General features: G+C 72.6%; 39 protein-coding genes (2 of these 39 running past the window's edge). 16 read left to right on the forward strand and 23 right to left on the reverse strand.

The window, feature by feature from the left end; translation table 11 throughout:
- The 4 genes in view from J5X86_RS32910 to J5X86_RS32925 are tightly spaced (at most 46 nt apart) and all read left to right on the forward strand, a layout consistent with a single transcriptional unit that may run on beyond the window.
- Positions 1–446, forward strand: the 3' portion of a protein-coding gene (locus J5X86_RS32910; RefSeq protein ID WP_137968514.1) for a carbohydrate ABC transporter permease. The gene continues 505 nt to the left of window position 1, outside the view; only the last 446 of its 951 coding nucleotides appear in the window; its start codon lies off the left edge, out of view; its stop codon occupies positions 444–446.
- Positions 443–1,354, forward strand: coding sequence for a carbohydrate ABC transporter permease (locus tag J5X86_RS32915; protein ID WP_208520359.1), 912 nt, complete (start codon positions 443–445; stop codon positions 1,352–1,354). Before J5X86_RS32910 ends, J5X86_RS32915 begins: the two co-directional genes overlap by 4 nt.
- A 46-nt stretch (positions 1,355–1,400) precedes the next feature.
- Positions 1,401–2,357 carry a carbohydrate kinase family protein gene (locus J5X86_RS32920; protein WP_208520360.1) on the forward strand — a complete coding sequence of 319 codons (957 nt, stop codon included), beginning with the start codon at positions 1,401–1,403 and terminating at the stop codon, positions 2,355–2,357.
- Positions 2,354–3,664, forward strand: coding sequence for an alpha-glucosidase/alpha-galactosidase (locus J5X86_RS32925; protein WP_208520361.1), 1,311 nt, complete (start codon positions 2,354–2,356; stop codon positions 3,662–3,664). The genes J5X86_RS32920 and J5X86_RS32925 overlap by 4 nt, the downstream gene beginning before the upstream one ends.
- An 80-nt stretch (positions 3,665–3,744) precedes the next feature.
- Here J5X86_RS32925 and ssuE read toward each other — a convergent pair whose 3' ends face one another.
- The 11 genes from ssuE to J5X86_RS32980 form a co-directional block, all read right to left on the reverse strand.
- Entirely contained in the window at positions 3,745–4,302 is a 558-nt protein-coding gene (gene ssuE, locus J5X86_RS32930; RefSeq protein ID WP_078639613.1) for an NADPH-dependent FMN reductase, read from the reverse strand.
- A 98-nt stretch (positions 4,303–4,400) separates the two neighbouring features.
- On the reverse strand, positions 4,401–5,882 hold the full coding sequence (locus J5X86_RS32935) for an FAD-binding oxidoreductase (protein ID WP_208520362.1): 1,482 nt from the start codon (positions 5,880–5,882) through the stop codon (positions 4,401–4,403).
- A complete protein-coding gene (locus J5X86_RS32940) occupies positions 5,879–7,054 on the reverse strand; it encodes an acyl-CoA dehydrogenase family protein (RefSeq protein ID WP_243982030.1) in 1,176 nt (391 codons plus the stop codon). Before J5X86_RS32940 ends, J5X86_RS32935 begins: the two co-directional genes overlap by 4 nt.
- Positions 7,051–8,088 (reverse strand): ABC transporter substrate-binding protein, encoded by a 1,038-nt coding sequence (locus tag J5X86_RS32945; RefSeq protein WP_243982032.1) that lies wholly within the window; start codon positions 8,086–8,088, stop codon positions 7,051–7,053. The genes J5X86_RS32940 and J5X86_RS32945 overlap by 4 nt, the downstream gene beginning before the upstream one ends.
- Positions 8,089–8,138: 50 nt before the next feature.
- The gene (locus J5X86_RS32950; RefSeq protein WP_208520364.1) at positions 8,139–9,239 is read right to left on the reverse strand and encodes an LLM class flavin-dependent oxidoreductase; all 1,101 of its coding nucleotides are present in this window, start codon (positions 9,237–9,239) and stop codon (positions 8,139–8,141) included.
- Between the two features lie 8 nt (positions 9,240–9,247).
- Positions 9,248–10,285, reverse strand: coding sequence for an ABC transporter substrate-binding protein (locus J5X86_RS32955; protein WP_243982033.1), 1,038 nt, complete (start codon positions 10,283–10,285; stop codon positions 9,248–9,250).
- Positions 10,282–11,058 (reverse strand): ABC transporter ATP-binding protein, encoded by a 777-nt coding sequence (locus tag J5X86_RS32960; protein WP_208520365.1) that lies wholly within the window; start codon positions 11,056–11,058, stop codon positions 10,282–10,284. The genes J5X86_RS32955 and J5X86_RS32960 overlap by 4 nt, the downstream gene beginning before the upstream one ends.
- Positions 11,055–11,981: an ABC transporter permease gene (locus J5X86_RS32965; protein WP_107438989.1), complete on the reverse strand. Its 927-nt coding sequence runs from the start codon at positions 11,979–11,981 to the stop codon at positions 11,055–11,057. The genes J5X86_RS32960 and J5X86_RS32965 overlap by 4 nt, the downstream gene beginning before the upstream one ends.
- Before the next feature lie 52 nt (positions 11,982–12,033).
- A complete protein-coding gene (locus tag J5X86_RS32970) occupies positions 12,034–12,885 on the reverse strand; it encodes a sulfurtransferase (RefSeq protein ID WP_208520366.1) in 852 nt (283 codons plus the stop codon).
- A complete protein-coding gene (locus J5X86_RS32975) occupies positions 12,882–13,616 on the reverse strand; it encodes an alpha/beta hydrolase (RefSeq protein WP_208520367.1) in 735 nt (244 codons plus the stop codon). The genes J5X86_RS32970 and J5X86_RS32975 overlap by 4 nt, the downstream gene beginning before the upstream one ends.
- Before the next feature lie 168 nt (positions 13,617–13,784).
- Positions 13,785–13,946: a hypothetical protein gene (locus J5X86_RS32980; RefSeq protein ID WP_208520368.1), complete on the reverse strand. Its 162-nt coding sequence runs from the start codon at positions 13,944–13,946 to the stop codon at positions 13,785–13,787.
- A gap of 96 nt (positions 13,947–14,042) precedes the next feature.
- Here J5X86_RS32980 and J5X86_RS32985 point away from each other — a divergent pair, with 96 nt between their 5' ends.
- Positions 14,043–14,924: a LysR family transcriptional regulator gene (locus J5X86_RS32985; RefSeq protein WP_208520369.1), complete on the forward strand. Its 882-nt coding sequence runs from the start codon at positions 14,043–14,045 to the stop codon at positions 14,922–14,924.
- A 25-nt stretch (positions 14,925–14,949) separates the two neighbouring features.
- On the opposite strand, the gene J5X86_RS32990 is transcribed toward J5X86_RS32985, so the two are convergent.
- Entirely contained in the window at positions 14,950–15,897 is a 948-nt protein-coding gene (locus J5X86_RS32990; RefSeq protein ID WP_208520370.1) for a LysR family transcriptional regulator, read from the reverse strand.
- 104 nt (positions 15,898–16,001) lie between these two features.
- Positions 16,002–16,616, reverse strand: a complete 615-nt coding sequence (locus tag J5X86_RS32995; RefSeq protein WP_208520371.1) for an NIPSNAP family protein — start codon at positions 16,614–16,616, stop codon at positions 16,002–16,004.
- Between the two features lie 140 nt (positions 16,617–16,756).
- Here J5X86_RS32995 and J5X86_RS33000 point away from each other — a divergent pair, with 140 nt between their 5' ends.
- Positions 16,757–17,395, forward strand: a complete 639-nt coding sequence (locus tag J5X86_RS33000; protein ID WP_208520372.1) for a TetR/AcrR family transcriptional regulator — start codon at positions 16,757–16,759, stop codon at positions 17,393–17,395.
- Here J5X86_RS33000 and J5X86_RS33005 read toward each other — a convergent pair.
- The 5 genes from J5X86_RS33005 to J5X86_RS33025 all read right to left on the reverse strand — a co-directional run bounded on the left by J5X86_RS33005 (position 17,392) and on the right by J5X86_RS33025 (position 24,400).
- Positions 17,392–18,879 carry a glycoside hydrolase family 43 protein gene (locus J5X86_RS33005; RefSeq protein WP_208520373.1) on the reverse strand — a complete coding sequence of 496 codons (1,488 nt, stop codon included), beginning with the start codon at positions 18,877–18,879 and terminating at the stop codon, positions 17,392–17,394. The two genes, J5X86_RS33000 and J5X86_RS33005, sit on opposite strands and share 4 nt — an antisense overlap.
- 77 nt (positions 18,880–18,956) lie before the next feature.
- A complete protein-coding gene (locus J5X86_RS33010; RefSeq protein WP_208520374.1) occupies positions 18,957–20,807 on the reverse strand; it encodes a glycoside hydrolase family 76 protein in 1,851 nt (616 codons plus the stop codon).
- A gap of 127 nt (positions 20,808–20,934) precedes the next feature.
- Positions 20,935–23,226, reverse strand: coding sequence for an AbfB domain-containing protein (locus J5X86_RS33015; RefSeq protein WP_208520409.1), 2,292 nt, complete (start codon positions 23,224–23,226; stop codon positions 20,935–20,937).
- A gap of 262 nt (positions 23,227–23,488) precedes the next feature.
- Complete coding sequence (locus J5X86_RS33020; protein ID WP_243982034.1) at positions 23,489–23,809, reverse strand: hypothetical protein; 321 nt, start codon at positions 23,807–23,809, stop codon at positions 23,489–23,491.
- A 129-nt stretch (positions 23,810–23,938) separates the two neighbouring features.
- Complete coding sequence (locus J5X86_RS33025; protein WP_308124792.1) at positions 23,939–24,400, reverse strand: ATP-binding protein; 462 nt, start codon at positions 24,398–24,400, stop codon at positions 23,939–23,941.
- Between the two features lie 245 nt (positions 24,401–24,645).
- Here J5X86_RS33025 and J5X86_RS33030 point away from each other — a divergent pair, with 245 nt between their 5' ends.
- The 6 genes from J5X86_RS33030 to J5X86_RS33055 all read left to right on the forward strand — a co-directional run bounded on the left by J5X86_RS33030 (position 24,646) and on the right by J5X86_RS33055 (position 42,124).
- A complete protein-coding gene (locus J5X86_RS33030; protein WP_208520376.1) occupies positions 24,646–25,521 on the forward strand; it encodes a helix-turn-helix transcriptional regulator in 876 nt (291 codons plus the stop codon).
- A 25-nt stretch (positions 25,522–25,546) separates the two neighbouring features.
- Complete coding sequence (locus J5X86_RS33035; RefSeq protein WP_059143363.1) at positions 25,547–25,759, forward strand: DUF397 domain-containing protein; 213 nt, start codon at positions 25,547–25,549, stop codon at positions 25,757–25,759.
- Between the two features lie 103 nt (positions 25,760–25,862).
- The gene (locus tag J5X86_RS33040) at positions 25,863–26,678 is read left to right on the forward strand and encodes an SAM-dependent methyltransferase (RefSeq protein WP_078639599.1); all 816 of its coding nucleotides are present in this window, start codon (positions 25,863–25,865) and stop codon (positions 26,676–26,678) included.
- A gap of 329 nt (positions 26,679–27,007) precedes the next feature.
- Complete coding sequence (locus J5X86_RS33045) at positions 27,008–39,544, forward strand: non-ribosomal peptide synthetase (RefSeq protein WP_208520377.1); 12,537 nt, start codon at positions 27,008–27,010, stop codon at positions 39,542–39,544.
- Complete coding sequence (locus tag J5X86_RS33050) at positions 39,541–41,556, forward strand: class I adenylate-forming enzyme family protein (RefSeq protein ID WP_208520378.1); 2,016 nt, start codon at positions 39,541–39,543, stop codon at positions 41,554–41,556. The genes J5X86_RS33045 and J5X86_RS33050 overlap by 4 nt, the downstream gene beginning before the upstream one ends.
- 1 nt (position 41,557) lies before the next feature.
- Positions 41,558–42,124 carry a cupin domain-containing protein gene (locus tag J5X86_RS33055; protein WP_208520379.1) on the forward strand — a complete coding sequence of 189 codons (567 nt, stop codon included), beginning with the start codon at positions 41,558–41,560 and terminating at the stop codon, positions 42,122–42,124.
- 22 nt (positions 42,125–42,146) lie between these two features.
- On the opposite strand, the gene J5X86_RS33060 is transcribed toward J5X86_RS33055, so the two are convergent.
- The 5 genes from J5X86_RS33060 to J5X86_RS33080 all read right to left on the reverse strand — a co-directional run bounded on the left by J5X86_RS33060 (position 42,147) and on the right by J5X86_RS33080 (position 47,797).
- A complete protein-coding gene (locus J5X86_RS33060) occupies positions 42,147–43,490 on the reverse strand; it encodes an MFS transporter (protein ID WP_208520380.1) in 1,344 nt (447 codons plus the stop codon).
- A 35-nt stretch (positions 43,491–43,525) separates the two neighbouring features.
- The gene (locus tag J5X86_RS33065) at positions 43,526–43,996 is read right to left on the reverse strand and encodes an RpiB/LacA/LacB family sugar-phosphate isomerase (RefSeq protein ID WP_014056492.1); all 471 of its coding nucleotides are present in this window, start codon (positions 43,994–43,996) and stop codon (positions 43,526–43,528) included.
- A 145-nt stretch (positions 43,997–44,141) separates the two neighbouring features.
- The gene (locus J5X86_RS33070; protein WP_208520381.1) at positions 44,142–45,176 is read right to left on the reverse strand and encodes a LacI family DNA-binding transcriptional regulator; all 1,035 of its coding nucleotides are present in this window, start codon (positions 45,174–45,176) and stop codon (positions 44,142–44,144) included.
- A 252-nt stretch (positions 45,177–45,428) separates the two neighbouring features.
- Entirely contained in the window at positions 45,429–46,121 is a 693-nt protein-coding gene (locus J5X86_RS33075) for a response regulator (protein ID WP_208520382.1), read from the reverse strand.
- Positions 46,118–47,797 carry an ATP-binding protein gene (locus tag J5X86_RS33080; protein WP_208520383.1) on the reverse strand — a complete coding sequence of 560 codons (1,680 nt, stop codon included), beginning with the start codon at positions 47,795–47,797 and terminating at the stop codon, positions 46,118–46,120. The genes J5X86_RS33075 and J5X86_RS33080 overlap by 4 nt, the downstream gene beginning before the upstream one ends.
- A 98-nt stretch (positions 47,798–47,895) precedes the next feature.
- On the opposite strand from J5X86_RS33080, the gene J5X86_RS33085 reads away from it, so the two are divergent.
- The 4 genes from J5X86_RS33085 to J5X86_RS51115 form a co-directional block, all read left to right on the forward strand.
- Positions 47,896–48,885 carry a tripartite tricarboxylate transporter substrate binding protein gene (locus tag J5X86_RS33085; RefSeq protein ID WP_208520384.1) on the forward strand — a complete coding sequence of 330 codons (990 nt, stop codon included), beginning with the start codon at positions 47,896–47,898 and terminating at the stop codon, positions 48,883–48,885.
- Between the two features lie 208 nt (positions 48,886–49,093).
- Positions 49,094–50,521: a GntP family permease gene (locus J5X86_RS33090; RefSeq protein WP_208520385.1), complete on the forward strand. Its 1,428-nt coding sequence runs from the start codon at positions 49,094–49,096 to the stop codon at positions 50,519–50,521.
- A 122-nt stretch (positions 50,522–50,643) separates the two neighbouring features.
- Positions 50,644–52,155 carry an ankyrin repeat domain-containing protein gene (locus J5X86_RS33095; protein ID WP_208520386.1) on the forward strand — a complete coding sequence of 504 codons (1,512 nt, stop codon included), beginning with the start codon at positions 50,644–50,646 and terminating at the stop codon, positions 52,153–52,155.
- Between the two features lie 106 nt (positions 52,156–52,261).
- A protein-coding gene (locus J5X86_RS51115) for a non-ribosomal peptide synthetase/type I polyketide synthase (RefSeq protein WP_243982036.1) crosses the window boundary here: on the forward strand, positions 52,262–57,671 show its 5' end (the start). Its footprint extends 8,609 nt past the window's final position; the window shows 5,410 of its 14,019 coding nt (coding positions 1–5,410); it begins with the start codon at positions 52,262–52,264; its stop codon lies beyond the right edge, outside the window.

Raw genomic sequence — 57,671 nt, forward strand, 5'->3', positions numbered from 1 at the left:
CCGATCCGGCCCAGGCCCTGCTGGTCCTGGTGGCCATCTCCCTGTGGAGCGGCACCGGCTTCTGCGTAGTGATCTACCTCGCCGCCCTCCAGGACGTACCCCGGGAACTCATCGAGGCCGCCACCCTCGACGGCGCGGAACGCCGCCATGTGCTGCGCCATGTCACCCTGCCCACCATCGCACCGGTCAGCGTGTTCCTGCTGCTCTGGCAGACGATCAGCGCCCTTCAGGTCTTCGACCTGGTGTATGTGACGACGAAGGGCGGTCCGCTCGGATCCACCACCGTGATCGTCTACTTCGTCTGGGAGCAGGCGTTCCGGAACTTCACCGCCGGATACGGGGCCGCGGCGGCCTACGTCCTCGGCGTCGCCCTGCTCGTGGTCGCCGCCGGGCTGCGGCTGGTCCGGCGCCGCGACGACCGCCGCCTCAAGGGAGCCACGTCATGACGGACCTGTCCCACCTCCCCGGGAGAGCCACCGACCGGCTCCGGCCGGTCGGTCGGAGCACCGGGGAGCCCGTGGCCCGCCCACGGCGCCGGTTCCGGCTGCCGTTCAGCCCGTGTCATCTGCTGCTCGCGCCGCTGGCGCTGCTCTTCGCCGTACCGCTGATCTGGCTGGGGCTCAGCTCCGTGATGAGCGACGCGGAGATCAACCGGTTCCCACCGGCGCTCTGGCCCTCCGGGATCCACCTGGGCGGCTACCGATTCGTCCTGGGCAACGCGATGTTCCCGCGCTGGTTCGCCAACTCCCTGATCGTCTCGGCCGTCGCGGTCTTCTCGAACCTGCTGCTCGGGACGCTGGGCGGATACGCCTTCGCCCGGATGCGGTTCGGCGGGTCCCGGGTGCTGCTGGTCCTGATGCTGGCGACCATGGCCATCCCGTTCCAGCTGACGATGATCCCGACCTTCCTGGTCATGCGGAAGCTGGGGCTTGTCGACACCCTCGGGGCGCTGATCGTGCCGTCGCTGGTGACGCCGTTCGCGGTGTTCCTGCTGCGGCAGTTCTTCCTCTCCCTGCCAAGGGAGCTGGAGGAGGCCGCCTGGATCGACGGGTGTTCGCGGCTGCGGGTGCTGTTCCAGATCGTGGTCCCGCTGTCCCGCCCCGCGCTGAGCACGGTGGCCGTCCTCACCTTCCTCACCACCTGGAACGACCTGTCGTGGCCGCTCATCGCCCTGAACCACGACGCCAACTACACCCTCCAACTGGGCCTGACCACCTTCCGGGGACAGCACCACACCCAGTGGTCGGCTGTGATGGCGGGAAACGTCATCACCGTCCTGCCGGTGCTGCTCGCCTTCCTCGCGGCCCAGAAGACCTTCGTCCGGTCCATCACCTCCACCGGCCTCAAGGGCTGACCACGGCCCCGTACCACCCCTCCCTCACCACTCGTCAGGAAGCCGTATGCCGCTAACCTTCGACCTGCTCGTCATCGGGGACGCCAACCCGGACGTCATCGTCGGACCGCTCACCACCCCACTCGCCTTCGGCCAGCGCGAACAGCTCATCGACAGCGGCGCGCTCACCCTCGGCGGATCCGCCGCGATCACCGCGTGCGGCGCCGCCCGGCTGGGGCTGCGCGTGGCCTTCGCCGGACGCGTCGGGGACGACGGCGCCGGACACTACATGCGCGACCAACTCGCGGAGCGGGGCGTCGACGTCAGCGGGCTGCACCTGGACCCGAGCCTGCCGACACCGCTCACGGTCATCGTGACCCGCGGCGACGACCGGGCCATCCTCACCGCGCCGGGCACCCTCGCCGCGACCTCGGGGCGCGATGTGCCCGAGCACCTGCTGACCTCGGCCCGGCACGTCCACGCCGCGTCCTACTTCCTCCTGCCGGGGCTCGCCGCCGATCTGCCGGGCCTCTTCGACACCGCCCGCGCGGCGGGCGCCACCACCTCGCTCGACACCAACGACGACCCCGCGGGCCGATGGGACCGCGCGGCGCTGGCGCCCGTCCTCGCCCGGACCGACATCCTGCTGCCCAACGCCGCCGAGGCGCACCGGCTGGCCGCCACCGACGGCACATCCGTCGCGGCCGCCGCCGAACTCCTCGCACACCAGGTGCCGCTGGTGGCCGTCAAGAACGGGGCGGACGGCGCCCTGTGCCACGACGGCCGGACCCTGCTCACCGCCGCCGGTATCCGCGTGACACCTAAGGACGCCGTCGGCGCGGGCGACAGTTTCAACGCGGGCTTCCTCGCCGGACGGCTCGCGGGCCGGCCCATCGCAGAGGCGCTCGACCTCGCCGCCGCCTGCGGTGCGCTGTCGACCCGCGCCGCAGGCGGCACCACCGCCCAGCCCACCTGGGAAGAAGCCCTCACCCACCTCACCGTCAACGGAGACAGCCCGTCATGACCAACCCCAAAATCGTGCTGATCGGCGCCGGAAGCGTCGTCTTCACCCAGGGCCTGCTGGCGGACCTCTTCGCCTTCCCGGAGCTGAAGACCGCGCGGATCGCCCTGCACGACATCGATACGGAACGCCTGGCCACCGCCGAGGCCGCCGCCCGGTACATCGCCGAGCGGCGCGGCGCCGACGCGCACATCACCGCACACGCCGACCGGCGCGAAGCACTCGACGGCGCCGACTTCGTCATCAACCTCGTCCAGATCGGCATGGGGGAGGCCACCCGCACCGACTTCGAGATCCCCGCCCGCCACGGAGTGCGGCAGACCATCGGCGACACCCTCGGCGTCGGCGGCATCTTCCGCGCCCTGCGCACCTTCCCGTTCCTCAAGGCGCTCGGCGAGGACATCGCCGCCGTATGCCCCGGGGCATGGCTGCTCAACTACACCAACCCGATGGCCATGAACGTGCAGTACCTCACCGCGGCCACCGGCCTGACCCGGGTGGTCGGCCTGTGCCACTCGGTGTACTGGACCATGCACGACCTGTGCGCCCTGCTCAAGGTCCCCTTCGACGAGATCACCTACCGCGCCGCCGGGGTCAACCACCAGGCGTGGGTGCTCCGTTTCGAGCACGACGGCACCGACCTGTACCCCCGGCTGGACGCGCTGATCGCCGAGGACGAGCAGCTGCGGCGCCGGGTCCGCGTCGACATGTACCGGCGGCTCGGCCACTACCCGACCGAGACCAGCGAGCACTCCTCCGAGTATGTGCCCTGGTATCTGCACCACGACAGCGAGATCGAGCGGCTGCGGCTGCCCATCGGCGCCTATCTCGGCATCGTGGACGAGAACGTCGCAGCCTACGAGCGGACCCGCGACAACCTCGCGACCGGTGCCTGCATCGACGTCGAGGGGACCATGGAGTACGCCCCGCAGATCATCCACTCGATGGTGACCGGCACCCCCAGGACCGTCTACGGCAATGTGCCCAACCACGGCCTCATCGAGAACCTTCCGGCCCACGGCGTGGTCGAAGTGCCGTGTCTGGTCGACCGGTCCGGTGTCCAGCCGACCCGTGCCGGTGCGCTGCCCCCGCAGCTCGCCGCGCTCAACCGCACCTACCTCAGCATGAACGACCTCGTGGTGCGGGCCGCCCTGGAGGACGAGCCGCGCCACATCCGGCACGCGGCCATGACCGACCCGGCGACCGCCGCGGCCCTGCGCGTCGAGCAGATCTGGGAGCTGTGCGACGACATGGTGCGCGCACACGCCGATCGGCTGCAGCCCGGGCTGCGCGCCACTCTCGGCAACTGACGGCCCCTGCCCGCCACCGGCGGAAAGGATGGTGCGTACGCACCGGGTGCCCGGACCGACCGGCGGCTGACGGCCCGCGATCAGGCGGCGACCGCGCCGGCGGATTCCGGGCCGCTCAGGGCCGCTGAGAACTGGTCGACGAGCCGTTCGAGCGCTTCCCGCGTGGCGGGGTCCACCACGACCCGCCCGTCCTCCCGTACCTCGATGTGCTTGTCCAGCACGAACCACCCCGGGGTGATGTGCGAGGGGCCCATGGAGGCGAGCACGGGCCGCAGCCCGTAGTCGATGGCCAGCACATGCGCGGTGCTGCCGCCGGTCGCCAGCGGCAGTACGGTCTTGCCCTCCAGCGCGTACTGCGGCAGCAGATCGAGCAACGACTTCAGCAGCCCCGAGTACGCGGCCTTGTACACCGGGGTGCCGATGACGATGCCGTCGGCGCGGGCGACGAGTTCCGTGGCGCGGACGATCTCCGGATGCCCGAAGTCCGCGTGCAGCAGGGCCTCGGCCGGAAGCGTGCGGACGTCCAGCGGGACCACCTGGTGCCCCTGCGCGGTGAGCCGGGAGTCCAGGCCGCGCAGGAGCCGAGCGGTGCGGGAGGTGGGGGAGGGGCTGCCCGAAATGGAGAGGATGGTGGACATGGCGGGGGTTCACCTCGTGATCGTCGTGCGGAAGGAGTGGACACACGGGTTCGTACGGCCGGCCGCCACGGCGGCCCCGGTTCCGGTCCCGGCGGACTTCACAGCGCCTTGCCCGGGTTGAGGATGCCGTGTGGATCGAAGGCCGTCTTGAGCCGGCGCTGGAGTGCGTGCTGGTCCGGGCCGAGCTCGTCGCCGAGCCAGCGCCGCTTGAGGGTGCCCACGCCGTGCTCGCCGGTGAGCGTGCCGCCGAGGCGGAGCGCGGCGGTGAAGATGTCGCCCGCGGCCTGCCAGGCGGCGTCCGGGACGGTGGGGAGGGAGGGGTCGAGGACCAGAATGGGGTGGAGGTTGCCGTCCGCGGCATGGGCGAAGGTGAAGATCCGCACCCCGTGGCGGTCGGCAGCGGCGTCGATCGCCCTTACGGCGGCGGCCAATTGACTCCTGGGCACGGCGATGTCCTCGATCAGCGGGCGGCCCAGCCGCTCCAGCGAGGGCAGGGCCAGCCGGCGCGCCGCGAGCAGCCGGTCCGCCTCGGCCGGATCTCCGGTGACCTCGACCGATGCGGCCCGTCCGCCCAGCTGCCGTACGGCCGCGTCGGCCTCGGCGGCCGCGCCCCGCCCATCGCACTGCAGGAGCAGCAGCGCGCCGCCGCGTGAGCGCAGATCCGTACCCTGGGCGTCGTCCACCGCGCCCAGCACGGGGCCGTCGAGCAGCTCGGCCATGGCCGGCTCCACCCGGGCGGCGGTGAGTGCGGAGACGGCCTCGGCGCCCTCGGCGAACGTGGCGAAGTACGCGGCGACCGTGACCGTCTCCTCCGGCACCGGGCGCAGCCGCACGGTCGCGGCGGTGATGACACCCAGGGTGCCCTCGGAGCCGGTGAGCAGGCCCGTGAGGTCGTAGCCGGTGACGCCCTTGACCGTGCGCCGACCGGTCCGGATGAGTGTCCCGTCCGCCAGCACCGCATCGAGGCCCAGCACCGCGTCCCTGGTCACCCCGTACTTGGCGCAGCGCAGCCCGCCCGCGTTGGTCGCGATGTTCCCGCCGACGGTCGAGATCGCGGAGCTCGCCGGGTCGGGCGCGTACCGCAGTCCGAACTCTCCCGCCGCCCGGTCCAGTTCGGCGGTGATGACACCCGGCTCGACAACGGCGATCTGCTCCTCGGGGCGCAGCTCCAGGATCCGGTTCATTCGCGACAGATCGAGGACGACACTGCCGGTGCCCGCGCTCGCCCCGCCGGACAGTCCGGTCCCCGCCCCGCGTGGCACGACCGGCACCCGCAGGGCGTGTGCGTGCCGCAGAGCCGTCCGGACGTGCTCGGTGCGCGTGGCGTGTACGACCGCGAGCGGGACGCCGTCAGGATGGCTGCCGGAACGGTCGGTGGCATACGGGCCGGTGGCGTCGGGGCCGGTGCTGAGCGCACCGTCGGGCAGTGCGCGGCGCAGCGCCGCCAACAGCGCGGCGGCACCCGTATCACCCGCGCTCGTATCACCGGCGCCCGTGCCATCGGTGCCCGTGTGTTCGGTGCCCGTGCCATCGGTGCCCGTGTGTTCGGCCGTACCGGGGCGGGACAGCGGGATGGTCATGTCTTCCTCTCGCTTGGCGTGCCGAGCGCCGCCGCGCCGACGGCGAGCAGCGCCGTGTCCTCCTGCGGGGCGTGGACCGGGGCGCACTGGACGTCCCTGAAGTGGCGCTCCAGGGGGTTGTCGTGGGACAGCCCGGGATTGCCCAGCAGCCGTACGGCCAGGGTGACCGCCTCGGTGGCGTGCCGGTCCGCCAGGACGCGGGCGCCCAGGGCGTGTTCGGGGGTGTACGAGGCGTCGGCCGCGTCCACCCGCTCCGCGCCCCCGAACACCAGCTGCTCGGCCGCGTCCAGCCGCAGCGCGATCTCACCGGCCGCGCGCCGGAAGCGCTCGGTACGGGCCACCGGGTGGCCGAGGTTGGCGGGGACCCGCTCATGGGCGAAGCGGTGGAAGTACCGCTGGGCGGCGCGGGCCACTCCCAAGTAGAGCGCGGCGAGCGGCAGATGAAGGGCGGCGCCCGCGCGGTTGTCCTGCTCCGCCGCGGCGCCGTGCTCGGCCACGTCGATGACGTTCCCCGCGGGGATCTCGACGTCGCGCAGCGCGATGTCGTGGCTTCCGCTGGCGCGCAGCCCCAGATGGTCCCAGCGGTGGGTGATCTCGATCCCGGGCGCGGTGCCGGGTACCACGAACGTGCCGACCCGTGGCGTGGGCTCGTCCGTGCTGGCCCACACCAGCAGCCAGTCCAGCCCCTCCACACCGGTCGCGAAGCGCTTGTGGCCGCTGAGCGACCAGCCGTCCGCCGTGCGCCGGGCGACCGTCGCGGGCAGCCCGCCCCGCGCGGGCGAGCCGAGTGCGGGCTCGACCCGGATGTGGTTGAGCAGCACCGGCCGCGCAGCGGCCTCGGCCAGCACCTGCCCGTACAGCTCCTGCGGCCAGTGCGCTCGCACAGCCTGACGACGGTGGATCGAAAGGCTCATCGCGGTGATCAGTGCCACCGACGGATCGCCTTCCCCGAGCGCGTGCAGGATGCGCGCGGTGGCTGCCACCGCGAGTGCGGGGCCCCCGTACCGCTCGCCGACGGTGGCGGTGAGCAGCCCGGCCTCGTGCGCGGCGCGGATCCCCTCGGCCGGAAACGTGCCGTCGCGGTCGTAGGCGGCGGCGGTCGTGGCGAGCTGCCGCGTCACGGAGGCCAGCGAGGAGAGATCCGGGACTGGCAGCGACAGATCAGTGGTCATGAGGCGAGTGCCTTCCGAAGCCGCGCGCTCAGCCGGTCGGTCCAGAAACCGCTCACCGTCAGCTCCCGCTTCACCGCCCCGAGCGCACCGAAGGCGTCGGCGACCTTCTGCTCGGAGGCGGTGGCCTGGGCGCTCACCGGCCGTATCCCGGTCCTGCGCTGGGCCTCGCCCGCCGTGAACTCCTCCAGCGCCTGATCCACCGGCTGGTGGGTGGCGGCGGCGATGACCTTCGCGTACTCCTTCTGGCGTCCGTCGCGCACATAGGCGTATGCCTTGTCGATACGGGCCAGCAGATCCGCCAGCGCCCCGCGCTCGGCCGCGCTGCCGAGGGTGTCGTCGGAGGCGGTCCACAGGAAGTTGCCGGAGAGGATGTCCTTGCCGGAACCGATGGTGCGGGCGCCCCGCTGATGGGCGGTGATGACCGCGTTGCCGTATCCGGCGAACGCGTCGATGGAACCGCCGTTCAGCGCGGCGATCCCCTTGTCGGGATCCAGCGGGGCGGCCTTGATGTCGTCCCAGCCGAGCCCGGCACGCTTCAGCAGTTCGTAGAGGAAGTAGTGGGCGGTGGTGTTCTTGACGTAGCCGACCTTCTTGCCCTTGAGCTGCGCGATCGAGGTGATCTTCGATCCCTTGGGCGCGACGACCTCCTGGTTGAGGGTGTTGCCGCGCCGCACGGCGACGACCTTGAAGTTCGGCTTCCCGTCGGCCGCGGCGAACACCGGCGGGATCTCGCTGGAGCTCGCCACGTCCAGCGCACCGGCGCGCACCGCCTCCAGCTGCCTGTCGCCGCCCTGGAACAGGCTCCACTTCACCTGGTACGGAGTGTCGTCCAGATGCGCGAACTCCAGCAGCGCCTCCTCCTCCTTCCAGCCGGTCGCACCGACCCGGAGGGTGACGGATCCCTTCCCGCCCCCGTCCGCTCCCGCGGCGCCGCCACAGGCGCTCAGCGCACCGGCGGCCAGCGCCACGACGGCGGTGAGAGCGGTACGGGCGCGGGCGCGCCGGAAACGGGAGCGGGCCGGTGGCCTGGACATTCGGATGATGCCTTTCATGAGGAGAACGGGGGGAGAGACGGGGGCGGGCGTCAGGCGGCCGAGGTGGCGGCGCGGTGTGCCAGCTCCTGACGGACCAGCGGCAGTACATGACGCCCGTAGTCGATGGCGTCGTTGAGCGGGTCGTAGCCGCGGATGGACAGCAGCTCGCAGCCGATGTCGACGTAGTCGAGCAGTGCCTTGGCGACCGTCTCCGGGGAGCCGACCAGCGCCGTGGAGGCACCGGCGGCGTTGGTCGCCGCGGCGGGCGCGGTCCACAGGCAGCGGTCGTGCACCTCGCCGCGCTCGGCGACGGCCAGCAGCCGCTGCGATCCGACATTGGACGGGGTGCCCTGGCCGACCGCCGGGTAGTGCCGGCGCTTGGCCCGCTCGGCGTGGTTGGCCTTGACCGCGCCCAGGGTGCGGTGGGCCTTCTCCCAGGCCAGCTCGTCGGTGGGGGCGATGATCGGCCGGAAGGACACCCAGATGCGCGGCCGGGGCCGGCCCGCGGCGTCCGCGTACGCGTTCACCGAGGCGATCTGCTCGGCGGTCTCCTTCAGCGGTTCGCCCCACAGCCCGAAGATGTCGCCCTGCTGCCCGCCCACCTGGTACGCCTCCTGTGACGAGCCGCCCACCGAGATGGGGATGGTGCCGTGGTACGGGGTGACATCGGAGCGGAAGCCCTCGAAGCGGTAGTACGGGCCCTCATGGGAGATCGGACCGTCGGCCTCCCACACGCTGCGCAGGATCCGGATGTACTCGTCCGAGCGGTCGTACCGCTCGCTCTTGCTCAGATAGTCGCCCTCGCGGCGCTGCTCCTCGTCGTTGCCGCCGGAGATGATGTGCACCACCAGCCGTCCGGCGCTGATCTGGTCCAACGTGGCCAGTGCGCGGGCCGCGTGGGTGGGGAAGACCACCCCGGGGCGGTGGGCGAGGACCGGTTTGATGCGCTCGGTGTGATGGGCGACGAACTGGGCCAGCTGCAGTGCGTCCGGGGCGGCCGAGTGGTAGGTGACCAGGGTGTAGTCGAAGCCGGAGTCGTCCAGGGCGCGGGCGTAACGGCGGGCGTAGTCGACATCGATTCCGGACCCCGCGGTGGGGTCGCCCTCGGTGGCGGGGTTGGGGTGGACGGCGCTGATGAACTCGACGGGCATGGCTGCGGTCACTCCTTGACGAGGCTGGTGTCGACGTGGTCGGCGAGGACCGGCTTGGGGGTGAGCACACCGATGTCGTGCATGGTGTCGCCGACCTTCTGCACGGACCGGATCACCGGCTCATGCACCGGGAGCAGCTCGCTGTTCGCCTGGTTGACCAGGGCCTTGGCAACCGTGGCCGAGGCTCCGTTGTTGTGCTGGATGGCCTTGGCGTATGCGGCCGGGTGCGCACGGGACCAGGCCAGCGCCTTGTCGAGACGGCGCAGATAGTCGGTGATGGCCTTCTTCTTCGCCGGGACCTGGAGGGCCTTCTCGGCGGCCCCGATGAAGCCGTAGCCGCTCACCCGCCCGTTCGCCCCGTTGACCAGGAGGCGGCCCCCGTGCTGCTCGGCCACCGTCTTGTAGACGCCGAACGTGGCCCAGACCTCGACCTTGCCGGAGGTGAAGGCGGCCTGGGCATCGGTGGGCAGCAGATACTGCACGTGGACGTCCGAGTAGCTCAGCCCCGCCTGCTCCAGCGCGTGCGCCAGCAGATATTCGGCGATGGACCCCTTGGCCGAGGAGACCACGACCTTCTTCCCCTTGAGGTCCTTGACGCTCTTCACCGGTGAGTTGTTCCGGACCACGATCCCGGTGTGGGTGCCGTCGTTGTGCAGCGCCCCGACGGCCTTGACCCGGACCCCGCCGGAGAGTGCCTGGAGCGTGGGCAGATCGGCGGCGTACGAGGTGTCGGCGGCCCCGGCCTGTACGGCCTGGAACAGCGGTGCGGCACCCTCGAACTCGGCCCATTTCACCTTGTACGGCGTTCCGTTCAGGGCGCCGGAGGCGTCGAAGAGCGTCTTCAGGTTCTTGGCCTGGTCGCCGAGGGTCAGTGTCACTTTCGACGGATCGGTCTCGGAGGCCGCCTCGCTGTCGCCCGCGCAGGCGCTGGTGGCGAGGAGGGCGGTGAGCGACAGCACGGCGCCGAGCGTGCGCACCGCGGCCGTGGCCCTGTGGCGTCCGGTGTTCGGGCGGTTCATGCGGTTCATGCGGTTCCAGTGGTTCATGCCGTCACCTCTTCCCGGTGGTGGTGCGAAGGCGCCGAGGCGTCCTCGACGCCCAGCCGCCGCAGGAGTTCGCCGCGCAGCGCCACGAAGTCGGGGGAGCCGAGGTCACGCGGGCGGGCGAGGCCCACCTCCGCCTCGTAGGCGATCCGCCCGCCGTCCATCACCAGCACCCGGTCGGCCAGCAGCAGCGCCTCCTCCACGTCATGCGTGACCAGCAGCACCGAGCAGCCGTGCCGCTGCCACAGATCGGCCACCAGCCGCTGTGCCCGGACCCGGGTGAGCGCGTCGAGCGCGCCGAACGGCTCGTCCAGCAGCAGCAGTTCGGGCTCGTGCACCAGCGCGCGGGCCAGGGACACGCGCTGGGCCTGACCGCCGGAGAGCGTGCGGGGCCAGACGCCCGCGTACTCCTCGATGCCGACCTCGGCCAGATAGCGCCCGGCGAGCGCGCGGTCCCCGCCCGGTAGTCCGAGCACGACGTTGTGCCACACCCGTAGCCATGGCATCAGCCGCGGCGACTGGAAGGCCACCGAGCGCCGCTCCGGTACGTTCACCTCGCCTTCGCTCTCGCTGTCCAGCCCGGCGAGGATCCTCAGCAGCGTCGACTTTCCGCAGCCGCTCTGGCCGAGCAGGGCCACGAACTCGCCGCCGCGGATGGTGAGGTCGAGCCCTCCGATCACCGTCCTGTCGCCGAAGGCGCGGGTGAGTCCGCGGACCTCCACACTGTTCGGGCCGTTCACCGCGACACCGCCGGTGTTGTCGTGCACCGCGCTCATGCTCCCTCCCCGTCGAACGAGGCCCGCCAGTCCAGCAGCCGCCGGGACAGCAGCCGTACCGCGAAGTCGCACAGCAGCCCCAGCACCGCGTACACGGCGAGGCACAGAACGATGACGTCGGTCTGGAAGTACTGCTGGGCGTTGCTCATCAGATAGCCGATTCCGGCGTCCGCGTTGACCTGCTCGGCGAAGACCAGGGCCAGCCACGCGGTGGACAGCGCGTACCGCAGCCCCACCAGCGCACCGGGCAGGGCGGACGGCAGGATCACGTACCGGATCAGCCCGATACGGCCCAGGCCCACCATCCGCCCGGCCTCGATGAGCTGCGCGTCGGCGGAGCGGATGCCGCCGTAGATGTTGAAGTACAGCGGGTAGGTGACACCGAGCGCCACCAGTGCGATCTTCGGTGTCTCGTCGATGCCGAACCAGACGATGAACAGCGGGATCAGGCCCACCCAGGGAATCGCCCGGAACATCCCCATGGACGCGTCGATGACGTCCTCGCCCAGCCGGAACAGCCCCGCGGTGAGCGACAGGGCGAGCGCCACGGCCGCGCCGATGAGAAAACCGAGGGCCGCGCGCCGACCGGAGGCGGCGATGGCCCGCGGCAGCTCACCGGTGCCGATGAGGTCCGCCCCGCGCCGCACGACGTCGACGGGGGAAGCCAGTACGGACTCGGGGAGCACGCCTGTGGCGGCGGCCAGGAACCAGAGCAGCAGCAGCCCGACGGGCCCGGAGGCCCGCCGCACCCCGCGCGGCACCCGCAGGGGGGACCGCCGCCGGGTGCGCGGGGTGGTGGGGCGCGATGCCGGTGTCGCCGCGGGTTCGGCGGGCGGCGTCTTCACCGCACCGGGGGACGGTGGTGGTGCGGAGGTGTGCGGCGGCGGTGAGGTGCCGGACACGGGGGAGTGTGGGGAGGGCATCATGCGGCCTCTCGGTCGGGGAGTGTGCGAAGGACGGGTGCGGGGCGGCGGATCAGCCCGGCAGCGCACCCGCGGCCGCGGGGCGTGAGGCGTCGGCGGACCAGGCGGACCAGGAGCCGGGGTAGAGCGCGGCAGTGATGCCGACGCGGGCCAGGGCCGCGACGGTGTGGGCGGCCGTGACACCCGAGCCGCAGTAGACACCGACCTCCGTCGTGCCGTCGGCACCCAGCGCGGCGAAGCGGCGCGCGAGCTCCTCGACGGAGCGGAATGTGCCGTCCGGCGCCAAGTTCTCGCCGGTCGGGGCGGACCGGGCGCCGGGAATGTGCCCGGCGCGCGGATCGACCGGCTCGGTCTCGCCCCGGTACCGCTCGGCCGTTCGCGCGTCCAGCAGTACGCCGGTACGCGCCACCTCGGCCGCCGCGTCGGCGTCCAGCACGGGCAGCCGCCCGGCGGTGAGCACGACGTCCCCCGCCGCCGGCCGGGCGGGCTCGCCCGACTCGACCGGCAGTCCGGCCGCGCGCCACGCGGCCAGCGCTCCGTCCAGCAGCGAGACCCGCTCGACCCCGGCCCATCGCAGCAGCCACCAGGCGCGAGCGGCCGCGGTGTTGCCGTTGTCGTCGTACACCACCACCGGTCGGCCTTGGTCAAGTCCCCAGCGGCGTGCGGCCCGCTGCAGCGCACCGGGATCCGGCAGCGGATGGCGGCCGCTCTCCGGGGCGGGCGGAGCGGAGAGTTCGGCGTCCAGGTCGACATGGACCGCCCCGGGGATGTGCCCGGCGAGGTAGTGCTCATGGCCGTGCGGATCGCCGAGCCGCCACCGTACGTCCAGGACGACGGGCGCCGGATCACCGTGGAACAGCCGGGAGTACAGCTCGGCCGGCGTGGTGAGGACGGGCGCGGTCATGCGCGGTCCTCCGTGACGGCGATGAACGGCAGCCCGGGATCCGACCGCAGCCGCTCCAGGAAGAGGACCACCGTGGCGGCGGCGGTGCGATGGGTCACGTCGTTGAGGACGTCGTGCCGGGTGCCGGCCAGGCTCACCAACTCCGCGCCCGGCAGGCCGCGGTAGACGCGGCGGACCTCATCGAGGGGGCTGACGGTGTCCTCGGCACCGTGCAGCCCGAGCACGGGAACGGAGATCCCGTCCAGCGCGGGCGACTCCAGAGCCGACGGGTCCTCCAGGGCGCCGCGCCGGAACGCGGAGTCGGCGGTCAGCCTGCCCCGGTGGGTGGGGCAGGCGGTGCGCCGGTCCAGTTCGTCCTCCCAGTCCGCAGCCCCGGTCGCCGTGGGGCGTGCCGCGGTCGGCAGCCCGGCGAGGATCAGCGCGTCAAGACCGGGGGTGCCGAGCCCGGCGAGGCGGGCCGCGTGGGACGCCCCGGTGTCGGAGCCGACCAGGACGCGGGGGCCCGGAAGCGTCTCGTCGCGCAGCAGCTTGGTGGCCGCCTCGGTGACGGCCTCGGGGTCGGCCGAGGCGTCCTCCAGGGCGCGGACGCGATAGCCGTCGGCGGCGATCCGGCGGCCGAACCGCTCGTACACCCCGCCGTGTTCACCCCGTCCGGGGAGGAGCACGAGCGTGCCGCGCGGGGCGATTGCTTCTGGTTCGTCCCAGGAGTGGACAGGCTGAGCAGGGGGCATGAGCACTCGATTCGTCGACAGTGACGCCGCCCGCACAGGCGAGGCGGAGCGGCCGAGCCGGAGGCGGGACGGAACAGGAGAAGGCGAGGGCGCGAAGGGCCCTGGCAAGGCGATGCGCGGAGAACGGGGATCAGGCGAAGACCCGGCGAACGGCCGGGAAGCCGGGAGTCAGCGACAGCGCATGGCGCCGGTGAGGCCGAAGTCGACCACGCGCCGCCGCGTCAGCCGGGCTCCGGCGGCGCGGCACACCGCCGGTCCGGCGGCCGACGGCCCGGATCCGGTGCGGTGGGTGCACGGCGCGAGGGCCGCCACGAGCGCTGTACGCGGCATGTCCTCAGGATGCAGGAGACCGGAGTTGGCCGTCCAACGATGATTTGCCATCAAAATCGATCACGATTTCTGATCGATCGGTGCTAGCCTGCGCACATGCGACCGGTACTGGACATCGTGGCGTTGCGCAGCCTCATCGCCGTCGCCGACTACGGAGGCTTCCACCGCGCCGCCGGCGCGCTCGCACTCAGCCAGTCCGCCGTCAGCCAGCACATTCGGCGGCTGGAGAAGGCCCTCGGACGCCCCATCGTCGAACGCGACGGCAGGAAGACCCGGTTCACCACCCACGGCAGCCGACTGCTGGAAGAAGCCCGGCTGATCACCGGCGCACACGACGCCGCCGTCCGCCGGCTCCTGGGGGAGGACACGGCCGACGTGGCGCCCGTCGTCATCGGCGCCACCGAGCATGGCGCCGACCAGATCCTGCCCGTCCTCACCGGAGCCGTACGCGACACCCGGCCCGGTGCCGAGGTCCGCGTGCGCATCGACCGCTCGGCACGGCTGACGGACGCCGTCGAGCGCGGCGAACTCGACCTGGCCGTCTACGTCACCGAGGCCGCCTCCGCCCCGGGCACCCCAGTGGGCGAACTCCCCCTGCGCTGGTACGCCGCCCCGGGCTGGAACCCACCCGCCGCCCCCGCCCCGCTGCCCCTGGTCGCCATCAGCGACCCGTGTGTGATCCGCCGCCGCGCCCTGACCGCACTGGCCTCTCACCACACATCCGCCACCGTGGTTGCCGAGGCCGGATACCTTGCCGGAGTCCTGGACGCGGCCCGCGCCGGACTCGGCGCCGCCCTGCTGGCCAGCCCCGGCAGCCCGTACCCCGACGGCCTCACTCCCCGCCACGACCTCCCCGCCGTCCCCCCGGTGCGCATCAGCGCCCTGGCCCGCAGTGGCTGCGACCCCTCCCTGGCCGGAGCCACCATCGAGGCGGTGCGCGGTCTGCTCACCTATCGCGAGGCGGGCACCGCGGTGTGAGCGGGCGCGGAGCGCCTGGGCGCGGCTACGCGGACTCGCGTGGGCCACCGGGCCCGGTCGCGGGTCGGCTCTCCGCGGTGCCGCCGGTCGCGTCGCGGAGCACGTCCCGAACCTCGCCACGCAGCCACGCGTGCGCGGGATCGCTGTCGTGCCGGTGATGCCAGGTGACGACCACCTGGGTCGGCGGCAGCTCCAGCGGGAGCCGCCGGGTGACCAGGCCGAGCCGCGCCGAGGCGGGGCGGCAGACCCGCTCGGCGACGACGGCCACGGCGTCCGAACGGGAGACCACGTCCAGCGCCGCCGCGCTCGTCGGCAGGGACGCGATCACCCGCCTTCGCAGGCCACGTTCGGCGAGGGCGTCGTCGACGGCGTCGTGCAGACGGCCCCGGCGCGAGACGGTCACGAAGGCCATGCGGAGGAGCTTGTCGACATCGACCCTGCCCTTGGCGAGCGGATGCTCCCGCCGCAGGGCCAGGACCATCCGGTCGCTGCCCACCACCTCGGAGGAGATCTCCGGGCGCCCCGGCTCGTTCGCGCCGATCTCCAGGTCGACCTGGCCCCGGGTGAGGTCGGGCTGGTCGGCGGACGACTCGGCCAGCAGGCTCAGGTGGATGTTCGGGGCCGTGGCACCGATCCTGGCGATCAGCGGGGCGGCGAGGGCCGCCAGCAGCGCGTCATGACCTCGCACCGTGAAGTGCCGGTTCAGGCGGGCCAGGTCGAGTCGGCGTACGGGAGTGAGCACGGCGGTGGCCCGCCGGACCAGCTCGCGGGTCTCCTCGCGCAGTTCGAGGGCGCGCGGGGTCGGGACCATGGTGCGGCCGGCGCGCACCAGGATGTCGTCGCCGGTCGCGCGGCGGATCCGGGCCAGCGTCCGGCTCATCGCCGGTGGCGAGAGGTGCAGCCGGTCCGCCGCGGCGGTCACGCTGTTCTCCTCCAGCAGCGCGTCGAGCGCCACGAGCAAGTTGAGATCCACATGCGCCACAGTAAGGGATGCCCTGGATGGATTGCGCCGGGCGTCATGTCCGTCCGGCTCCGGTGGCTACCCCTGACGACCGCCCACGGGGTCGGGCCACGGGTTCAGGCCAGCGGGGAGATGGGGGTCGGCAGGGCGATCGTGGAGGTGGCGTGGGCGATGTTCTCGGGGCCGTTCTCGGGGGGCCAGATGCCGCGTTCGTAGGACTCGCGGCGGATCTCCAGCCGGGCGTTGAGGTCGGGGAAGGGCCAGATGTGGGTGATCCGGGGGGCGCCGTCCAGGCCGTACATGGCGGTCGTCAGCGGGTGGAGCGGAGTGCGCTGCGGCACCGCGGCCTCCCAGCCGGCCATCGTGGGCACCAGGCCGCCGACCTTGAGGTGGTAGGTGCGGAACTCGTACACGGAGCCGTAGTGGCCCGGCTCGACCGGTGGCAGGAAGGGAAACGGGGCGTAGCTCTCCACCTGGAAGCCGGTGAGGTGTTCCCCGATGCCGAACGGGTCGGCGCTGGTGAGCACGCGGGTGCGCTCCTCGGCGAGTTCCTCGGCGTTCTCGAAGCCGCGCAGCAGGAGCAACTCCCCCACGATGACGCCGTGTTCGGGCTCCCAGCAGCCGAGCAGCCGGCCGCCGGTGGCGTCGCTCGTGGTGTAGGTCTCCAGTGCGGACAGTGCCTTCGGGACCATGCGCAGCTTGAGGGAAAGGGTGGCGAGTTCATAGAGCATGGTCGGTGTCCTGACTGTTCTTTTGTTGCGGTTCGCGGAGGTTTCCGGCGGTCGGGATTGCGCCACCAGTCACTACAAACTAAAGTGAAGCATCACTTCACTTCAAAGGGCAAGCGAGCCAGCGCAGAGGAAGGTCACCCGTGGACACCCCCGCCGACGTACCCGGTGCGCGCCGCACACAGGACCGTCCCCGGCGCCCGCGCAGCATCCGGGCGCATGACGCGGTGCTGACCGCCACCAGCGCGCTCATGCGCGAGGTGGGCACGGCAGGGGTCACCATCGACCGCATCGCCGGCCGGTCGGGTGTGAGCACCGCGACCATCTACAAGCACTGGCCCTGCAAGGCGGCGATCATGGCGGAGGCGTTCGGCCGGGATGCGGCCGAGGCGGTGGTCTTCCCGGACACCGGCCGCCCCGTCGAGGACCTGGTCACCTTCGCGACCGACCTGCTGACCTACTACACCAGTCCGGAAGGTGGCGTCTTCGGGCAGTTGCTGGCCGCCTGCGCGACGGAGCCGCAGGCGGCGCCGTACTTCCATGAGTTCTTCCTGGCGCCCCGCAGGGCGGCCCTGGAGCCGTACTGGGACCGGGCCGCCGAGGCGGGGCTGACCAGGCGGGGCGTGGACGCCGCGACGGCCACGGACGTGCTGCTGGGCGCGCTGGCGTTCCGCCTGATGGCCGGGCATGAATCGCTCGCCCCGGAGGAGGTGCGCAAGCTGGTGGAGTACGCCCTGCACGGTCTGCTCGTCCCGGCGGACACGCCGCATGCCGGTTGCTAGCGGGTGTACACCTCCGCACGGTCCACGCTCACGAACGAGGCCCCCGACTGGGCGTTGTGCTCGCCGGTCACGCGGATGCGCAGGGTGTGCCGGCCGTAGGGGAGCCGGGGGCTGAGGTATTGGAGGGTCTCGCCGGTGCGGATCGCGCCGTAGAAGTCCCGGCGTTGCTCGGGGCCGCCGTCGACGCTGAGGGCGGCGATGCCGTTGCCGGTGTCGCGGACCGAGAGCAGGGCGATCCGGGTGCCGGTGAAGGAGAAGGTGGCGGTGTTGCCCGCCTGGTCGCTCCAGTGGTCATCGCCCCAGAAGCACTGGGTGGCGCAGCCGGTCCCCGAGTTCCAGTTGCCGGTGAACGTGGCGCTTCCGTCGCCGCTGGACCGGCCGTCGTCGTTGATCCAGTACGTGCCCGCGCCCGGGTCGCCGGACGGCAGGTCCTGGGTGGCGCCCGTGGCGAGCGGACGGCCCAGGTTGGGGCTGCCGTCGGCGTTCCAGGTGATCTTCTGGGCGCGTGTGGTGCGGTCGGTGTAGGTGTTCACCGACGTGGTCTTGGCGTGGTAGACGATCCAGTCCTCCGTGCCGTCGGGAGAGCGGAAGAAGGCGTGGTGGCCGGGGCCGTAGACACCGTGGTCGTCGGCGCGGGAGAACCGCGCACCGGTGTGCTGAGTCCAGTTGCCGGGCACGAGCGGGTCGGCACCGGACGGCAGGGACATCATCCAGACCTGGTAGTCCGGCTTGCCCGTGTCGCAGGTGGAGTACGTCATCCAGGTGCGGCCGTTGCGGTAGAGGAACTCGGCGCCTTCGCGCACCTCGGGGCAGCCCCCGGCCGCGTTCAGGGCGACGGCGTTGCCGGAGACGGTGTAGGGGTTGGACATCGGGGCGATGTTGATGCCGTTGTGCTGGTACTGGTTGATACCGGAGTAGGCGAGGTAGAGGCGCCCGTTGTGCTGGAGGATGCCGGGGTCGATGGCGAAGTCGGACGCGTGGTTGGGCGGCGTCAGCCGGGACTTGAAGTGGTAGGGGCCGGCCGGGTCGTCGCGGTCCGACTCCAGCACATAGAGCCTGTGGTGGTCGTCGACGCCGTCGTCGGCGGTGTAGTAGAGGTACCAGCGGTCGCCGAAGCGGTAGAACTCCGGTGCCCAGATGTGCTGGTTGCGGGAGGGATCGGTGTCCGTCCACACGGTGATGGGGTCGGCGTCGAGCAGGGTGCCCAGGGAGGAGGAGCGCCACATCCGGATGCTGTCGCCCTGCGTGGTCGTCAGGTAGTAGTTCCCGTTCCAGACGGTCATATATGGGTCGGGGCCCGTGTTGAGGGGGTTGCGGAAGGTGCCCGCGGCGACGGTGTGTGGTGTCGAACTGGCGGTGGGCGGTGTCCCCTTGGTGGCAGACGGGGCCGCGGTGGCGACGGGTGGGGCGGCGATCAGGCCCCACAGGATGGCCAGTAGCGCGGTGAGCAGGGCCGCGTGGCGGCGGGTCGTGCGGGGATTCATGGGCGCCTCCTTGCGTCGATGTGCGTACGACGGGTGGGGTCCGGACCGAGTGGCCGTCCCCCGGTCGGCGTGGCGGGTCACAGGCCGTCCGCGGCCGTCAGCGCGCCGAGTGCGCTGGCCTGGGTGCGCCAGTCCACCTGGTTCGGGGTGGTGCCCGCCCAGCGCTGGCCGAGCCGGTTGAGGGGGGCGCGGTCGGTGGTCCAGATCGAGTCGGCCTGCTTGGTGATGTACGCCCGGTAGGTGGCCGATCCGGTGGCGTCCGCCAGGTCGGCGAGGTGGCGCATGAAGATGCCCTTGAACTGCTTCTGGTTGTCGTCGCACGTGCCTGTGCCGGTGTCGCAGGACTCGGTGAGCACGCCGTCGCGGGTCAGCGCCGTCGAGGTGATCGCGGCATCGGCCAGGCGGCGGGCGGTGTCCAGGTACTGGCCGTTGCCGGTGGACCGCCACAGCTCGGTGAAGGCGCCGATGGCCAGGCCCTGGTTGTAACTCCACACGGTCTGGGAGTTGTTGCGGCAGTCGCCGGTCAGCCCGTCGTTGACCAGGCCCGCGCCGTTGATCAACCCGCTGCCCTGGTACCAGGTCGCGGCCGTGGCCGCCCGGTCGCCCCATACGGTGTCGCCGGAGATCCGCTGGTGCAGTGATGTGGTGAGCCACAGGTACAGCCCGTTGGTCACCGCGTTCTTGTAGGTGCGCTCCCGGTCCCACCACACACCGCCGCCGCAGCTCCCGGTGTCCCAGTACTGGTGGACGTAAGCGGCGATGGTGACCGCCTCGTCCAGATAGCGCCGCTCATGGGTGTGGTCGTACGCGGCCAGCCAGGCCACCCCCCACCACGCCGCGTCGTCGATGGCGCGGCTGATGAAATGGCCCTCCACCGCGTCGGAGCTGCGCACCCCGGCCGGGAAGGCGCCGCGGTTCTGCTCGAAGGTGCGGGCGATGACCCAGTCGTAGTCGTGCCGCCCGGTGCGCTGGGCGAAGTCGATGAGCGAGGTGACCGCGACGGCCGAGTTCCACCAACTGCTGCGCCACCAGCCCTCGTACGTCTGGTACGACGCCATCAGCGCGTCCGCCGCGGCGCGCGCCCGGCTCGGCGCGGGCCGCACCCAGGCCGTGCAACCGCCCTCCTGGTGGGCGGACTCCCGGCCGCACGCCCGGACCGCGCCGCCGAACATCAGCCCGCGCGGATCCCGGGTGGCGAACATGGCCGTATGCGTCGAGGTCTTGCCCGAGGGCACGCTCGTACGGCCGAGGGAGGAGCCCTCGGGCCAGGTGGCGCCGTTGTCCCAGGAGCGGTCGAGCCAGATCTCGTCGCCCGCGCCGCCGCTTTCGATGACGCCCCACGCCATCCCGTTCCGCTGGTCGACATGGAGGCTGATGGTGCGCCCGAAGAGGGTGGTGGACGGCACCGGGCGGTCGTCGCCCGCCGCGGTGGCGGGGTCGGCGCCGTCGCAGGACGTGCCGTCGCACACCGTGGGGTAGGCCCAGTTGGTGCAGGCGACACCGGCGGCGTCGGCGCAGGCGCGGATCCAGCCGCGCCGGTGTCCCACCGGGTCGGTGAGGTTGTACATCAGGGTGCGGGTGCCGGTCCAGGTGCCGGGGATGCTCGCCTTGCCGAGCAGGCCCTCCCAGGAGGCGCCCCGGTCCCAGGAGCGGTCGAGCCAGACCGAGTCGCCGCTCACGCCGTTGTCGATACTGGCCCAGGCCATGCTGTCGGGGTCGGACATATGCAGCTTCAGGATCCGGCCGCCCAGGTTCACCTGCGGTACGGGGAAGGTGTCGCGCTGCGCCTTGGAGGGGTCGAGGGTGTCGCATGCCAGTGCGCAGACCGGGGTCGCGGCACGGGACGGCGTGGGGAGGAGGACCAGGCCGGCCAGGGCGATGGCCAGGGTCAGGAGTCCGCGAAGGACACGGTGGAGCCGCGCTGACATGACGTACCCGCCTTTCCGTAGGGGGCCGTGCGCATGAGCGTGGGGGAGGAGAGAAGTGGCGGCCGCCCGTGCGAAGCGGCGGCAGCCGCAGGTGCGGGCCCGTCGATGCCGGGCCGGCGGCGGTCGGTCAGGGAGCCCAGGGTGGCTCGATCGCCCAGGTGGTGTCCTCGGTGAAGCCGGCCGGGTTGTCCCAGGCGTGTGTGCCGCCCGACTGGGCCAGCCACAGCTCGGCGTTGATATGCCGCAGATACTGCCCGGGGAAGCCCGCGGCCGACATCCGGACGCCTCCGCTGCCCTGGACCGGGCACCAGGTCGCGTCCTCCTTGGACACGGTGGAGCCGTCGGACGCCTCGCGCCGGACGCGGAATTCGCGGTGGCGCAGGTATTCGCCCGGGTAGTTGCGGGACTCGAAGGAGTAGCAGAGCTTGTTCGCAAGACCCGGCCTGACCGTCCAGGTGGCGTCCTGCTTCAGCACGTCGCCACTGGCCGAGTTGACCACCTCGGTGAAGCCCAGGCCGTCGTAGTGGCGGATGTAACGGTCGGTGTAGCCGGGGGTGGTGACCCGGATCGACACGTTCTGCCCGACCGGCAGTTTCACCGTCGCGCCGAGTGACCGGGACGCCGCGATGAGGGCCTGGTTGGCCGCCCGGACCCGGGCCTGGTCGACCTTGACCACTTGGCGGTCGTAGGACATGAGCCCGTTGGCTTCGTTCTCGACGTCGGTGATCTGGGTGTAGACGGAGGCCGACAGGCCGCCCGCGGGCATGGTGTTCTCCCGCATCCCGTCGAGCAGCCCGACGAGCCGGTTGTTGAGCGCGGTCGTGGTGGGCTGGTCCTCGTAGCTGAATCCGCCACCCGGGTACCACTCATGGCCGGGCACCCGGTAGCCGAGGCCGCCGTACTCCCCGAGCACCGAGGCGCGCACCGGCTCCGTCGGGGTGTTGCCGGGCCCGACGTAGTTGTGGTTGTCGATGACGTCGCCGTTGCCGCCGTCCTTGGCGGCGCAGCAGTTGACGCCGCTCATGTTGTCGACCAGGCGGGAGGGGTCGTACGCCTTGACCATGTCCGCGATGCGGGCCTGGTCGTACTGGCCCCAGCCCTCGTTCTGGTCCACCCACTGGATGAGCGAGGGTGAGCTGCGGTGCTGGTCGATGATGGCGCGGTATTCGCTCTCCCACTGGGTGCGGGCCGCGGTGTCCGGGGTCTTGCCGCTGTCCATCGAGGGCATGTCCTGCCACACCAGCAGCCCGAGCCGGTCCGCCCAGTAGAACCAGCGCTGTGGCTCGACCTTGATGTGCTTGCGGACCATGTTGAAGCCCAGGTCCTTGTGTTTTTGCAGGTCGTACTTGAGGGCCTCGTCAGTGGGCGCGGTGTAGATGCCGTCCGGCCAGTAGCCCTGGTCCAGGGTGCCGGTCTGGAAGACGAACCGGCCGTTGAGCACCGGCCGCCGGACCCCGCCCACGTCCTTCACCGCGATCGACCGCATACCCGTGTAGGAGCCGACCTTGTCCGCTCCGGTGCCGGTCAGCTCGGCCGTGACGTCGTACAGGAACGGATCCTCCGGCGTCCACAGGTGGGTGTCCGGCACCGGCACGGAGAGCTCGGTGCCCACCGTGCCCGTGGCGCTGCCGACGGTCGTGCCGCCGCTGGAGACGGTGACCTTGACGCTCGTACCGTCGGCTCCTCCGGCGCCGCGCACCGTGACCCGCAGGGTGTTGTCCGCCAGGCGCGGGACCATGTCCAGGCGGGTGATGTGCGCGGTGGCGGTGGGCTCCAGCCAGACGGTCTGCCAGATCCCGGACGAGGCGGTGTAGACGATGCTCTTGCCGGGGTGCGGGGTGACGTCCTGGACGCGCTGCTTGCCGATGGCCTGGCCGCCGGTCTCCGTCGGGTCGTACACGGAGATGACGATGGTGTTGGTGCCGCCGTTCAGCAGGGGCGTGATGTCGTACGAGAAGGCGTCGTATCCGCCGCGGTGGGCGGCCCCGGCCTGCCGGCCGTTGACCCAGACCGTGGTTTCCCAGTCGGACGCGCCGAAGTTGAGCTGGATGTGGCGGCCGCTCCAGCCGGACGGCACCGTGAAGGTGCGCTTGTACCAGAGCTTGTCATTCTGGGTGATCTTGCGCTGGACGCCGGAGAGCGCGGACTCGGGCACGAACGGCACCCGGATCTGCTCGCCGAATGTCGTCGGCTGTCCGGCGTCGCGGGAGGTGACCGCGAAGTCCCAGATGCCGTTGAGATCGGCCCAGTCGGGCCGGGTGAGCTGCGGGCGCGGATATTCCGGCAGGGGGTGGTCGACCGGGACCTGGTTGGTCCACGGGGTCGTCATCGGGGAGGGTTTGGGGTCCCAGGCCGGGGCGGCGTGGGAGGGGCCGGCACCGGAGACGAGCAGTGCGGTGGCGGCCAGCGCGGGGACCACGGCGGCGGCCACGCGTCGCCGCCAGGTCCGTCTTGGACGGAGGAGGGAGGGGAAGCGGAGGAACAAGTGTTTCAGCACGCTGCTGCTCCATGGTCCGGTTGGCGCCGCCGCCCGGTGGGCGGCGGAACTCTTCCACAGGGAACACTTGCTGCACGAATACCAGAGCATTCACAACCGGTGTTTGTCCATAGCTGGGACAACGTTGTCGGCCTTGCTGGGACTCGTGCGGAGCGTCAGCGTGCGGGAGGCGGTACGGTCCGGCTCACACCGCTTGGGACGGCCCGGTGGCGTCCTCCGGTGACCAGTGGGGCCGGATGCCGGCGATATGGCAGGTCATGAAGTACAGCGGAATCGGCGGCGTGTACGGCGAGTCGTCCTGGGGGTGATGGACCAGGCGGGGGAGGCGGGAGCGGGCGCTCAGGTCGGTCATATGGGCGCCGACCGCATAGCTGGTGAACGGCGGCCAGGCGACGTCGATATGCGATCCGGATGGCACGATCCACCACCACTGCTGATCGTCGGCGAAGACACAGCCGATGCGGTGCAGACACTTCATGACCCGCCTGCCGATGTCCGCGGGCATCCCCACCGCGTCGTATCCCAGCCTGGCGGGCAGTCCGTCCGGTAGGCGCAGGCGCCCGCTGTGGCTTCGGCAGCGGTTCGGAGCGCTGAGTGATGGCGCCTCAGGGGCGACAAACTGTCGGTCCATCGGTCAGTGACACTCTTCCGTACGCGTCGGCAGCTCGGCCCAGATGGTCCGCCCCGGCCCGTACGGGGCGTCCCTGACGCCCCAGGCGCTGCTCACCGCGCCGACCAGCAGCAGCCCTCGACCCCCGTGCTCATCGGGGTCGGGTGTCCGCGGCGCGGGGAGGGTGTGCGCCCGGATCTGTTCCTCGACCTCGAGGTGCAGATGTCCCGCGCCGATGCGCAGCCTGCACTCCAGATGATCGCTGAGCGTATGTGTGATCACGTTGGTGATCAGCTCGGAGACCACGAGGAGTGCGTCGTCGCACACTTGGGCGCTCAGGCCCCAGGCGCGCAGCCGCTCGCGCACGACCGCGCGCACCGTGCCCACCGAGGAGGCGATGGCCGGCAGTCGTAAGGCGACTGCCGGGTGCGTGTTCCGCTCCCGGAACGTCCGAAGGGGAGTCAGGGGGAGGGCGAGGGGAGCCACGAGCGGCCGCCTTTCGTCTGCCTGCGCGTCATGGACCGTGCCGTTCCCGCACTGCGCAGTGCCTACGGACGTACCCACGCAAGCGTTCCCACCGTGATCGGACGGTGTGACCACTGTGACAGGTGCAACGAGCGAGTTGCAAGCGGTAAATTGGAAATTGCAAGTTGCCATCGGAGGTTCCGCTTGCCCGGTCCGGCGACCGTGACAGACTGCAGCCGTAATGCCCGGTGTGGGGAGGTAGAGCGTTGGCCGCGGAAACCGCATGGGGCGGTGCACCCTCTGTCCTCCGCATGATCCTCGGCAGACAGCTTGAGGAGCTGCGGACACGCGCCGGCCTGACATACGACCAGGCGGGCGCGGCGATCGGGGTCAGCCACTCGACGATCCGCAGGATGGAAGCCGCCAAGGTGGCGCGGCTCAGACTCGCGGACGTGGAGAAGCTGCTCCAGACGTACGGCGTCACCGACCGGCATGAGATCGACACCTTCTTGAAGTCGGTCCGCGAGGCCAACAAGCGCGGCTGGTGGCACACCTACCGCGATGTGATGCCGGACTGGTTCGCCGCGTATCTGAACCTGGAGCAGGCGGCACTTCAGATCCGCGCCTACGAGGCGCAGTTCGTCCACGGGCTGCTGCAGACCGAGGACTACGCCCGTGCGCTGCTCAGCGCCGGTAACCCGCATGCTCCGACGGAGGCCACCGAGCGCAGGGTCGCCCTGCGCATGCAGCGCCAGGAACTGCTGTCCCGGGAATCCCCTCCCCGGCTGTGGGTCGTGATGGACGAGACCGTGCTGAGGTGGCCGGTCGGCGGCGCGGCCGTGATGCGCGCCCAGATCGACCACCTGATCGAGATCAGCGCTCTTCCTCAAGTGACCGTGCAGATCATGCCGTTCGGAAGCGGTCCGCATCCGGCCATGCGGGCCGGTGCGTTCCATGTCTTCCGGTTCAGGGCCGCGGAGTTGCCCGACATCGTCTACCTCAGCGGCCTGGTCGGCGCGGTGTATCTGGACAAAGAGGAAGACGTGGTGGTGTATCGCGAGGTCCTGGACCGGATGGGCGCCCAGTCGGTGCCCGCCAGGAAAACCGAGGCCGTCCTCGGCGCCATTCGCAAGGAGCTCTGAAGTGCACCACCACATACGCAGCGGCATGCCCTCCCATGATCTCGGCACCAGGGGCTGGTCCAAGCCGTGGAGCGACGACGCCGGGGGCGCCTGCGTCGAAGCCAAGAAGCTGCACGACGGGCGGGTGGCGCTGCGTCAGTCGACCGACCCCGACGGCCCCGCGCTGGTTTTCACCACGAACGAGATGACCCGGTTTCTGGCAGGTGTGAAGGCGGGCGACGCCGACTTCCTCTGCTAGCGCCACGGCACCGCAACCTTCCCTGTCGTGCGCGGCCGGCCCGGCCTCGCACGGACAGGGGCCACACCGACAGCGAACTGACGATCCACTGGGAGGGGACGCCTTGAGCGACAACGGATGGTCGGCCGACCGCATCGACACCGAGAGCGCGCATTCGGCACGTATCTACGACTACATCCTCGGCGGTAAGGACTACTACCCGGCCGACAAGGAAGCGGGCATCGCCATGGCCCGGGAGTGGCCCGCCCTCCCGATCCATATGCGGGCCAACCGCGACTTCATGAACCGGGCCGTGCGCTATCTGGCCGAAGAGGCGGGGATCCGGCAGTTCCTCGACATCGGGACCGGCATCCCGACCTCGCCCAACCTCCATGAGATCGCCCAGGCGGTCGCCCCGGACTCCCGGGTCGTCTACGTGGACAACGACCCCATCGTCCTCACCCTCTCCCAGGGGCTGCTCGCCAGCACACCCGAGGGCAGGACCGCCTATGTCGAGGCGGACATGTGCGAGCCCGCCTCCATCCTTAAGGCCCCCGAGCTCCGCGAGACCCTCGACCTCGGCCGTCCGGTCGCCCTGACGGTCATCGCCATCGTGCACTTCGTCCTGGACAAGGACGACGCGTACGGAATCGTCAACCGCCTCCTGGAGCCGCTGCCCTCCGGAAGCTATCTGGCGATGTCCATCGGCACCGCCGACTTCGCGCCGGACGAGGTGGCCCGGGTCGCCCGCGAGTACGCGGCCCGCGACATGCCCATGCGGCTGCGCACCGAGGCCGAGGCCGAGCGGTTCTTCGACGGCCTCGACCTGGTCGAGCCCGGCCTCACCCAGGTCCACAAGTGGCGCCCGGACGGTACCTCCACCGAAACCATCAAGGACGAGGACATCGCCATGTACGGAGCGGTGGCCCGCAAGCCCTGAGGTCGTTCCTTCGGTTTCTTCCACTTCTTCCAGTTCTTCCACGGGCCCGTCGGTGCGGGCGGCCGCGTCATCGCGGCCCGCACCGGCGGGCCCGGCGCCGTGTCCGGGCCCGGGCGGACGTATCCCGGCTCCGGCTTGGCCTGAACCGTACCCAACCACATTGCCATTGCTTTGCGATGCCTTTACTCGCCTGTTAGTCTCGGCGACCGGACAAGATCGGAGAGCCGCCGACCGACCACCGTTCCCGAACCATCCGACGACCGACGCGATCGCCCTGTGAAGCCACTGCTACGTTGAGGTCGTCGCACGGCGACCGGGCGGGAAACCCGATGGCCCTGGACGAAACCGGCACCGAACTCCCCGTTTCCGAGGCCCAGTCGGGCGTATGGCTGGCCGAGCGGTCCCGGCCCGACCTGTCCTCGCCCTATCTCTGGGGTGAGTACACCGACATCACCGGAGCGCTCGACACCGACGTCCTCGTGGCCGCCGTACGGCAGGCCGTGCGCGAGACCGAAGCGCTGCACGTCCGCTTCATCGAGGCGCCGGACGGCCGGCCGGTCCAGCGCGTGACGAGCCCGCGCTCCATGTCCTTACCCGTGCGCGACCTGCGGCAGGAGTCGGAGCCGCACGCGACGGCCCTCGGCTGGATGCGCGAGGAGCTGTCCCGGCCCGTCGACCTGGCCGAGGGCGAGCTGTTCGACGGCGCCGTCCTGCGGATCGGCGACCAGCGGCATCTGCTGTTCCACCGGGTGCACCACATCGCCCTCGACGGCTTCGGCATGACCCTCTTCTCGCGGCGCGTCGCCGAGCTCTACGACAGCCTCCTGCGCGGCGGCCCGATACCCGCAAACGGCTGGAGCCCGCTGCGCGCCGCTCTCGAGGAGGACCGCGCCTACCACGCCTCGCCGCGGTGGGAAGCCGACCGGCGGTGGTGGCTCGGCCGTATGGAAGGGCGTCCGGAGTTCCTGAGTCTGGCCGCGCGCCCGGCCCCGGTGCCCGCGGGCTCGCTGCGGCGGACCAGTATCCTGCCCGAAGCGGAGTTCGCCCAACTGCGGTCGGCGGCACGGGAGATGGGGCAGCGCTGGTCGCGGCTCGTCGTCGCCGCGACCGCCGTCTTCGCCCACGCGATGACCGGCAGCCGTGATGTCGTGCTCAGCCTGCCGGTCACCGGACGGGTCAGCGAGCAGAGCCGTCGCGTGCCCGGCATGGCGGCGAACGTGCTGCCCCTGCGCCTGCGGGTCGACCCCGCCGCCCCCTTCGCGGACCTGGCGGCCCGGGCCGACGAGGAGATCGCCCTCGTCCAGCGGCACCAGCGCTACCGGGGTGAGCGACTGCGCCGCGATCTGGGCTACCCCGAGGACGGCCGCCGCTTCTTCGGGCCCGTGCTGAACATCCAGCGCTTCGCCTACGGCCTGCGCTTCGGATCCGCCACCGCCACCGTGCACAACGTCCAGGCGCCGCCCTCGGAGGACCTGTCCCTGGTGGCGTACGACCGCGGCGACGGACCGCTCACCATCGACGCCGACGCCAACCCGGCCAACCACTCCCCGGAGCTGCTGCGCGAGGCAGGTGAAAGGTTCCTGCGGGTGCTGCGCCAGGCCGCCGCCCGCCCGGGCCGGACCCGCGTGGCGCGCTATGCCGTCACCTCGGCCGCCGAACGCGACCGGCTCCGGACGGCGGGCACCGGGCCGCGGCAGCGGACCACCGGCCCGGCGCGGACGGCCCTCGGGTGGTTCCAGGCCCATGTGGCCCGCGCTCCTAGGGCGTTCGCCGTGCGTTCCGCCGCGACCGGCGAGCGGCTCACCTACCGGGAGCTCGACGCCCGGGCGGACGCCGTCGCGGCCCTGCTGACCGCGGCGGGCGTCACCGCCGAGACACCCGTGGGCCTGCTCGTCGAGCGTTCGCCGGATCTCGTGGTCGCGGCGCTGGGGGTCGTCAAGGCGGGGGCCGCGTATCTGCCGCTGCACCGCGAGGACGGACGGGGCCGCCTGACCGCGATCGCCGCCGGGGCGGGGGCGCGGTTCCTGATCACCGACGCCACGACCCGCGACGACGACATCGCCGTGTGGTTCCGCGCCAGGGGGCATCGCACCTTCGTCCTCGGCGATGAGCGACCCGCCCCGGAGCATGGCGCGGGGGACGTGGCCTCGTATCACCGCCCCGGGGCTGTGGTCCCGGATCACGGTGTGGGGGTTGTGCCCCAGGATGGCGGTGTGGGGGTTGTGCCCCCGGATCACCGCCCGGCGGCCGTGCACCCGGAGCACCTCGCATGCGTGATGTTCACCTCGGGCTCGACCGGCGCCCCGAAGGGCGTCGCCATCACCCATGACAATCTCGTACGGCTCGCCGCCGACCGCTGGTGGACCGAGGGCGGCGCGGAGCGGGTGCTGCTGCACTCCCCGCACGCCTTCGACGCGCTCACCCTGGAACTGTGGGTGCCGCTGCTCACCGGTGGCGAGATCGTCATCGCGCCACCGGGCCGGACGGACATCGGTGTCCTGCGTGACGTCATCGCCGCGCACCGCGTCACCGGCCTGTGGCTGACGGCGGGCCTGTTCGCGGCGGTCGCCGAGGAGGACCCCGATTGCCTCGCCGGCGTCCGCCAGGTGTGGACCGGCGGCGACGTGGTCGCCCCCGAGGCCGTACGGCGCGTCCGCACCGCGCGCCCCGCCCCCGCCGTCATCAACGGCTACGGACCCACCGAGACCACCGTCTTCGCCACCCGGCACCCGGTGGACCACCTCCCGGCCGAGGCCACGTCGGTGCCGGTCGGCACCCCGCTCGACGGCACTCGGGTGCACCTCCTGGACGACGCGCTGCGCCCCGTCCCGCCCGGCGTCACCGGGGAGGTCCACCTCTCCGGGGCCGGGCTGGCGCGCGGTTACCTCGGCGCGCCGGCCCGCACCGCGGAGCGCTTCGTGGCCTGCCCGTTCGGCCCTCCCGGCGCCCGTATGTACCGCACCGGAGACCTCGCCCGCTGGAACCCGAACGGAACCCTGGACTTCGTCGGCCGTACCGACAGCCAGGTCAAACTGCGCGGCTATCGCGTCGAACCCGGCGAGATCGACGACGCGTTGTGCCGCCACCCCGCCGTGACGCGCGCCGCCACCGTGCTCCGCGAGGACCGGCCGGGCGAGCGCAGGCTGGTGTCGTACGTCGTCACCGGGCAGCGGGAAACCGTGCGGTCGGGAACCGCGCGGTCGGGAACGGCACACCCCCGGACCGTGCCCCCGGGCGTGGGTGTGGACGTTGATGTGGACGTTGATGCGGACGTCGATCCGGGCGTGGATGTGGATGCGGATGTCGACATCGACGCCGACGCCGACGCCGACGTCGACGCGCTGAAGCGCCACGCCGCCGACCACCTGCCCGCGTTCATGGTGCCCTCGGTGATCGTCCCGGTCGAACGGCTGCCGCTCACCCGCAACGGCAAGCTCGACCGCGCCGCCCTGCCTGCCCCGCCCGCCCCACCGCCGGACCGCGCGGCCACGGGCGGGCCCCGGACGCCCGCCGAGGAGACGCTCGCCGCGCTGTTCCGCGAGGTGCTGGGCGAGCCGGACATTCCGCCGGACAAGGGCTTCTTCGCACTGGGCGGTGACAGCATCCTGGCGATCCACCTGGTCAGCCGGGCCAGGCGGGCCGGTCTCCCGCTCACCTCCCAGGACGTCTTCCGCCACCCCACCGTCGCCGAACTGGCCGCGGCGCTGACCGACCGGCCCCTGCCGCCCATCGTTCCGAGCGAGGGCGGCGCGGACCCGACGGTGGAGCCGACGCCGGTGATGCACTGGCTGCGTGAACGTGGCGGCCCCGTCACCGGGTTCGCGCAGTCGATGGCGCTGCGCACCCCCGCCGGGCTCGATGTGCCCAGGCTGCTCACCCTCCTCGAAGCGCTGGTCGACCGGCACGACATGCTGCGCCTCCGGCTGGTGGCGCGGGACTCCTCCTGGGAGCTGCGGACCGAACCCCGTGGCCGGATCGCACTGGTCCGGCACGACGCGGCCGGTGTGGACCGGCAGGCGCTGGAGGCCGCCGTACGGGAGCACGCCGCGCGGGCCGGAGAGCGGCTGGACCCCGTGGAGGGGCGCGTCGTGCACGCGGAGTGGTTCGACGCCGGAGCCGATCGGCCCGGCACTCTCGTTCTCACCGTGCACCACCTCGCCGTCGACGGGGTGTCGTGGCGGATCATGCTCGACGACCTGCGCGACGGCTGGCGCGCGCTGGCCACCGGCCGGACCCCGGCACCGCAGGCGGTCGGCACGGCGTTCGGGAGGTGGAGCAGGGCGCTGGCGGCGCATGCCCGGGACGCGTCGGTCCTGGCCGAACTCCCGTACTGGACCCAGGTCGCCAACGCGGTGAGCCACCTCCGGGCCGAGCCGCTGCCGGACCCGGCGCGGGACACCGAAGCCACGCGACGCCACCACACCCGCACCCTCCCGGCCGCGCTGACCGCGGCCCTGGCGGAGCGCGCCACCGCCGCGTTCGGCGCCTCGCTGAACGACCTGCTGCTGACCGCGTTCGTCCGGGCCGTCGCCGACTGGCGGGGCGCGGATGAGACGGCCGTCGGCCTGGACCTGGAAGGCCACGGTCGGGAGGAGTTCGTCGCCGGTCTCGAACTGTCGCGTACGGTCGGCTGGTTCACCATCATTCACCCGTTGCTGCTCGACGCGGGGGACGGGGACACGCCCTGGGACGTTGCCGTGGCCCGGGTCCGCGCGGCACTGCGCGACGTACCGGCCCACGGCCTCGGCTACGGCCTGCTGCGCCACCTCAACCCGGAAACCGCCACCCGGCTGGCCGCCCCGGCACCGCCCCCGATCGCCTTCAACTACCTCGGCCGCTTCGAGGCGGACGGCGAGCGGGACTGGAGCCCGGACGGGAGCGTCCTCGCGTCCAGCGCGTCGCCGGATCTGCCGCTGGCGCACGCCGTCGAACTCGACTCCGTCATCGTCGACCACCCCGAAGGCCCCCGGCTCACCGCCATGTGGTCCTGGGCCGGTCGCCTGCTGGACGAGGCGCACCTGGCGGACCTGGCGGGGCGCTGGTTCGACCACCTCGCGGCTCTGGCCGCCGACGCGGACGAGCGACCCACCACGCCCGCGGTGGCCGAGCGAACCGCGGTGGGCGAGCGACCCGTGGCGTCCGCGGTGGACCGTGCGGGCGAGGCGTTGCCGCTGTCGCCCCTCGCCCAAGGGCTGCTGTTCCACTCCCTCTACGATCGCGACGAGGGGGACGAGGGGGACGAAAGCGGCGCCGACGGCGGCGCCGACCCCTATCTCGTCCAGTTCGTCTTCGAGCTGACCGGCGAACTCGACGCCACAGCGCTGCGCGAGGCCCTGCGTGCGCTGCTGCACCGGCATCCGAACCTGGCCGCCGGGTTCCGGCCGGACGCCGTCGGCAGGCCCGTGCAGACGGTGCCGGACCGGATCGACGTTCCGTGGCGGGAGGAGCGGGTGGCGTCTCCCGCGGAGGAGGCCGCCTTCCTCGACCGGGACCGGCGTCTGCGGTTCGACCTCACCGACCCGCCCGCGCTGCGCGCCACTTACCTGCGGGCCGCCGGGCGGCGGCACGTCTTCGTACTGACGGCCCATCACATCCTGCTGGACGGCTGGTCCTGGCCGATAGCGGTCCGGGAGCTCTTCACTCTCTACGCGGGCGGAACACCCCCGGCCGCCACGCCGTACCGCGCCTACCTGGACTGGCTCGCCACGCGCGATGCCGAGGCCGACGAGGCCGCGTGGCGCGGCGTCCTGTCCGGGCTGGACGGCCCCACCCTGGTCGGTGGGGAACGGGGCCGGGGCAGCGCCGACCACGGCCAGGCCGACGCCGAGCTGGATGCCGGAGTGACGGACGAGCTGCGGCGGGCGGCCCGTGCGCACGGGCTGACCGTCAACACGCTCGTACGGCTCGGCTGGGCGATGCTGCTGGGCGCCCACACCGGCCGTGACGACGTCGTCTTCGGCGCCACGGTCTCCGGCCGCCCGCCCGAGCTGCCCGGTGTGGAGAACATCGTCGGCCTGCTGATCAACACCATCCCGGTCCGGGTCCGCCTCGATCCTTCCCGAACCGTCGAGGAGACGCTGCGCGCGCTGCGGGATCAGCAGCTCGCCGTCGTCGAGCACCAGCACGCCGATCTCACCCGGCTCCAGCGCCTGGCCGGACACGGCGAACTCTTCGACAGCCTGGTCGTGTTCGAGAACTACCCCCTCGACGCCGATGTCCTGCGGGACGTAGCGCCCGGCATCGAGATCACCGGGCTGCGGGTGATGGACGGTACGCACTACCCGCTGTCGCTCATCGTCCTGCCCGGCGACGGAACGCGACTTGGCCTGCGGCTCGACCACCACACCGGGGTCCTCGACGCGGACGCCGCCCGGCGCCTGCTCGACCGGCTCGGCGCGCTGCTTCACCGGATCGCCGCCGCGCCCGGCGCCCGGCTCGCCGACATCGACCTCCTGCTGCCGCACGAGCGGACACCTCGGCTCCCGGCCGCCGAGCGGGCATCGGGCCCGACCCTGCCCGGGCTGTTCGAGGCGCGGGCCGCGATGCGTCCCGACGCTCCCGCACTGACCGACGGCGACCGCACCCTCACCTACCGGCAGGTGAACGAACGGGCCAACCGCCTCGCGCGGGTGCTCGTGGCCCGCGGCGCGGGCCCGGACCGGCTCGTCGCCCTCGCCCTGCCACGCGGCGCCGATCTGGTGACCGCCGTCCTCGCCGTGCTCAAGTCCGGCGCGGGCTATCTGCCGCTGGACCCGGCCACCCCGCCCGAGCGCGTGCGACACGTACTGGGCGAAGCCCGCCCGCCCCTGGCCGTGACGACGGCCGAATCCGCCGCCGTACTGCCGCCCGGCCAGGACCGGTTGCTGCTGGACGACCCGGAGACGGCCGCCGCCCTGGTCACGGGCCCGGCCGGTGACCCCGGCCGGTGCACCGACCCGCACACCACCGCCTACGTCATCCACACCTCCGGCTCGACCGGTACGCCCAAGGGCGTCGTGGTCACGCACGACAACGTCGTACGGCTGCTGGACACCACCGATGAGCGGTTCGGCTTCGGGCCGGACGATGTGCACGCCCTGTTCCACTCGTACGCCTTCGACGTGTCCGTGTGGGAGCTGTGGGCGGCCCTCGGCCGTGGCGGGCGGCTCGTCATCGTGCCGCACACGGTCAGCCGGTCGCCGCGCGAGATGTGGCGGCTGCTCGTCCGCGAACGGGTCACCGCCCTGTGTCAGACGCCGTCGGCCTTCTATCAACTCGCCCAGGCGGAAGCCGATATGGCGCGGGAGGCCGACGGCCCGCCCCGGCACGCACTGCGCGTCGTGGTCTTCGCCGGAGAGGCGCTGGACCCACGCCGGATCCGCGACTGGTATCCCGATGGCCCCGGCCCGCACGGCCGCCCCCGGCTGGTGAACATGTACGGCATCACCGAGACCACCGTGCACTCCACGTACGCCGAGCTGACCGACCCGGCCGACACCCGCAGCGCCATCGGAGAACCGCTCGCCGACCTGCGTCTGCACCTGCTCGACCATGCGCTACGGCCGGTGCCGCCCGGCTGCCCCGGCGAGATCTACCTCTCCGGCCCCGGTGTGACCCGTGGCTACCTGGGACGGTCGGCCCTGACCGCGACCCGTTTCGTGGCCGACCCCTTCGGCCCGCCCGGCGCCCGGATGTACCGCTCGGGAGACCTGGCGCGCCGGTGGCAGGACGGCACCCTGGAGTACCTGGGCCGCACCGACCAGCAGGTGAAGGTGCGCGGTTTCCGGATCGAACCGGGCGAGATCGAGGCCGTCCTGGAGCGCCACCCCGACGTCGTTCAGGCCGCGGTCATCGCCCAGGACGCCCAGGATGCCCAGGACGACGGCAGGGGCAACGGCGCGGGTGGCGTACGGCTCGTGGCGTACGCCGTCCCCGCGACGGCGGACACCCGCCTCGACCCCGCCGCCCTGCGCCGCCACGCCGCCGGCCACCTGCCCGGATACATGGTGCCCGGCTTCGTGGTGCCGATCGCCCGGCTGCCGCTGACCCGCAACGGCAAGCTCGACCGGCGCGCCCTGCCCGCACCCACCGAGGGACTGCGGACCGGGGCCGGACGGGCGCCCGCCACCGAGCTGGAGCGGTTCCTGTGCCGCGCCTTCGCCGAAACGCTCGGCGTGCCCGAAGTCGGCGTGGGCGACGGCTTCTTCGACCTCGGCGGCCACTCGCTGCTCGCCACCCAGCTCATCAACAAGATCCGCGCGGGCCTCGGCATCGACCTCGCCATCCGCACGCTGTTCGACGCGCCCACCGTGGCCGCGCTCGCCCCGCGCGTCATCGCGCGGCGCGAGCCCCGCCGGGCGTCGGCCGGACGTCCGGCGGTGCGCCCGCCGTTGCGCCCCGGGCTGCGGCCGGAGCGTGTCCCGCTGTCGTTCGCCCAGCGCCGCCTGTGGTTCCTCTACCACTTCGAGGAGGGCGGTCCGACGTACCACATGCCCTTCGCCTTCACGCTCGACGGCCCGCTGGACACCGAGGCGCTGCGCGCCGCGCTCATGGACGTCCTGACGCGCCACGAGATCCTGCGCACCGTGGTGGAGGTCCACGACGGCGAGCCCTGGCAGCGCCCCACCACCCCCGTCGAGCCGCCCTTCGCGACGGTGTCGCTGGACGAGGCGGACGGGTACGGCGCCGATGAAGCGCGCCTGGTCGAGCGGCTTGCCGCCGACGCCGCCCGCCCCTTCGATCTGACCGCGGAACTGCCCCTGCGGGCAACGCTGTACGCGCTGGGCCCCGACCGGCACGCCCTGCTTCTGCTGCCCCACCACATCGCCGCCGACGGCTGGTCGCTGACCCCGCTCACCCGCGACCTGTCGGCCGCCTACCGGGCCAGGGCCACCGGCACCGCCCCCCGGTGGGAGCCGCTGCCCGCGCAGTACTCGGACTTCGCCCTCTGGCAGCGGGAGTTGCCCACCGACGCCGCCGCCGCGTACTGGACGCGCGCCCTGAGCGGCATCCCGCAGGTGCTGCCGCTGCCCGCCGACCACCCGCGCCCGCCGACCATCTCGCACCGCGGCGGCACCGTCGAGTTGACCCTGGACGCCGAACTGCACCGTGGGCTCACCGCCCTCGCCCGCGAACACGAGGCGAGCATGTTCATGGTGCTGCACGCCGCGCTCGCCGCCCTGCTGTCCGGGCTCGGCGCGGGCGAGGACATCCCGATCGGCACGGCGGTCGGGGGCCGCCACGACGCGGCACTGCACGACACCATCGGCTGCTTCGTCAACACGCTGGTCCTGCGCACCGACCTGTCGGGAACCCCCTCCTTCGCCACGTTGCTGCGCCGGGTGCGCGCGGCCGATCTGGACGCCTTCGATCACCAGGAGCTGCCGTTCGAGCAGTTGGTGAAGCTCCTCAATCCGCCGCGGTCCACCGCGCACCACCCCGTCTTCCAGGTGATGCTGGCCTTCCAGGACACTGGGAGCGCCGACATCGACCTGCCGGGGATCACCGCGCGGCAGGTACCGGTGCACGGCGACCGGGCCCGCCTGGACCTGCTGTGGAGCCTGCGGCAGGAGTACGACGGGACCGGCGCGCCCGCGGGCGTGACCGGGGTGCTGGAGTACAACGCCGACCTGTTCACCCGGGGAACGGCGGACGCGCTGAACGAGCGGCTGGCCAGGCTGCTCCGCGCCGCCGTGGCCGACCCCGGCCGGGCCGTCGCGGACCTGCCCCTGCTCACGGAGGACGAGGAGCGACGGACGGTCACCACCTGGAACGACACCACCTGGAACGACACCGCGCACGAGGCGGCCGGGGCGGCGGGCGTGGTCGAGCTGTTCGCGGCCCAGGCCCGCCGCACCCCGAACGCGCCCGCCGTGATCGGGACCACGGAAACCCTGGACTTCCGGCAGCTCTCCGAACGGGTCGCGGACCTCGCCCGGACGCTTGCGGGCCGTGGCGCGGGCCCCGGCCGGTTGGTCGCCGTCGGGCTGCCGCGCGACACCGGCCTGATCACCGCGTGCCTGGCCGTGCTGGCCTCCGGCGCCGCCTATCTGCCCTTCGACCCCGACCTGCCGCCCGAACGGATCGACGCCCTGCTCGCCGACGCCCGCCCCGCCCTCGTTCTGCGCGCGGCGGACATGGGGGCCATGGGCACTGGTGCTGCGGCCACCGGCACTCCGGGCACCGGCGCTCCGGGCACCGAGGCTCTGGGCACCGGCGCTCCGGGCACCGAGGCCCTGGTCACCGGCACTCCGGACGTCGAGGCCTTGGCCGTCGGGGCCCTGGGCACCTGCACTCCGGACGTCGAGGCCTTGGCCGTCGAGGCCCGGGGCACCGGCACTCCGGGCACCGAGGCCCCGGGCACCGAGGCCCTGGGCACCTGCACTCCGGACGTCGAAGCCCTGGCCATCGAGGCCCCGGCCACCGAGGCCCCGGCCACCGAGGCCCCGGCCACCGAGGCCCCGGGCACCGACGCGGCGGGCACTGCCCCCGCGGCCGACGGCGTTGCGGCCGCCACCCGCGGCCCGGCCACCACCCACGCCCCGAAACCCACCGGCGAGCCCTGGGCCCTCACCGCCGGGCCGGTCACGCCGTCCGGCCCCGCCCGGCTGCCTGCCGACGCCGCCTACGCGATCCACACCTCCGGCTCCACCGGCCACCCCAAAGCCGTCGTCGTCCCGCGCCCGGCGCTGACCAACCTGCTGGCCGCGATGCGCGAACGACTCGGTGTCCGCGCCGGCGACCGCGTCCTGGCGGCCGCCCCGGCCGGCTTCGACATGTCGGTGCCCGAGCTGTTCCTCGGCCCCGTCACCGGCGCCGCCACGGTGGTCGCCGACGCCGCGACGCTCCGTGACCCGGACGCCCTGCTCGCCTTCCTGGCCCGGCACCGCGTCACGGTCATGCAGGCCACCCCCTCACGCTGGGAGACCCTGGCGGCCCGGCGGCCCGCCGTGCTGCACGGCATGCGCGCGGTGATCGGCGGTGAGTCCGTCCCCGGCCCGCTCGCCGAGACGCTCACCGGCCTCGGCTGCCGTCTGCTCGCCTGCTACGGCCCCACCGAGACCACCGTCTGGTCCGCCTGCCACCCCGTCACCGGCCCCCAGGAGCCCGGTGTCCCCCTGGGCCGCCCCGTCGCCAACACCCGCGCGTACGTTCTCAACCACCGGCTGCGGCCCGCGCCGCCCGGCGCCATCGGTGAGCTGTACCTGGCCGGGGCGGGCGTCGCCCACGGCTATCTGCACCGTCCGTCGCTCACCGCGTGGCGCTTCGTCGCCGACCCCTTCGGCCCGCCCGGCACCCGTATGTACCGCACCGGCGACCTGGCCTCCTGGCGGGCCGACGGCACCCTGCGCTTCCACGGCCGCGACGACGACCAGATCAAACTGCGCGGCCACCGCATCGAACTCGGCGAGATCGAGGCCGCGTTGACGGCGCACCCCCACGTGCGGGCCGCCGCTGCGGCGGTGCGGGACCTGGGACCCGACGACCGGCGGCTGGTCGGCTACATCGTGCCCCGATCCGCCGGAACCGGCCTCGCCGGGGCTGGCCTCGCCGACGTCGGCCTCGCCGGGGCCGATCCCGCCGGGGCCGACCTCGACCTCGACTCCGTACGCGACCACCTGGCCGCGCGGCTGCCCGGCTACATGCTGCCCGCCCAGCTCCATCCCCTCGACCGCCTTCCGCTCACCCGGAACGGCAAGGTGGACCGGCGCGCGCTGCCCGAGCCCGAATGGGGCCGCGGCACCCGCGGCCGGGCGCCGGGCACGCTGCGGGAGGAGGCGCTGTGCCGACTGTTCGCCGAGGTGCTCGGCCTGCCCCGGATCGGGGCCACGGACAGCTTCTTCGAACTGGGCGGGCACTCGCTGAGCGCCACCCGGCTCGCCTCCCGGATCCACGAGGTGCTCGGCCTGCGGCCCACCATCCGCGACCTGTTCGAAGCGACCACCCCGGCCGCCCTCGCCGCACGTCTCGACGACGGCACGCCCACGACCCGGGGCCACCTCATCGCGTACCGCGCCGGCGGCGAAGCGGCGCCGGTGTTCTGTGTGCACCCCCTGAGCGGCCTCGGCTGGCTGTACGCCGGGCTGCTGCACCACGTCGACCGCGCGCATCCGCTCTACGCCCTCCGGGGCGAGGGCCCCGGCGGCATCCGCCAACTGCCCTCCAGCGTCGAGGAGATGGCCGAGATCTACGTCGACGAACTGCGGTCGGTGCGCCCGCACGGCCCGTACCACCTGATCGGCTGGTCCTTCGGCGGTCTCGTCGCCCACGCCATGGCAGTACGGCTGCGCGAGCTGGGCGTCGAGCCAGGGCTGGTCTGCATCGTCGACACCCTGCCGCCGCACCCCGGCGACGCACCCGGCGACGGACCCGGCGAAGCACCCGGCGACGGGCCCGGGGAGCGCATCGACGAGGAGCGGATCCACCGCATCCTGCTGACCGCGGCCGGATACGACGAGCGGCGATTCCCGCCCGGCGAAACGGACTTCGCCACGGTCACCGCCGCGCTCCGGGCCGAGGGCAGTGTGCTCGCCACTCTCACCGAGGAGGACATCGGCCGCGTCGTCGCGGTCTCCAAGAACAACGCCCGGCTCCTGCGGGGCTACCGGCCACCCGTCCTGGACGGCGATGCCGTCCACGTGGCGGGCGCCGGAAACCGCCCGTCGCTGCGAAAGGCGTGGCGTCCGCTGGTCACCGGCGCGCTCACCGTCCACGAAGTCGACTGCGACCACGAACGGATCATGCAGCCCCAGCACATCGGCGACTTCGGCCGGATCCTCGCCGACGAACTGCACCGAGTGGAAGGGGCACGCCGAGCCGAGGAGCCGCGCCGAGCCGAGACGGCGCGACGATACGAGCCCACCGCCCGAGGGACGGAGAACCCATGACATCCGTGGCGCACCGAGCCCCGCTGGACACCACGGAACTGGCACGGCGCTTCCGAGCACCGCTGCACGGCCTGGAGGAGCTGCCGGCCGGTGCCCGCGTCGTCATCCGGCTCCCGCATGGCGAGCCGCTGGCCGGGGCCCTCCTCACCTGCTTCGACCTGGGGCTGGTGGCCGTACCGCGCCATCCGCGCAGCTCCGATGCGGAACTGGCCGACACCGTACGGCGCGTGGACGCCTCGGCGGTCATCGACGCATCCCGCGACCGCGCGCAGGCGCTCCGCGCGCGGATCCTCCCCGGGGCCCCGGCCGATCCCGGGGGAGCGGGCCTGGCGTTCATCATGTTCACCTCCGGATCCACCGGCACCCCCAAGGGCGTGATGCTCAGCCGCCGCGCCGTCCTCGGCAACGCCACCAAGACGGCGCGGCTGCACCGCTTCGCCCCCGGCCGTCCGCACGGCACCTGCCTGCCGCTGTACCACTGCAACGCGCTCGTCATGTCGCTCATCGGCGCCCACATCACGCACACCCCGCTGGTCCTGCACACCGCCTTCGACCCGGAAGGCTATCTGCGCGATCTGGCGGCGGGCGGCGCCCGCACCGCCTCGATCGTTCCCGCCCTGCTCACCGAGCTGGTGGAGGCGGGCCCCGCCTGGCCGGACGGCCTGGACTACCTGATCACCGCGGCCGCCCCGCTCACCTGCGACCTCGCCCGGCGCTTCCACCGGCGCTACGGGCCACGACTCCGCCAGGGATACGGGCTCACCGAAGCGGTCAACTTCAGCTTCACCATGCCCGCGTTGACCGGGGAGGACTTCCTGGCGCAGTACCTCGACCGCTTCCCGCCCGTCGGACTCCCGCTGCCCGGCACGGAGGTACGGCTCGCCTCCGGCGAGGTGTGGATCAGAACACCGGACATGATGGACGGCTACTGGCGCGACCCGGGCGGCACCGCCGAGACGCTCACCCCCGACGGCTGGTTGCGCACCGGCGACCTCGGAGAGTTCCGCGACGGACTGCTCGTGCTCAGGGGGCGCGCCAAGGAACGCATCGACCGTGGTGGCGAGAAGCACTATCCGCTGGACGTGGAGCGGATGTGGCACGACGCGGGCCTGCGCGGCCGGTTCGCCGCCGTCCCGGTGGCCGAGACCACTCTCGGCCATGAGGTCGGCCTCGTCATCGACGAGCCTGCCGCCACCACCCTCGACGCGGTGCGGACCGTGTGCGAGCAGGCCGCCCTACGCCCCGCCGCCGTCCGATGGGGCGGCTTCCTGGCCACCGCCACCGGCAAGCCGCAGCGCACCGCGATGGGCGGCACCCTGGCCGTACGGCGGATCTCCGCCGTCCGCTACGAACGACTGCTGCGCTACGCCGCCGCCACCGCCCGGACCCTGCTCGCCACCAGCCCGACGGAGGACGCGTCCTCGTGGGACCTGGACCGTGACCCGCACCGCGCACTGCGCGCGATCGCGCCGTACGCCGCCGACGAACCGGCCCCCACCGGAGACGAGCCGGCCTTCGCCGCGTTCGACTTCCTGTGCGCACACGTGCGCGAGAACGGGATCCGGACGCCCCTGCCGGAGGCGGAGAAGGCGCGGTGGCGTACGTATCTGCGGTCCCAGTGGCCCCTCTCGGAATACGCCGAACTGGCGTCCCAGATCGTCAAGTTCGCGGCCGAACCCGTCACCGAGGACGGCGTACCCGCCGCGCCCGGGCCGGTGGAGTTCGGCGCACGGTGGGAATCCGAGGACGGCATACTGCGACTGCTGCCCCACGCCCCCGCCACCCCCACCCATGACTCCACCCAAGCCCCCACCACTGCCGACGGCACGCCATGGGCGCTCGACTACCTGTGGCGCCGTCTCGCGGACGACCACGGGACGGCCCGTGCCGACCGCTGGACGTGGGTGCGGCAGCCGCGCACCGGCCGCCCGGCCACGGTGGGCTTTTCCGTTCTGCGCGCCGGCCGCCATGACCTGGGCGGCGTCGTTTGGGATTCACAACCGAGGGAGTGACATGCCGGAACAGGACACCGAGCCCGCGCTCAAGATCGCGACCTGGGCCACGAGGACGGTACGCCACCAGCACACCGGACTGCATGTGGAGCATGCTCCGCTGCCCGTGCCGGTCCACGGCACGGCGTCGGCCAGCGGACGCGAACTGGTGACCAACGGGGACATCGGCGCCGACCTGATCCGGCTGCCCGCGGGCGCCGGGTTCGTCCCGCACACCCACCCCGGCCACCACGTTCTGACCGTGGTGGCCGGCATCGGGACCATCACCTACGACGGCCGCATCCACGAAACCCACGCCGGACAGACCTTCCTGATCGAAGGTGACATCCCGCACGCCGTCGGCGCGATCACCGACCATCTGATCCTCGCCGTCGGCTCGCCGCACAAGCGGATCGGCGCGGACGACCGGATGACCCCGGTGGCGTACGAGGAAGTGGTCGCCGACGACGGCGAACTGACCTGCCTGATCTGCCGCCGTACGGCCGGTCCGCCACGCTACCTGCACACCACGGGCTGCCCGCACTGTCCCTGCCGGACGTGTGCGGGCATGCCGGGTCAGGACCGCTAGGCCCGGTCCGTGAGGGCCACCCTCAGCGGGAAGGATGCCCCGCCCGATCGGCCGGCCGCCGCGGCTGACCGGTCGGGAGGGCCGTGCGCTGCCCGGGACCCCAGGTCTCGCGGGTGGACAGCACACCGAGAAGTCCCACCAGAGCGATGCACACGTAGAGACCGGCCGGGCCCGCCCAGCCGAAGGACTCCGCGAGCAGGACCGCGAGGAACGGCGCGAAACCGGCCACCGACGCCGCCGTCTGGTAGCCCAGCGAGGCCCCGGACGTGCGGGTGGCGGTGTTGAACAGCTCGGCGAACCAGGCCGCTTGAGTGCCCGTCAGTGCTGCGTGGATCACCCCGATGCCGATCAGGAAGATCAGCACGATGAGCACCGGAGCCCCGGAGTTGGCCATCAGGAACATCGGGAAGCCGAAGAGGGCGGCCAGCACACAGGCCACGAGGTAGACCGTGCGGCGGCCCACGCGGTCCGTGAGCGCGCCGGAGAGCACGGTGGTGGCGGTGGCGAGCAGACTGGCGGTGACCACACCGGCGAGTGCCACGCCACGGTCGCCGGAGTCGCGGTCGGTGATGTAGGACAGGAGGTAGGTGGCGGTCAGGTAGTAGGCACAGGACTCCACGACGCGCAGGGCGATGATGCGCAGGATGTTGCGCCAGTCCTCGCGCACCACGCTGAGCAGCGGGTTGCGGACGGTGGTGCCCTTCGCCCGGGCGGCCTCGAACTCCGGGGACTCGGTGAGCTTCATCCGGATGACCACTCCGGCCACGATCAGCAGGGCGCTGGCCAGGAAGGGCAGCCGCCAGGCCCAGTCGGAGTCGAGGGTGGAGGAGAGCAGGAAGGCGATGTTGGCGAGCGCGATGCCCAGCGGGTTGCCGGCCTGCGGTATCGCCGAGTACAGGCCACGGCGGGTGCGGGGCGCGTGTTCGTACGTCATCATCACGGCGCTGCCCCACTCGGCGCCGAACGCCAGCCCCTGAATACAGCGGATGACCACCAGCAGCGCGGGCGCGAACACCCCGACCTGCTCATAGGTGGGCAGCATGCCGATCAGGACGGTGGCGATGCCCATCGTCAGCAGGGCCGCGACCAGGACCGGTTTACGCCCGTGGCGGTCGCCGAGGTAACCGCCGATGGCCCCGCCGATCGGGCGCATCAGAAAGCCGACGCCGAGGGTGACGAAGGCCAGCAGAGTGCCGACCACCGGGTCCGAGTTGGGGAAGAACGCGTCGCCGAAGTACAGGGCGGACGCGGTGCCGTAGGCGACGAAGTCGTAGTTCTCGACGCAGGTGCCGACGGCGGACGCGAGGGCCGTCCGGACGCGTCCACGCGTCGGTGGCGGGGTCGGGGGTGAGGCAGGAGCGCTCATACCGGTCTCCTTCGATCGGAGGTGTGCCAGAGAAGTCAGATGCGGTCGGCGAGCTCGCGGGCCGAGCGCAGTTCCAGGTCGCGGAGCTTGGCCACGCGGCGCACCGTGTCGGCGTCGTCGTCGAACGTCGCGGCCAGGAACGCCTCCAGGACCTCCGTGGCCATCGCCGGTCCGATGAGCCAGGCACCCATGGCGAGCGCGTTGGCGTCGTCGTGCTCGACGGCCTGGTGGGCGGAGTACACGTCATGTCCGAGACCGCATCGAATGCCCGCGATCTTGTTGGCGGCCATCAGCGCGCCCGCGCCCGTCCCGCACACCAGCACGGCGCGGTCGGCTTCCCCGCGGCGTACGGCGTCGCAGGTGGCGAAGGTGATGTCGGGGAAGTCGACGGGGGTTTCGGTGTCGGGGCCGAAGTCGGCCACCTCATGTCCCAGGCGTCGCAGCACCTGGCGGACGTGTTCCTTGAGCGCCAGCCCCGCGTGGTCGTTGCCGAGTGCGATGCGCATGGTCAGCCTTTCGTCGTGCGTCGGGCAGGTGAGGGTGGTCCGCGAAGGCCGCGCGGAGGCGGCGGGGCCGCACGCTGGGCGGCTCCGCGGAGTGGGTGTTCGGGCTGTGGGTCTTCGGGCTGTGGGTGTGGGTGGGTCGGGGCCGTCAGACGGAGGGGTGGACGGCGGCGGTGTGCGCCGGCCGCGCCGAGGATGACCGGCGGGGGATCAGCCGCATGGGGAGGACGACGGATTCGGCCGTGTCGCCGTTGATGACGTCGAGCAGGAGCCGCATCGCGGTCGCCCCTAAGGCCCGGGCGTCGTGGGCCACCACGGTGAGCGGGGGGTCGAGTTCGGCGAACCACTCGATGTCGTCGAAGGCGACCAGCGCCAGATCCTCGCCGATCCGCAGACCGCGTCGGCGCACCTCGCTCACGGCGCCGACCGCCATCAGGCTGTCGGCGGCGAGCAACGCGGTCGGCGGCCGGTGGTTCGCGAGGAGTTTCGCGGCCGCCGTGCCACCGCTCGCCCGGCGGAAGTCGCCCGCCGTGATCAGCGCGGGGTCGTCGTCCAGATGGTGGCGGGCGATCGACTCCAGGAACGCGCTCAGACGCGCCCGCCCGGTGGACACGGACGGCGGTCCGCCGATGTATCCGATACGGGTGTGGCCCTGTTCGGCGAGATGGGCGACGGCGAGCTCGACCCCGTGTGCGTTGTCGGCGGTCACGCTGGGCACATCGAACCCGTCGACGGTGCGGTCCACGAAGACCAGCGGCACCCGCGCCTGTTCCAGAGCGCGCAGGTCGCCGCGGCCCGCTCCTTGGGGAGCGATGATGATGCCGTCCACCCGCTGGGTGAGGAACACATCCAGGTAGGTGTCCTGCTGTGCGGTGTCCTCATTGGCGTTGGCCAGCAGCGTGACGTACGACGAGGCGAGCGCGGTCTGTTCGGCGCCGTGGGCGATGTCCGCGAAGAACGGGTTGCGTACGTCGGAGACGAGGAGCCCCACCGCATGGCTGCGCGCCGAACGCAGCGCCTGCGCCCGGGCGTTCACCCGATAGCCGAGCTCGGTGGCCGCCGCCCGCACACGTTCGCGGGCCGCGGGTGAGGTGGCCGAGTGGCCGGAGAGCACCCGCGACGCGGTCCCCACGGAGACACCGGCGCGCGCTGCGACGTCCTTGAGGGTAACGGTGGCGTCCACATGCGGCCTTTCACTACGTCGGGCTCGTGCGGGTGCGGCGAAGCGGCCGCCCTGGTGGTGAGGTTGGGGGAGGGGCAGGGACGGCGTGGCTCGGAACGAACCCCATTGGAACCGATTCCATGGAATCGATTCCAATGGGATCTTGGTGGACGCGCCGACCCGCGTCAAGGGTCATGACAAGGCTCGTTCGGCTGTCTCACCCCGGGCCACCCACCGGGCTTGGTGCGAACGGTGTGGACCGGACCGGGGTTGCTACGCCCGCCAGTTGTAACGGCGCTCCGGGCGGCCGGCGGTGCCGTAGCGCAGGGAGACGTCGGCGTTGCCGCTGGCGTGGAAGTACTCCAGGTAACGGCGGGCGCTGACCCGGGAGATGCCGATCGCGGTGGCCGCCTCGGCGGCGGAGACGGTGCCGTCCGCCTCGCGGAGGGCGCGCTCGACGAGCTGGGCGGTCTCCACGCTCAGGCCCTTCGGGAGGGCCCCGCCCGCCGGGGGTGCGAACGCCCCGGCCAGGACCCGGTCCACGTCCGCCTGGCCGCGGACGACGGTGGTGAGCAGCCGGCCGCGCTGGGTCGCATAACGTTCGAGGCGGGGCTGCAGATCCTCGTAGTCGAAGGGCTTGAGGACATAGTCGACCACGCCCTGGCGGACCGCGCCGCGCACCGCGTCGGCCTCCCGCGCCGCGGTGATCACCATGACGTCGCAGTCGTGCCCGGCGGTGCGCAGCCGGGGGATGACGTCCAGGCCGAAGAGGTCCGGCAGATAGAGGTCGAGCAGGACCAGGTCGGGACGGAGCGCGTCGACCGCCTCGATCGCCTGCTCGCCGGTGTGGGCGGTGCCGACGACGCGGAACGGTGCCACCCGCTCCACGAAGGTGCGGTGGACACGGGCCACCATGAAGTCGTCGTCCACGACGAGCACATCGATCGTGCCGGCCGACTCGGTCATCGGGTCACTCCTTCCGCCGCCGCGTCGGCGGGGTGGCTGACGGACATGCGGGCGCTGAACATCGCGCCCTGGGGGGTGTTGGTCACCGCGATCTCGCCACCGCGGCGCTCGCAGACGAGCCGGGTGAGGGCGAGCCCGATGCCGCGCTCGCCCTCCCGGGCGGCCTTGGTGGTGAAGCCATGGGCGAAGACCTCCTGGGCGAGTCCGGGGGCGACACCGGGGCCGGAGTCGCGTACGACGATCTCCACGCTGGCGTTGTCCTGGCGCAGCTCGACCTCCACCCATGGCTCGTCGCCGTCCCCGCGTTCGGCCATGTCCCTGCCCCCGTCGCCGCGCTCGGACGTCGCGGCGTCGATGGCGTTGTCGACCAGGTTGCCGACCACGGTCGCCACATCGGCGGCGTCCTCGGGGGTCAGCCGGTCCAGCGCGGTGCGGTCCGAGAGGCGCAGGGCCACCTTCCGCTCGGCGGCCTGGGACGCCTTCGCCATCAGCAGCGCGGCCACGGCGGTGTCCCGGACCCGGCGGCCGATGGACATGTCCAGCGACTGGCGGCGCTGGTTCAGCGCCCTGATGTAGCGCACCACCTCCTCCTGCTCGCCGATCTGGATCAGCCCGGAGATGGTGTGGAGCTGGTTGGCGAACTCGTGGGTCTGCGCGCGCAGCAGCTCGGAGGTGCTCCGGAAGGAGCCGATCTCGCGCTCCAGCCTCGCCAGCTCGGTGCGGTCCCGCAGCGTGGTGACGGAGCCGAGCGGCCGTCCGTCCTTGACGACGGTCATCCGGTTCATGACCAGGACGCGGCCGTGCCGGACGACGACCTCGTCCTTCGGGTCCGTCGTTTCCCTCCGCCCCCCGGCCAGCACGTCCAGCAGCCGTCCCTCGATGCCGAGCTCGGCCAGGTTCCGGCCCACGCAGTCCTCGGGCAGGTCCAGCAGCCGTCTGCCCATGTCGTTGACGAGCGTCACCCGATGCTGCGGATCGAGCGCGACAACGCCCTCGGCGATGCCGTACAGCATCGCCTCGCGGTGCTCGGCCAGCCCGGTGATCTCACGCGGCTCCAGCCCGAGCGTCTGCCGTTTGACGCGCCGGGCCAGCAGCCAGGAGCCGACGACGCCGAGCGCGCTGGCGACACCGAGGTAGACGGGCAGGTACGAGGACGCGCCGCTCAGCCGCTGCCACACCGTGGGAGACGCCTCGCCGATCATGACGGTGCCCAGATGCCGCCCCAGGTCGTCGCCCGTCGCACCGAGGACCGGCACCTGGGCCACCAGTTCCCGGCTGCCGTCCCAGTCCAGCGTGCCCGACCAGCCGCGCCCCGCGGCGACCCCTTTGCCCAGCGGCAGCCGGTCGCCGAGCACCGTGGGATTCGTCGAGCTGACGACGCGCCCGTCACCATCGGCCACCGTGACGGACGTCACCCGCGACTGCACCCGGGACGAATACACCAGGGGGGCCAGCGCCTCCGCCGGTGAGGGGCCCACCAGCCGGCTGCGTACCAGCGGCTGGGCGGCGAGCTGCTCGGCGAGCGCACCGACCCGGCGGCCTTCCACCCGGTTGAAGGTGGCCTCCGACTGGGCGAGCGAGACCGCGGCGACCGCCATCAGCACCACCACGACGATGGCGAGCTGCAACACCAGCATCTCGCCCGCGAGCGTTTGACGACGGAACGCGGCGACCACAATGAACTCAATCTCTCCTGCTGACACAACCTGGGCGCATTTCCCACCAGGCTGCACAATCATGGCGTCCGCCGTATGGGAAGCGAAAGGGAGGTGCCATGAGAGGCCGCACCCGCGCCCTGTCCGGCCTCCTGGCCGCTGTGCTGTCCCTGCTCGTCGGAGCCTGTGGCACCTGGCCGGGCCCCGGGGACACCGCGGACGACGGTCTGCGGATCCTGGTGCCCAACACACCCGGAGGCGGGTACGACACCACGGCACGGACCGTGGCCCGGGTGCTGGAGGAGACCGGGACCGCCTCGGACATGGAAGTGTTCAACCTGCCCGGAGCCGGTGGCACCGTGGGCCTGCAGCGCACCGTGGACGAACGGGGCAACGGGAGGCTCGCCCTGCAGATGGGCCTCGGTGTCCTCGGCGCTGCCCATGTGCAGGGCGCGAAGGTGACCGTGGCGCGGACCACCCCGATCGCCCGTCTGATCGAGGAGCCCGAAGCGGTGGTGGTCCGCAAGGACTCGCCGTACCGCACCCTCGCGGACCTGGTCACCGGGTGGCGCAAGAGCCCCGGAGGCGTCACGGTCGGTGGCGGCTCGTCACTGGGCGGCCCGGACCACCTGCTGCCCATGGCGCTGGCCGGCGCGGTCGGCATCCAGCCGAAGAAGGTGCGGTACGCCGCCTACGACGGCGGTGGCGGCGATCTGCTCCCCGCCCTGCTGGACGGCCGGGTCGACTTCGCCACCAGCGGCATCGGCGAGTTCCTCGACCAGATCGCCGCCGGACAGCTCAGGGTGCTCGCGGTCACCAGCGACCGGCCGGTGGCCGCGCTGCCCAGGGTGCCGACGCTGAAGGCCGCCGGGATCGATCTCGTCTTCGACAACTGGCGGGGGATCGTCGCCCCGCCCGGCATCAGCTCCGCGGACCGCGAACGCTGGATCGAGGTGCTGACCGCGCTGCACACCTCCCGGCAGTGGAAGGCCGAGCTCACCCGCCACGGCTGGACCGACGCCTTCACCACCGGTGGCGCCTTCGCCACCTACCTGGCCCGGCAGGACAAGGCCGTGGCCGAACTGGTCGGACACCTGGGACTGGACTGACCGACCCCCCGGGCGGCCGCCACCGGTGAGCCTCACCGGCCACCGCCACTGGCCCCGCCTCACGCCCGCATGCCCTCGATTCGCACCACCCCCTGACCCACCCATGCCCTCGACTCGCGCCCCACCCCCCTGACCCACCCATGCCCTGGTGGCCGTACGAACCCGCCCGCATGTCCCGTAATGACACGCATGTCCTGGAAGGCACCGCATGACCGCACACACCTGGTGGCTGCTGCTCATCCTCACGGTGGCGATAGCAGCACTGATCTACCTCATCAACTCCCGGCTGCGTGTCCACCCGTTCGTCGCGCTGATCCTGGTCAGCGTGGGCACGGGGATCGCGGCCGGGGAACCCGCCTCGAAACTCGCCGAATCCATCGAGGAGGGCGCCGGCGGCACCCTCGGCGACGTGGGCGTCACCCTCGCCCTGGGCGCCATGCTCGGCCGTCTGCTGTCCGACTCGGGCGCGACCGACACCATCGCCCGCGCCCTCGTCGCCCGCGCCGAGCCGCGCAGGCTGCCCTGGCTGGTCGGTGCCGCGGCGTTCGTCATCGGCGTGCCCATGTTCTTCGAGGTGGGCCTGATCGTGCTGCTGCCCTTGATCTTCAGCGTCGCCCGCAGGATGGAGGGCCAGGGCGGCACGAAGGGCAGCCCGTACGTACTCCTCGGCGTGCCCGCCATCGCCTCGCTGTCCACCCTGCACGGCATGCTGCCGCCCCACCCCGGCCCGCTGACCGCGATGACCGGCCTCCACGCCGACCTCGGTCTCACCCTCGGCGTCGGCATCGTCTGCGCCGTACCCACCGTCATCCTCGCGGGCCCCGTCTACGCCCGCTGGATCGCGCCCCGGCTTCCCGACGTCGCCCCGGACGCCGAACTGGTGGCCCAGTTCGCCGGGGCCGAGCGGCAGCCCGCTGCGGCCACCTCCGGACCCGGTGCGCAGGCGGACACGGACGCGCCCCGCCGGACCGGTGTGCCCACCGGCCTGGCCGTGGCGGCGGTGCTGGTCCCCGTCGTCCTGATGCTGCTGCGCACGCTGGCCGAGACGGTGCTGGACGAGTCGAGCGGGCTGGGCGCGGCGCTCGTATTCGCCGGAGAGCCGCTGGTGGCGATGCTCGCCGGTTTCGTCTTCGCCCTCGGGGTGACGTTCGCCGGTTCCGGCCGCTCCGGTGAGGAGACCCGTGCCTCCCTGACCGACAGCCTGAAGTCCATCGCCGCGATCCTGCTCATCATCGGTGGGGGAGGGGCGTTCAAGCAGGTCCTTCAGGACTCGGGCATCGGCGATGCCATCGCCTCGGCCGCCGAGGGCGCCCATATCAATGTGATCCTGCTGGGCTGGCTGATCGCCCTGCTGCTGTCGCTGACCACGGGCTCCGCCACCGTCGGCATCGTCTCGGCCACCGGCATCGTGGCCCCGCTGATCGGTGACGGCGGGGGCCTGGAGGCATCCCTGCTGGTGGTCGCGATCGGGGCCGGTTCCCTCGGCCTCAACTATGTCAACCACGCTGGGTTCTGGCTGGTGAAGGAGTCGTTCGGGATGGACCTCGGCCAGGCCACCAAGACCCAGACGGTTGTGCAGACGCTGGTCAGCGTGCTCGGCCTGGCGATGGCGCTGCTGCTGTCGGTGTTCGCCTGAGCCGAGGCGGCGGCCGGGCGGTCGCGACGGCGCCGGTCGCGACCGGCCCCGTCGCGGTCGGCGCCGACCGCGGCGGGCCCGGCCGCCCGGAGGCTGTCGGACCAGCCTGCCAGACTCCGGCCATGGATCTTGACGAGCTGTTGCGGTGTCTCGCGGAGGCCGAGTCGGGTGAGCTGCGGGAGGAGCTGACCGGTGGGCGCTATGTGGTCGTGCAGTACGACTCCGAGGAGACGGTGTTCGACGACGCGGACCTCGCGGAACTCTTCGGTGTCCCAGCCCCCGGCACCGGCGCGGCGGCCCCGGACGCCGTCGAGGACCCGGATGCCATCGAGGACACCGACGAGGAGTCCGAGGACGAGGAGTTCGAGGACGAGGACGGTGCCTGGTTCTCCCTCATCGGTGTCGCGACCTCGCTCTACGAGGCGCTGGATCTCCTCGGTGACGAACTCCCCGACGAGGATGATCTGACGGAACTCGACGAGGAGGAGTGGGCGGCGGAGGCGGCCGAGTTCGGTGCGCACGTTTTCGGCGCGGAGGTGTTCGGCGCGGCAGCGGAGGACGAAGACGGAGAAGAAGGCGGAGAAGGAGACGGCGAAGAGGGGAACGAATGGCTCGCTCTTCTGCGAGGCATACGGGACCCGCGGCGGCGCTCCGTCGTCCAGTTGCTCTGCGGTGTCCTCGGCCCGATGGACTTCCTGACAGAGGACTTCGAGGAGGACTGCTACCTGGGCCATGTGGCGACCCGGCTCCCCGGAGCACGATTCGTCATGCTGGCCAGCGCCGCCCCGCCGAACCAGGAAGTGGCCTTCGCCATCCTGGAACTCCCGCCCCGCGATACGCCGGACCCCGTCAGCCGCGCCCTGCTGCTGGCCGCTGCCGCCGGGAATCCCGCCGCGCTGCGTGCCGCGCTCGGCGAGGGCGCTGACGTCGGCACGCTCGACGAGTACGCCGCGGCACCGCTGCACCACGCCGTGGCGGCGCGTTCGGCCGAGGTCGTCGAGGCGCTGCTCGCGGCGGGTGCCGATCCGCGCGCCCAGGCGGCCTTCGGCAACGCACCCCAGTTCACGGCCGCCGGTCCGGGCCGTCCATACCCCACCGCCCGCCGGGTCGAAGACGAGGAGCACTGGAGCCTCCTGTGGTCCCTGCTGGACGCGGGCGCCGATATCAACGCCGCCAACACCGCCGGTCAGACCCTGCTCGACCTGGCCGTCCGGTCGGATCCGTACCCGGAGCGGCAGGTGCGCCTGCTGCTGGAACGGGGAGCTGTCAGCCGCGAACTCGCGACCGCGCGCGTGGACGCGCTCGTCCGCGGGCTGCCGTACGGGTACGAGGAGGAGCTGTGCGTACTGCGCAATCAGGTCCGCTTTCTGCTGGACACCGGCGCGCCGTACGACCATCCGCTGGACTCTCTGCTCGCCGTCACGGGCTACTACGAGCGTGAACTTTCCGCCGACTATCTCGTTGAACTCGTCGACATCATGGTGAGCCGCGGCGTGGGTGACCGGCCGGGCACCTATGGTCGGACGGCTCGCGAGAGCGCCATGCAGTGGGTCGATCACGGCCTGACCCACTACCAGGCCGTGGTGGACCGGCTCGCCGCGGTGGCCCCGGACGACGCTGAGGTGAAACGTTGAGGTGAACGCAGAGGTGAATGCCGAGGTGAGGGATTGCCGACCCCCTGGAACCCGACGCTCCCTCCGTGCCTCCCACTAGGGGACGGCAAGTGAGTTGGGGATCTTGATGACGGGACCGAATGGCGAGACCACGCTTCCGCAGGTCTTGTTGGACGCCGCCGACGCGGCCCCGGACCAGGTGCTGGTGCATGTCCGGGGAGACGGTGGTGAGCGGACCGTCACCTTCGCGCGGCTGCGGGACGAGGCGCTGTGCGTCGCCGGTGGCTACCTCGCGGCCGGGGTGGCGCCCGGCACATGTGTCCCGCTGCTCGCCGACCGCGGTGACGACTTCCAGGCGATGTTCTGGGGCGCGCTGCTGGCCGGCCTCATCCCGGTGCCGCTCGCGTCCGATGTCCGACGGGTGGTGCCGGTGTGGGAATCGCTCGGCCGCCCGCCGGTGGCCGTGGACGAGGCCACCGAGACACTGCTGGCCGAACTGCCCGACGAGGTCGAGCCGTTGCGGCTGGGCGAGCTGCGGCAGGGCCGCCCGCCCGCCCGGCTGCCGGATGCCGCGCCCGGCGACGTGGCCTTTCTGCAGTTCTCCTCGGGCAGCACCGGAGACCCGAAGGGCGTCGAGCTGACGCACGCCTGCGTCCTCGCCAACCTGGAGCAGATCCGCCTCGCCGCGGCCCTCACACCCGACGATGTGGTGGCGAGCTGGATGCCGTACTTCCACGACATGGGCCTCATCGGCACCCACCTGGCCCCGCTCGCCGCGCGCGCCAAACAGGTGCGGCTGGAGCCGTTGTCGTTCGCCAAACGGCCGGCGCTGTGGCTGGAGATGGCGGCCCGGCACCGGGCGACACTCCTGTCCGCCGCCAACTTCGCCCTGGCCCTGGCCGTACGGCGGATTCCCGACGAGGTGTTCGCCCGGCTCGATCTGACCGCCGTGCGGTTGGTCCTGGTCGGCGCCGAGCCGATCGCCCCGGCCGTGTGGCGGCGGTTCGCCGCGAAGGCACGGGCGTCCGGGCTCGACGAGCGGGCCCCGCTGCCGGTCTACGGCCTGGCCGAGGCCACCTTGGCGGTCACCTTCCCGCCCCTGGGCGAGATGGCGGTGCCACGAGTCCTGGACCGGGCGGCCCTCAGCCGCGGCCGCGCGGTGGACACCGCCCTGGGCCCGGACGCCGTGGAGTTGATGGACGTCGGTCTGCCGGTGCCCGGGTGCGAGGTACGCATCGTGGACGACGCGGGCCGCCCGCTGGACGACCGGCGGGTGGGCCACATCCAGGTACGCGGCCCGCAGGTGGCGCGCGGCTACCGAAAGGCCCCCGAGGCGACCGCCGCCACGTTCGCCGCCGGCTGGCTGCGCACCGGTGACCTGGGATTCCTGGCCGACGGCCGGTTGTGTGTGACCGGCCGCCACAAGGACGTGGTGTTCGTGGGCGGCCGCACCTTCCACGCCCCGGACCTGGAGCAGGTGGCCATGGCCACCCCCGGCCTGCCGACGCCGCCCCTGGCCGCGGTGGTGGGCTCCACCGACCCGGCCGACGGCACTGAACGGGTGGTGGTCTTCGTACGCTGGCCCAGGCCACCGCGCGAGGCGGCGCCCGCGCTGGCCGAGGTGGCGGCGCGAGTACGCCAGGCCCTGGCCCACGACGACGTACGGGCCCTGCCCCTGCCGCCGGGCGCGTTCCCCCGGACAACGAGCGGCAAGCTGAGGCGCCGTGCGATGCGGGAGCGGTTCGAGGCGGGGGCCTATGCGGCGGTCGAGGAGCGGTGGGGGCGCGGGGGTGGGGCGTCTGCGACGCCGGCTTCTGTGGCCCCGGTCTCGGTGCCCCCTGCCTCGGCGGCTTCGACGCTTGCGGGTCCGCCTTCGGCGGCCTCGGCTTCTGGGGTTCCGGCTTCTGCGCCCCCGGCCTCGGGGGCCTCGGCTTCTGAGGCCCCGGCCTCGGCCCCGGCGCCTGCGGTTCTGGCTTCTGCGCTTCCGGCCTGGGCGCCCCGGGGCACTGCGGCCCCGACCTCGGCGGCTCCGCCGGCTGCGGTTCCGACCTCTGCGGCCCCGGGCGCCTCCATCCCGGCACAGGGCGGCTCGGCTTCTGCCAGCCCGACGAAGGATGTCTCGGTCTCTGGCGAGGCGGCCCCCGCCGTTCCGGCGCAGGGCGTTCCGGCAGCGGGGGCTTCGGGGTCAGCTGCCCCGGATGCGGACTCCCTGCCAGTGGGCGCCCCAGGGGCAGGCACCCCGGACGTGGACGTCCTGCCGGTGGGTGCCTCGGGCTCTGCCATTCCGGCCCCCGCCCCGGCAGAAGGTGCCCCGGGTGCGGGTGTTCCGGGTGCGGGTGTTCCGGGCCCTGCCATCCCTCCTGCGCGGGACGTGCCCGCGGGGCCGTGCTCGCGGCGGGAGGTGGCGCGGGTTGTCACCGGCATTTGGGCGCGGGTGTTGGACCGGCCCGAGCACACCATCGGCCCGCACGACGGGTTCCTGGCCATTGGCGGTTCGTCGCTGAAGGCGATGGAAGTGCTCGCCGAGGTGGAGGACACCTTCGGCGTCACCGTGCCACCGGCCGTGCTGCGCGACCGTGACACGGTCGCCGCGCTCACCGAACACGTGGTGGCGACGCGGCACGGCAGGCCGTCGGAGGCCGCTCGACCACGCGCCACCCTCATCCCCACCCCCACCCCGAGCCCGAGCGGGACGGTGAACGACAGCGACCCGGGAGCCCTCGCGGTCGTCGCCATGGCCTGCCGCTTTCCCGGCGCGGACACCCCGGACGCCTTCTGGGAGCGGCTCGTGGCCGGTCACGACGCCGTCGGGCCCGTACCGCCCGCGCGATGGACGACCCGGCCGGAGGACACCGCCCGGTGGGGCGCCTTCCTGGACGACCCGTCCCGCTTCGACGCCACGTACTTCGGCATGGACGACCAAGAGGCGGCCGCGACTGACCCCCAGGCCCGGATCTTCCTGGAACTGGCCCATGAAGCCCTGGAACGCGCCGGTTACGCGGGGCCCAGGCGGACGGGCCGCCGCATCGGCGTGTTCGCCGCGACCGGGGAGAGTGGCTACCGCGAGCTGCTCTCCCGGGCTTCCGGCCCGGACGGCGGGCTGCCTCCCGCCGCGTTGGTCGGTAACCTCCCCAACCTCGTCGCCGCCCGCGTGGCACAGAGCCTGGACCTGACCGGTCCGGCCCTCGCGGTCGACACCGCATGCTCCTCGGCGCTGGTCGCGCTGCACCTGGCGCGCCGCAGCCTGCAGTCGGGGGAGTGTGACCTCGCCGTGGTCGGCGGGGTCAACCTCGCGCTGGCCCCGACCGGCCACCGGCTGTTGGAGCAGGCGGGCGTGCTCTCGCCGACCGGGCGCTGTCACGCCTTCAGCGCCGCGGCCGACGGATTCGTCCCCGGGGAGGGCGGCGCGGCGATCGTTCTCGCCCGGCTGGACGACGCGTACCGCGCGGACGACCCGGTTCTTGCTCTGCTGCGTGGCACCGCGGTGAACAACGACGGGCGTTCGCTGAGCCTGCTGGCCCCCAACGCGCTCACCCAACGGGAGATCATCGTCCAGGCGTACCGTGACGCGGGCGTCGACCCCGACAGCGTGTCCTACATCGAGGCTCACGGCACCGGCACCGCCCTCGGCGACCCCGTCGAACTGCGCTCCCTGGACCAGGCGTTCGCGCCACGGGCCGACGGGCGGCCCCGACTGCTGGGCTCGGTGAAGACCAACCTCGGCCATCTGCTCAACGCCGCCGCCATGCCGAGCCTGGTGAAGGTCGTCCTGGCCCTCGGCCACCGGCAGTTGCCCGCCTCATTGCACCACGATCCGCCCGCCTCCCTCTCGGACGATGGCGCGACCGGTTTCGCGGTAGTCACCGAGCACCGGGCATGGACGGCCCCCGGCCCGCTGGTGGCCGGAATCAACGCCTTCGGGTTCGGCGGCACCAACGCGCACGCCATCCTCGAGCAGGCACCCCCGCCGCCGCCCCCGCCTCCGCCCTCACGCCCGCGTCTGCCGCGCCGCGGCCGATCGGCCACCGCCCCGCACGAGACGGACGTCGCACGCGACGGCTCGGGTTTCGAGAACGGCGCGAGTTACGGCCGAGGTGTCGAGCGTGGTGTGAGTGACGGCTCGGGTGTTCAGCGTGGTCCGAGTTACGGCCCAGGTGTTCAGGACTGCCCGAGTGACGGCCCAGGTGTTCAGCCTGGTCCGAGCGACGGCTCAGACGTTGAGCACGGCTCAGGGGTCGAGGTCGCCCCGCATCTGCTGACCCTCTCGGCCGGCGGCGCCGACGCCTTGGCAGCCGTGGCCCGTGACCTCGCGGCCCATCTGCGGGCTCACCCGGAGCTCGACGAGGGCGACGTGTGCGCCACCGTCAACACCGCCCGCGACCATGGCCGTCACCGCCTGGCGGTGGTGTCCCGTGGCGACCTCGCCGAACGCCTCGAAGCCCACCCCACCACCACGATGGCTCGCCCCCGGCCCCGGCTGGTGTTCCTGCTGCCCGGCCAGGGCACCGCGCGGCCGGGGCTTGGCCGCGCCCTGTACCGCACCGCACCGGAGTTCCACCGTGTGATGGAGGAGGCGTCCGCACTCGTCGGCCCGGTGCGGGGGCGCACCCTGGCTCAGTGGTGCCTGGATCCCGATGCCGCGCCCGCCGATCTGGCCCGTACGGAGCTCTCCCAGCCGCTGCTCGTCGCGTTCGGTGTCGCGCTGGCCCGGCAGTTGCGCGTCTGGGGCGTGAGCCCGGACGCGGTCGCCGGGCACAGCGTCGGCGAGATCGCCGCCGCCTGCGTCGCCGGGGCGCTCACCCTGGCCGAGGCGGTGCGGTTCGCCGCCGAGCGGGGGCGCCTGATGCGCGATCTGGCCGCACCGGGCGCCATGGCCGCCGTACGCGGTGGCGAGGACGCCGTTGCCGCGGTGGTGGCCGAGTCGGCCGGTGCGCTGTGCGTGGCCGCGGTCAACGCCCCCGGGCACGTGGTGATCGCCGGAGCCCCGGACGCCGTCCACCGAGCCGTCGGGCGGCTGGTCGCCGATGGGATAACGGCCCGCGAACTCCCCGTCTCCCACGGCTTCCACTCCCCGGCGATGCGCCCGGTGGCCGACCCGCTCGCGGCCGTGGCAGCCGAGCTGACCCCCAGCCAGCCGTCGGTACCCCTGCTCAGCACGCTGACCGCCGGGTGGCAGCCGTCCCTGGACCCGACCCACTGGCGCGAACACGCCCTGAGCCCCGTGCGCTTCGGCGCCGCCGTCGAGCGTCTGCTGGACGATGGATACGACACCTTCGTCGAGCTTGGGCCCGGCGCCACCCTGCCGGGGCCGGTCCGCGCCGTGGCGGCCGAACGCGACCCGTCGCCGGAGGTGTTGGCGCTGGCGGCCCCGGGCACCGGCGCGGGTGCCGACCCCGACGCCGGGCAGGCTCTGCTGACGGCTCTGGGGCGGTTGTGGACGCGCGGGGTGGACCTGGACCACGCGGCACTGGGCGCCGGGCAGGCGCGCGTGGCCGTACCGACGTACCCGTTCCAGCGCCGACGCCACTGGCCAGTGC

Origin of the sequence: Streptomyces sp. NEAU-YJ-81, from assembly GCF_017592595.1 — a bacterium.
GTDB lineage: Bacteria > Actinomycetota > Actinomycetes > Streptomycetales > Streptomycetaceae > Streptomyces > Streptomyces hygroscopicus_B.

What these genes read in the sequence shown, in the direction of transcription:
- J5X86_RS33075 (WP_208520382.1), bottom strand. Translation starts at nt 46,121, where the DNA reads ATGACCGAGTCGGCCGGCACGATCGATGTGCTCGTCGTGGACGACGAC.
- J5X86_RS32985 (WP_208520369.1), top strand. Translation starts at nt 14,043, where the DNA reads ATGCGACCGGTACTGGACATCGTGGCGTTGCGCAGCCTCATCGCCGTC.
- J5X86_RS32995 (WP_208520371.1), bottom strand. Translation starts at nt 16,616, where the DNA reads ATGCTCTATGAACTCGCCACCCTTTCCCTCAAGCTGCGCATGGTCCCG.
- J5X86_RS32955 (WP_243982033.1), bottom strand. Translation starts at nt 10,285, where the DNA reads ATGAACCACTGGAACCGCATGAACCGCATGAACCGCCCGAACACCGGA.
- J5X86_RS32975 (WP_208520367.1), bottom strand. Translation starts at nt 13,616, where the DNA reads ATGCCCCCTGCTCAGCCTGTCCACTCCTGGGACGAACCAGAAGCAATC.
- J5X86_RS32935 (WP_208520362.1), bottom strand. Translation starts at nt 5,882, where the DNA reads ATGACCATCCCGCTGTCCCGCCCCGGTACGGCCGAACACACGGGCACC.
- J5X86_RS32965 (WP_107438989.1), bottom strand. Translation starts at nt 11,981, where the DNA reads ATGCCCTCCCCACACTCCCCCGTGTCCGGCACCTCACCGCCGCCGCAC.
- ssuE (WP_078639613.1), bottom strand. Translation starts at nt 4,302, where the DNA reads ATGTCCACCATCCTCTCCATTTCGGGCAGCCCCTCCCCCACCTCCCGC.
- J5X86_RS32940 (WP_243982030.1), bottom strand. Translation starts at nt 7,054, where the DNA reads ATGACCACTGATCTGTCGCTGCCAGTCCCGGATCTCTCCTCGCTGGCC.
- J5X86_RS32980 (WP_208520368.1), bottom strand. Translation starts at nt 13,946, where the DNA reads ATGCCGCGTACAGCGCTCGTGGCGGCCCTCGCGCCGTGCACCCACCGC.
- J5X86_RS33095 (WP_208520386.1), top strand. Translation starts at nt 50,644, where the DNA reads ATGGATCTTGACGAGCTGTTGCGGTGTCTCGCGGAGGCCGAGTCGGGT.
- J5X86_RS33060 (WP_208520380.1), bottom strand. Translation starts at nt 43,490, where the DNA reads ATGAGCGCTCCTGCCTCACCCCCGACCCCGCCACCGACGCGTGGACGC.
- J5X86_RS33010 (WP_208520374.1), bottom strand. Translation starts at nt 20,807, where the DNA reads ATGTCAGCGCGGCTCCACCGTGTCCTTCGCGGACTCCTGACCCTGGCC.
- J5X86_RS33020 (WP_243982034.1), bottom strand. Translation starts at nt 23,809, where the DNA reads ATGCCCGCGGACATCGGCAGGCGGGTCATGAAGTGTCTGCACCGCATC.
- J5X86_RS33005 (WP_208520373.1), bottom strand. Translation starts at nt 18,879, where the DNA reads ATGAATCCCCGCACGACCCGCCGCCACGCGGCCCTGCTCACCGCGCTA.
- J5X86_RS32950 (WP_208520364.1), bottom strand. Translation starts at nt 9,239, where the DNA reads ATGCCCGTCGAGTTCATCAGCGCCGTCCACCCCAACCCCGCCACCGAG.
- J5X86_RS32915 (WP_208520359.1), top strand. Translation starts at nt 443, where the DNA reads ATGACGGACCTGTCCCACCTCCCCGGGAGAGCCACCGACCGGCTCCGG.
- J5X86_RS33085 (WP_208520384.1), top strand. Translation starts at nt 47,896, where the DNA reads ATGAGAGGCCGCACCCGCGCCCTGTCCGGCCTCCTGGCCGCTGTGCTG.
- J5X86_RS32945 (WP_243982032.1), bottom strand. Translation starts at nt 8,088, where the DNA reads ATGTCCAGGCCACCGGCCCGCTCCCGTTTCCGGCGCGCCCGCGCCCGT.
- J5X86_RS33055 (WP_208520379.1), top strand. Translation starts at nt 41,558, where the DNA reads ATGCCGGAACAGGACACCGAGCCCGCGCTCAAGATCGCGACCTGGGCC.
- J5X86_RS33065 (WP_014056492.1), bottom strand. Translation starts at nt 43,996, where the DNA reads ATGCGCATCGCACTCGGCAACGACCACGCGGGGCTGGCGCTCAAGGAA.
- J5X86_RS33035 (WP_059143363.1), top strand. Translation starts at nt 25,547, where the DNA reads ATGCCCTCCCATGATCTCGGCACCAGGGGCTGGTCCAAGCCGTGGAGC.
- J5X86_RS32925 (WP_208520361.1), top strand. Translation starts at nt 2,354, where the DNA reads ATGACCAACCCCAAAATCGTGCTGATCGGCGCCGGAAGCGTCGTCTTC.
- J5X86_RS32920 (WP_208520360.1), top strand. Translation starts at nt 1,401, where the DNA reads ATGCCGCTAACCTTCGACCTGCTCGTCATCGGGGACGCCAACCCGGAC.
- J5X86_RS32960 (WP_208520365.1), bottom strand. Translation starts at nt 11,058, where the DNA reads ATGAGCGCGGTGCACGACAACACCGGCGGTGTCGCGGTGAACGGCCCG.
- J5X86_RS33050 (WP_208520378.1), top strand. Translation starts at nt 39,541, where the DNA reads ATGACATCCGTGGCGCACCGAGCCCCGCTGGACACCACGGAACTGGCA.
- J5X86_RS33090 (WP_208520385.1), top strand. Translation starts at nt 49,094, where the DNA reads ATGACCGCACACACCTGGTGGCTGCTGCTCATCCTCACGGTGGCGATA.
- J5X86_RS32970 (WP_208520366.1), bottom strand. Translation starts at nt 12,885, where the DNA reads ATGACCGCGCCCGTCCTCACCACGCCGGCCGAGCTGTACTCCCGGCTG.
- J5X86_RS33045 (WP_208520377.1), top strand. Translation starts at nt 27,008, where the DNA reads ATGGCCCTGGACGAAACCGGCACCGAACTCCCCGTTTCCGAGGCCCAG.